Here is a 56,355-nt window from a genome sequence, read left to right as displayed (position 1 = left end):
AAGGGCACCGGCAACTACGGCCAGGGCATCCCGCTGCACGGCGGCCTGGTCCTCGACACGTCGCGGGCACGCGCCGTCGTCGAGGTCGGCGACGGCTGGATCACCGCCGAGGCCGGCGCGTCCATGGTCGCCCTGGAGCAGGCGGCCGCCGCCACGGGCCAGCAGCTCTGGATGTACCCGTCCACCGCCCAGTCGACCATCGGCGGCTTCCTGTCCGGTGGTTCCGGCGGCACCGGGTCGATCGCGCACGGGTCGAACTGGCAGGGCTTCGTCACGGCGCTCGACGTCGCGCTCCCCGGCGCCGACGAGCTGCTGCACGTCGAGGGCGACGAGGCGCAGCCGTTCGTGCACACCTACGGCACCGCCGGCGTCATCGCCCGCGCCACCGTCCGGCTCGAGCCGCTGCAGGAGTGGCGAGCCGTCTACGCGGCGTTCCCCACCTTCGAGGACGCGCTCGTCGCCGTCCGTACGCTGCGCGGACTCGACCCGGTGCCGCGGCTCGTGAGCGCCGACCGTGCCGAGATCGCCGCGACGCTGCCGTCCGACCTGGCCGTTCCCGACGACCGTGCGAGCCTGCGAGCGATCATCGACGACGTCGCGCTCGACGAGGCCCGGGCACGCATCGAGGCCGCCGGCGGTGAGGTCCTGGACGTCCGTGAGGGCCTGCAGCAGACCACGAAGGTGTCGATGCTGTCGTACAACCACCCGATCTGGTGGCTGAAGCGGAACACGAGCGACACCGAGTACTTCCACGTCGAGGTCGGCGGTGAGGCGCTCATCGACCGGATCGCCGAGGTCGAGGCCGTCTACCCCGGCGGCATGCTCCACATCGAGGCCGCGCACGTCGGACCGATCGGGATGCTCACCGCGCCGTACACCGGGGCCGAGGACGTCTACGCCGGCTACCCGGTGCTCCGCGAACTCGGCGTCCGGGTGCACAGCCCGCACCAGTACTACGTCGACCACGGCGTCGAGGAGCTCGTGGCGCTGAAGCAGCGCACCGACCCCGCGGGGCTGCTCAACCCCGGGCACGTCATCGACCCGTCGCTCGTGGTCAGCGGTGGCTCCACCGCGTCCGCGCAGCCCGTCGTCCCGGGGTTCGGCAAGTGAGCGCCGGCATCGGCACGGTCCGCTCGCGTCGGCTCGCGGAACTGTCGGGTCCGGCCGTCGCGGCGGGCTTCGGGCCGGACACGATCGTCGTGCAGCCCACCGGCGCCGTCGAGCACCACGGCCCGCACCTGCCGCTCCTGACCGACCACCTGCTCGCCGAGCACATCGGCGGGGCGGCGGTCGAGCAGGCGGCCGCCGAGGGGCTGGACGTCTGGCAGCTCCCGACGCTGTCGTTCACGAAGTCCGACGAGCACAGCTGGGCACCCGGCACGGTGTGGCTCGACAGCGACACGATGTTCGACACCGCCGTGCAGATCGGCCGCGCGGTCGCCCTCACCGGTGCCGGCACCCTGGTGTTCGCCAACGGGCACGGCGGCAACGTCGCCCTGCTGCAGGTCGCCCTGCGCGAGATCCGGAAGCGCTACGGGTTGAAGACCTTCCTCATGCCGACCCTCGCGCGCGTCCCCGGCCCGGACGGCGAGGACGCGGACGAGCTCGGGCTGGGGATCCACGGCGGCGCCGCGGAGACGTCGATGATCCTGCACCTGCGCCCGGACCTGGTCGACATGTCGCTCGCGGAGCGATGGGTGCCGGAGCACATCGCCGGCTTCGAGAAGATCGCCTTCAACGGCGGCCCGGTGTCGTTCGGGTGGTTGTCCGACGACTTCGGGACGCCCGGGGTCGTCGGCGACGCCAGCCGGGCGACGGCGTCGTACGGTGCCGTCCTCTGGGAGCACTCGGTCGCCGAGGCCGTGGCGTCGCTGCACGAGATCGCACGGTTCGACCCGGCGGTGAGCCGTCCGGCGGTGGCCCGCCCCGCCGACGCCGCGGTCTCGTGACCGTGCCGCGAGGGGTCGACGATGAGCCCGTGCCGGCGGACCCGTTGACCCTCGCGGCATCGTGGCTCCCCGCCGCGTCGGACGCCCCGGGTCCGACCATGACCCTCTCCACCGTCGGGCTCGACGGCTACCCCGACGCCCGGACGGTCCTGCTCTCCCTGTTCGACGGGGAGCGCCTGCACTTCCACACCGACTCGCGCAGCCGCAAGGCCGCCGAACTCGCGGCGGTGCCCCGTGCCGGGGTGACCCTGCACTGGCCCGAGGCCGCGCGACAGCTCGTCGTGGTCGGTGACGTGGCGCCCGTCTCCGACCACGAGGCCCGCTCGGCCTACGCGGCCAGGACGCGGTACCTGCAGGTGCTCGCGTGGGTCAACGACCACGCGTCCGCTGCGGACACACCGGCCCGGCGCCGGGAGGCCTGGGCGGCGTTCGGCCGCGAACGGGCCGGCACGGACCTCGAGCCGCCGAGCACGTGGGCGGGGTTCGCGCTCACACCGGTGCGGATGGTGTTCTGGCGCGGGGCGACGGACGCGGCGAGCAACCGGCTCGCCTACCACCGGCGCCCGGACGGGTCGTGGTCGCGGGAGTCCTGGCCGGGGTGACCACCCCTGTGTCGGGTGGAGCCTTCCTAGCGAACGGTCGCCCTGGGCAGTGGAGACCACGCAGCGACGACGACGGCGGCCGCGAACACGACCGTCACGGCGAGCAGCGCGAAGCCGTCCCCGGTCAGGGTCACGAGGGCACCCCCGCTCACTGCTCCCACCGCTGCGAGCGTCCGGTTCGCGCTGCGCATCGTGCCGTTCACACGCCCGAGGAGGGCGTCCGGTGTCACGGTCTGGCGGAGGACCATCTCGTTCGCGTTCTCGCAGCCTGCTGCGGCACCGTGCACGGCGAAGGCGACGAACAGGACCACGACCGTCGTCGGCCGTGCTGCGCCGCCGGTACCGAGCGTCACGAGCGTGATGGCCGCCCAGGCGATCGGGTAGGCGGCTCGTGCGGCGATGATCGTCCGGCCGGCACCGAACCGGGTGCCGAGGCGTGTCGCAGCGGTCGCGCCGACGAGCATCGCGATCCCACTGACGGCGATGACGGCCCCGTACAGCGCTGCGGGGAGCGCGAGCGTGCGGAGCGCGAGGGTCGCGAACACCGTCAGGCCGGCGGCGTTGGCGAGGAACCAGACGTGGGTGGACAGGGCCAGCGGTCTGAGCACTGCGTTGCCGTACGTCCAGCGCAGACCGTCCACGATGTCACTCCGCAGGCTCGTCCTGGCCGGCCGTGCCGGCTGGTGCTCGACGACGCGGACCCGGGCGACGAGGAACGCGTCGACGAAGTAGCTCACCGCGTCGAGCGCGATCGCGACCGGCGCCGTCACGATGCTGACCAGGACCCCGCCGAGCGCTGGGCCCGCCGTCTGCGCCGCCGCATCGCTCTGGTCCACCCGCGCGTTCGCCGCCAGGAGGAGCGGGCGCGGCACGATCCTGGGGAGGAGCGACTGCGTTGCCGCGAACCCCACGACGGACAGGATGCCGAACAGGAACAGCACCGCCGCAGTCGCCCACAGGTTCAGGAGCCCGGTGAACCACAGCACCGGGATCGCACCGAGGCTCACGCCGCGACCGATGCTCGCCCAGATCAGCAGCGGCTTCCGCCGGAAGCGGTCGACGGACGCGCCGACGACCAGACCGAACACGGCGTACGGGAGGAACTGGGCAGCGTTCACCAGTCCGAGCTCGAACGGACTGGCGTGCAGCACCGTCACCACGAGGACCGGCACGGCGACCGCGCTCACGGCTGACCCGAACGACGAGACGGTCGCGGCCCACCAGTAGGGGAGGAAGCCCGGCACGCGACGGAGCGTGGTCACGTCGTCGCCCATGTCCCAACGCTGGCAGACCGTGACACCTCGAGCAAGGGCGCAGCCGCCAGTGCTCGACCGTGGTCCTAGTGTGGTGCTGTGTCGAAGGTGCTGATCACCGGGATGTCGGGAACCGGGAAGTCGTCCGCGCTGATCGAGCTCGCGACGCACGGCTACCGGGTCGTGGACACCGATGATCCGGGATGGCGCGAGTACCGGGCGCTGCCGGATCCACCCGACGAAGCGCACCAGGGCGAGTGGATGTGGGTCGAGGCGGAGATCTCCGGGCTCCTGGACGCGGTGGACGACCGCTCGCTCTTCGTCCAGGGGTGCGTCCGGAACCAGTCCGAGTTCTCCGACCGGTTCGATGCGATCGTGCTCTTGAGCGCTCCGCTCGAGGTGATGCTCGATCGGGTCGCGCGCCGTACGACGAACCCCTACGGGAAGACCGCGCTCGAGCGCCGGATGATCGAGGCGGATCTCGTCGAGGTGGAGCCGCTCCTCCGTGCCGGGTGCACGCACGAACTCGACGCGGCTCGACCGCTGCACGAGGTGGTGTCCGACCTGATCGCCATCGCGTCGTCCGCGGGCGCGTCCGGGTGAGGAACGTCGCCGGTCAGCGCGACGCTGCCTCCGGCACCGTTCCACCCCACCCGTTGAACCCGCCGAACACGACCCTCACCGGGACGGCCTGCGCCCGGTCGGTCACGTACCGGTACACGCCCCCCGGACGGCCGAGCCACAGGGAACCCGCCGGCGTCGTGGTCGTCGCCGTCGTCCGGAGCTCGACCACGTACTGCCCGGAGGGGATCTGGAACTGGGCCGTCTGCTCGTCGTCGAGCAGCGTCGAGAACCGGGTCGAGAACGACGCTCCGCTCGTCGCCTCCGTCACCACGACGCTCGCGCCACTGAGCTGCGGCGACGGGGTGCGGGACGCCGTGTTCGCGAAGACGGCCAGGTCGTAGTCGCCGTGCGCGTAGTGCTGCGACAACGTCACCTGCGACGCCGGGAGCGTCCCCCGCTGCTGGTACACCCGCGTCTTCCACACGGCGGGCGACGCCGTGCCGCTGGCGTACGCCTCGATGCGGTACTGACCGGTGCTCAACCCGAGGAACCGGTACCGTCCCGCGCTGTCCGAGGTCGTCCGGAACACCTGCGAGGTGTCCTCGTTCCACGCGTACATCAGCCGTCCGGCAGCGGGACCCGAGGGGCCGACCACCCCACCCTGCACGGTGGCGCCACGGACGAGAGGCACGGTCACCGCGACCGTCGTGCCACCGCGGACCGCGATGTCCGAACGGAGTCCGGGGGCGTAGGTGTCCGGTCCGTGCGGCGGGAGTTGCCGTGTGGTCACCGTCACGGTGTCCGGGGCGGGGATGCCGGCGAACGTCGCGGTGCCGTCGACGTCGGTGGTGGCGGTCCCGACGACGGCGTCGATGCCGATCGCGGCGAGTTCGACGTCCGCCAACCGGATCGGGGTGCCGTCCGGCGTCGCGAGCTGCACGGCGATCGTGCCCGACCCGGCCGCGTTCGCCGGCGGCGCCACACCGATCAGCGCGGCCGTTGCCAGCGCCACGACCAGTGTCGTCCCGATGATCTGTCGCATCGCGTTCCCCGATCGCCCGCCAGCCACGTGTTGCGTGGGACTGTACGCGCACGGGAGGCGCGGTGCGGGTCCGACCCGCACCGCGCCTCCTGGACCGGGTCGCGTCACACGGCGCGACCCGGCGGCCGGATCAGGCGCGTCGCCGACGCGCCGCCGTCCAGATGCCGAGTCCCGCGACGAGGACGAGCACGCTCCCGACGGCGAGCGGCAGCAGCTCCGCGCCGGTGTAGGCGAGCGCGCCGACGTCCGAGCCGGTGTCGCGCCCGTCCGCCGCGTCCGGGGAGCGGTCGGCACCGGACTGCGCGGCGTCCGCGGACCCCACGACGACACCCGGGGTCGCGCTGCTGTCACCCGGTCGGCCCGAGCCGGACGACTGTCCGCCGTCGGCTTCGCCGGTCACGTCGCCCGGCACGGTGGCGACGGTCACCGGCACGGACACCGACGAGGCCGCCGACGACACCCGCTGCGGCTCACCCGCGGGGAGGGCGCTCGCCGTGGCCTCGTTGGTGATCGCGGGCGTCGCGGTGTCCTCGGTCGTGACGGTGTAGCGGACCGAGCACGAGGTGGTCTCGGCCGGCCGCAGGTCGGTCGCCGCGCACCGGACGGGTCCGAGCAGGCCCGTGCCGGAGAAGCGGCCCTCGTCGATCGAGAGGCCTGACAGCGCCGCGTCGCCGGTGTTCTCGACGTCGAACGAGTAGACGAGGGTCTGCCCGGCGCCGGTCACCGACGCACGATCGGCGTGCTTCGTCATCGCGAGCGACGGGCGCTGCGCCGCGGAGGTCACCGTGGTGGCGTTCGACGCGGGTGCCGTGTCCAGGTCGGCTCCGGAGACGAGCGCGGTCGCGGTGAGGTCGGCGTCGCGGTCGGACGGGGTCGTCGCACGCACCACGATCGGCTGGGCCGATGCGCCGGCGGCGAGCACGGCGTCGGCGGTGCCGTTCGGCGCGGTCAGCGCCGCGAAGGTCGGCACGGTGCCGCTGGGGGCGAGGGTCGAACCCGCAGGTGCGACCGTGCAGGTGACCGTGGTCCCGGCGACGGTGCACCCGTCGGGCGCGACGATGTCCGTGACGCCGGCGGGGAGTTCGGCCGTCAGCACGTACCCGTGCGAGGCGTTCGCGCCGTCGTTGCGCACCGAGAACGTCCACTCGGCGGTCCCCGCCGCGGGCAGGAGCGCCGGGGCGGACGCCTCGGCGACGAGGTCGGTCGTCGGCAGCAGGACCTGCACGGCGACGCCCTGGAAGGTCGACAGCGCGTTGGTCGGACCGCCGTAGTTCACCATCGCCCGGAACGCGTTGTCGAGGTGCAGGGACCGGACGACCCCGTGCACCTGCAGGTACATCGCGCCGCCGATCGGCGGGTCGCAGGCGGACGCGGCGGACTGTGCGGGCCGGGTGATGGTGTCACCCTCGAGCGTCCAGCCGTTCGGCGAGGTCAGCAGGCTGAGCCGAGCGGCGTCGGTCGGTGAGCCGTCGATCCCGGAGACGGCGACGTCGTACCAGTCGAACGTGCACCGGCCGGCGGTGGAGCTGTTCGCCCCGCCCGACGCCGAGAGTCGGAGCACCGGGTCGACGACCGGGGCCGGGAACGTGATGTCGCTGCCGTACGTCGCACACGTGACCGGGGTGAGGTCCGGAGCGCCGGAGAGGCAGTTCGCAGCCGCACCCACGGCAGCGGCGGTGGGCCGGAGCTGCAGCGAGCCGACCGTCGCCGCGAGCGACCCTGCTCCGGCGACCGACACGGCCTGTGCGGGGTCCTGGTTGACGGCGACGACGTCGCCGAGGCCGGCGAGGTCCCCGGGCAGGGTGGTCGTCGCGCGCTGGCCGTCGAGGGTCCAGGTGTCGGCCCGGAGGTGGTCGACCGGGTCGGCGATCGCCGCGGGGGCGATGACGAGGGTGCTCACGACGATGCCGCCGCCGGCGGCGATGGTCGCGGCTCGGCGGAGGCGGGCGCGTGTCCGCGCGGGCGGGTTGGTGTCGGTCAAGGCGGCTCCTGGGGCTGATCCGTGCCAGTCGGGATCGACTGACCGGCAAGATCTTTCCAGTGACCAACTGATATGGCAAGTGTTTGCATACATACGGATGGCAGACGGGAGGCGCGGTGCGGGTCCGACCCGCACCGCGCCTCCCGGACCGCCAGCGTCGCTCAGCCGAGCGCGGCCGTGTCCGGCGACCCCGTCGCGAGCGCGCCGCGCACCGACCCCCACGACGCGAGCCGCTCGCGGATGGCTTCGTCCTGCTCGACCTCGAGCGCCGTGGCGTGCGCCTGCTCGAGCACCTCGTCGATGACGATGCGCCGCCCGGTGCGGGCGGACGCGATCGCGGCGTCCACCATCGTGAGGCTCATCACGTTGCCGTGCACCTCGCCGTCGGGGCGCTCGCCGGAGCGGACCGCACGGACGAAGGACGCGAGTGCGCCGGCGATCTCGTTGCCGACGCTCGGGGCCGCGTCCGGTGCGCCCGGCGTGCCGTCGAGGTCGCTCCACGGGTCGTGGTCGCCGTCCCACAGCGCCGTGCCCGCGGGTCCGGAGGCGCGCCAGTCGCCGTTCCACGAGGTCTCGGCACCCGGTGCGCACCACGAGCCGTCGTACACGTAGCGGACGTCGTCCTCGAACGTGAAGACCGCGGCGGCCGCGGCGTCGCCCCGGTACCAGGACCACGACGGGTTCCACGACTCGCAGTACACCGACACCGGGTCCCGCTCGAGCACGTAGCGCGCGGAGTCGAACGCGTGGATCGCCATGTCGAGCAGGAGGACGTCGTCCATCTCCTCGCGGAAGCCACCGAAGTGCGGGGCCTTGGCGAAGCGCGTGCTCAGCCCGCCGACGCCCCCGAGCCCACGGACGTGCTGCCGGAAGGCGACGAGGTGGTCGTTGTACCGCCGGGACTGCGACACCATGAACAGCTTGCCGGTGGCCTCGGCGGCGGCCGCGAGCGACAGCGCCTCGGCGACCGTCTGCGCCGCGGGCTTCTCGCCCAGGACGGGGAGTCCGGCGCGGAGGGCCTCGAGCGTGACGGGGTGGTGCGCGACCGGGACGGTGATGTCGAGGACGGCCTCGGCACCGGTCTCGGTGGCGAGGGCGGTGAGGTCGGTGCCGACGGGGATCGTCGGGTCGCCGGCGACCGCGGCTCCGGCCCGGGCGGCGTCGAGGTCGAGGTCGACGATGCCGACCAGCTCGACGTCCGGGTCGGCCGCGACGGTGGCGAGCCAGGCGCGGCCCATGCCGCCGGCGCCGACCTGCACGACGCGGAGGGTCATGCCTGTGCCCCTTCGTGCTCCTCGACCGGTGCGTCGTCGAACGGGCCGCGGTAGTGCTGGCCGTCGAAGTACTCGCCGAGGTCGTACCGGCGCAGCGTCGGGATCTCCCGCTCACGCTCCGGCCGCGCCCACTCGGTGGCGTTCGCGATCACGCGTCGGACGTCCTTGTGGTGGTACACGGGGAAGTCCTGGTCGCCGGGGGAGAAGTAGAAGATCTTCCCGAGACCGCGGCGGTAGGTCATGCCGCTCCGGAACACCTCGCCGCCGGTGAAGCCCGAGATGAACACGAGTTCGTCGGGGGTCGGGACGTCGAAGTACTCGCCGTACATCTCCTGCTCGGGGATGACGATCGGGTTCGGGACGCCGCGCGTGATGGGGTGCTGCGGGTTCACGGTCCAGACGAGCTCCTGGTCGTGCTCGCTGCGCCACCGGAGCGTGCAGGTCGTGCCCATCAGCTTCCCGAAGATCTTCGACCAGTGGCCGGAGTGCAGCACGACGAGGCCCATGCCGGACAGGACGTGCTTGTGCACGCGGTCGACGACGGCGTCGTCCACGTCCTGGTGTGCGGCGTGGCCCCACCAGGTGAGGACGTCGGTCTGGGCGAGGACCTCGTCGGTGAGGCCGTGCTCGGGCTCCTGCATCGTGGCGGTGCGGACGACGGCGTCCGGGAGGTTCTCGCGGATGCCGTCGGCGATGGCGCCGTGCATGCCGTCGGGGTACCGCTCGGCGACGTGCTGCTCGACCTGCTCGTGGACGTTCTCGCCCCAGACGGTGATGCGCAGCGGGGTGGTGGTCATGGTGTGCCTTTCTGGCTGGGGTTCGTGGTCGTCGCCGGCCGCCCGGCGTGGGCTGTCGTCACTTGACGGCGCCGCCGAGTGCGCCGGCGGAGATGTACCGCTGGGCGACGATGAGCAGCACGGCCGCCGGCAGCGACGCGAGGACCGACGTCGCCATGACGGGCCCCCAGTCGGTGACGTTCGAACCGATGTAGTTGTAGATGCCGAGCGTGATCGGCCGGACCGCGGTCGTCGACGTCAGGGTGAGCGCGATGAGGAAGTCGCCCCAGGCGCCGAGGAACGTGAAGAGCGCCGCCGTGACGATGGCGTTCCGGCTGATGGGCAGGACGATCGAGACGAACGCCCGGAAGTCGTTCGCGCCGTCGACGAGCGCTGCCTCGACCAGGCTCGGCGGGATCGACTCCATGAACGCACGCATGAGCAGCACGGCGAACGGCACCTGGACGGCGCTGTCGGCCAGGATCAGCCCGATGTAGCTGTTCAGCAGCCCGACGTTGTTGAACAGCGTGTAGAGCGCGTTCGCGATGACGATCGCCGGGATCATCTGCGTGATGAGCAGCACGAGCAGGAACACCCGGGTGCCGCGCATCTTGAACCGAGCCAGCCCGTAGGCGGCCGGGGTCGCGATCGCCAGGGTCAGCACGACGGTGCCGAGGCCGATGATCATGCTCGACAGGAAGTTCTGCCCCTGCTGGGCGAACGCCGTCTCGTACCCGCGGAAGGTGGGGGAGAACGGGAACCAGGTCGCGGTGGCGGCCCCGGACGTGGCCTGCAGGCTCGTGTTCACCATCCAGTAGACGGGGAACACCATGATCGCGAGGAACACGCAGCCGAGGATCGTGAGCGGGATGCCCTTGACGCCGCGCTTCGGTCCGGGGACCCGTGCACTGCGCTTCGTGGTGATCGCCCGGGTGGCGGTGACGGTCTGGTTCGCGAGTCCGACGCTCATTCGTCGACCGCCTTCCTGGAGATCGCGATGTAGACCATCGCGAAGACGAACGAGACGACGATGAGCACGTTGCTCACGGCGGCTCCGATGCCGAACTGGAAGTTGATGAAGGACTGGTGGTAGGCGTTCGTGGCCAGGGTCTGCGTGGAGTTCGCCGGGCCGCCACCGGTGAGGCCGAGGATGATGTCCACGACCTTCAGCGTGTAGACGACCCCGAGCACGATCACGACGCTCACCACGCTCCGGATGCTCGGCCAGGTGATGTACCAGAACGCCTTGAAGCCCGTGGCGCCGTCGAGCGCGCCGGCCTCGTACAGCTCCGGCGGCACGGACTGCAGCCCGCTGTAGAGGATCGTCGTGTTGAAGGGGATGCCGAGCCAGACGTTCACGCCGATGACGGCGATGAGGGCGAGGCTCGGGCTGACCAGCCACGGCACCGGGGCGATGCCGACCACGCCGAGGAGCTGGTTGAGCGCGCCGCTGTCCTGGTCGAGGAGCCACTTCCAGACCGCGCTGGACGCGATCAGCGGGAGCAGCCACGGCAGGAGGAGGAGTCCGCGCAGGAACCCCGACAGCGGGAAGTGCCGCCGGAAGAACAGTGCGAGGGCGAGGCCGATCACGAACTGCAGGATGATCGAGCCGGCGGTGAACAGCGCGGTGTTCACGACGCTCGTCGCGAAGACCGAGCTCTGGAACACCTGGATGTAGTTGCCGAGCCCGACCCACGGGGCCTCGCCCGTGAAGAAGGTCTTGGTCGTGTAGTCCTGGAAGGACATGATGATGTTCTTCACGACCGGGTAGCCGAAGAACACGGCCACGAAGAGTGCGGCCGGGATGACGAAGAGCCATCGGGTGATCCCGATCCGCATGCGCGCGCGGCGCTGGCCGGGTCGTGGTGGTGGGACGGACGCCTGGGTCCGTGGTCGGGTCTGTGTCGTGGCGCTCATGCCGGAACCGCTCCTTCCGAGGGTGGGGAGGGAGCCGGCCGGGTGGCCGGCTCCCTCGTGCACTACTGGCTCTGGGACTGCGCCTGCTCGAGCGCTGCCTCGGGGTCGGCCTTGCCCGTCAGGGCGAGCTGGACGGCGGTGTAGATCTTCGTCGCGGCCTTGGGCCAGTCCGGTCCGAGCTCACCGGTGCGGGCCCGGGCGGTCTTCACGGTCGTGACGAACGAGGCCACCTGCGGGTGGTCGGACGCCCATGCGGCGCCGGCCTCGAGGTTCGTCGGCACGTTGCCGCTCACCTCGGCGAGGGCCTTCTGCGTCTTCTCCGAGTGGAGGCAGCCGACGAACTTGGCGGCGAGCTGCATCTTGTCCTTGTCGCCGGTCTGCGGGACGGTGAACGCCTCGCCGCCGAGCGGTGCGACGGTCTCCGAACCGGTGCGGGTCGGGATCGGGACGCTGTCGAACTCGAGGCCCTTCTTCGCGTTCAGTGCGGGCAGCTGCCACGGGCCGTTGATCATCATCGCGGCCTTCCCGGCGAGGAACTGGCTGTTCACGTCGGCCTGGGCCCAGTTGATCGAGCTCTTCGACATCGAGCCGTCGTTCTGCAGGTCCTCGACGAGCTGCAGGGCCTGCGCGGCCTCGGGCGTCGCGATGTCCTTCTCGTCACCGCCGTTCGACCAGAAGAACGGCAGGAACTGCCAGGTGCCCTCGTAGGTGTTGATGTTGCTCATCGCGAAGCCGTACGTGGACCCGGAGGTGAGCTTCTTCGCGGCGGCCTTCAGCTCGTCCCAGGTCTTGGGCGGCTGCACGCCGGCGTCCGCCAGCAGCTTCTTGTTGTAGTAGAGCGCGATGGAGTTCGTGTTCGACTGCAGGCCGTAGAGCTTGCCCTTGTAGGTGCTCGCCGCCTTCACGCCGGGGACGTCGCCCTCGGCGCTGAGGCCGTAGTCGCTGAGGTCGGAGAGTGCCCCGGAGGCCGCGATCTGCTGCACGTCGGGGTTGTCGAGCATGAGCACGTCGGGCAGGGTCCGCGAGGATGCCTGCTGCAGCACCTTCGAGATCAGACCGGCACCGGCGACGTGGTTGATCGTGACCGTCGCGTCGACCTCCTTCGCGCACTGCTTGTACACGGGGTTGTAGGTCGCGTCGTAGTAGTCCTCGATCGTCAGGGCCTTGCTCCCGCCGGACGAGGCCGATCCGGAACCGGAGCACCCGGTGAGGACCAGGGGGATCGTGGCGAGCACGGCGACCGCGCCGACGAGGGCGCGGGTCCGGCGCGACGGGGAGGGGAATCTTTGCTTCATTGCAGAGCTCTTCTCTTGACGGATGCAGTGGGCAGGCGCGCAACCACGAATCCGCTGACGTCATCGTCGCTGTGTTCCTTGGGGCGAGAAGCTAACAGAAAAGCGCTTCACCTGTAAAGCGCTTTTTTCGCATCCCGGACGGTAGGCTGAGCGGCATGGCCACGATGCAGCAGGTCGCCGATCGGGCGGGTGTGTCGATCGCCACCGTGTCCTTCGTCGTGAACGGCACGAAGTACGTCACCCCCGCGACGACCGCCCGCGTGCAGGCGGCGATGCGCGAGCTGAAGTTCCGCGGCAACGTCGTCGCTCGGGCGCTCGCGAGCCGCCGCACCCGGATCATCGCGCTGCTGTTCCCGACCACCGGCAACCGCTTCAGCCCGACCACCTCGCAGTTCTTCATGAGCGCTGCCGAGCGGGCGTCCGAGCGCGGCTACCACCTCGTGCTCTGGCCGGTCGACCCCGCCGGCGACGACCTCGACGACCTCGTCTCCGGGGGGCTCGTCGACGGTGTGATCCTCATGGAGGTGCGGATGGACGACCCCCGCGTCGCCGTCCTGACCGCCCTCGACGTCCCGTTCACGCTCATCGGCCGCACCCGGGACAGCAGTGGTCTGCCGTTCGTCGACATCGACTTCGAGACCACGATCGAGTCGAGCATCGACCACCTGCAGTCGCTCGGGCACCGGCGGTTCGCGCTCGTGCTCGAGGACCTCGAGGGCACGCCGATGGCCGGCTACGCGCCGCACCTCCGCGCCGAGGCCACCTTCCGGCAGGTGACGTCCGCGCGGGGACTCGGCGGCACCGTGGTCACCGCGGGTCCGGGGAGCGACGGCGGGCGTGCCGCGGCGAGCGAGATGCTCGCGCTCGACCCCGGCGTGACCGCCGTGCTCGTGATGAAGGACGACTCCTCCGCCGGGCTGCTCGTCGGCCTGTACGCGGCCGGGCGCCGGGTACCGGAGGACGTCTCGGTGCTCAGCATCGCCTCGTCCGAGGCCAACGCCGACCAGCACTACCCGCGGCTGTCGACGATGGTGGCTCCGGGGCGCGAGCTCGGGACCCGTGCGGCGGACGCGCTCATCGACCAGCTCGACGGGAAGTCCGACGAGCTGCCGCACTTCCTGCTGCCGTGCACCCTCCGCACGGCCGAGTCGACGGCGCCCGCGCCCGCCTGACCGGCGCGCAGGGCGCGCGGGGCGCTCGCCGAGTCTCGCCTGGGCGGACACATTCGCGGCTCCGACACCGCGAATGTGTCCGCATGGCCGAGTCTCGGGCGTCGGCGCGCGCGGACGCGCCCACCCGACGGACGGGAGGCGCGGGTCGGCCCCGCACCGCGCCTCCCGTCCGCCGCACCAGCGGCACCGCACCGCACCCACCGGGCACCCAGGGTGCGTTGGTTGTGTGGACGTACAGGTTCGCACCAGGGGACGTCGAGGAGGACGTGATGGCGATCGACCGCAGGATGTTCCTGCTCGGGGGAGCGGGGGTGCTGCTGCTCGCCGGCTGCTCCACCCGACCCGAGCGCACCACGGTCCAGGAGTGGCCGACCGACCCTCCCGAGGGTGACGTCACGATCAGCTGGTGGGCGGGGCAGGTGGCCTCGAAGGACGGCGGCGACCTGCGGCGCCGGCTCATCGCCGAGTTCCAGAAGGAGCACCCGAACATCCGGGTGCGCATCGTGAGCGCCCCGAGCGACACCGACACGAACCGCACCAGCCTGACGACCCAGATCGCCGCGGGCAGCAGCACCCCGGACGTCTACCTCGGGGACGTCGCGTGGCCGGGGCAGTTCGCGAAGAACAAGCTCGCGACCCCGGTGAACGAGCTCGTCGGCGCGGACTTCTTCGACCAGTTCCCCGAGGGGCTCCGGCAGGCCGCGAGCGTCGACGGCACGTACTACATGTTCCCGCTCTACATCGACGAGTCGTTCTTCCTGTACCGGAAGGACCTGCTCGCCAAGCACTCCCTGCAGGTCCCGGGGTCGTGGGAGGAAGTCCGCGAGACGGCGGCGAAGCTCGTCGACACCGGCGACGTCAGCTACGGGTTCGCGTTCCAGGGCGACGTGTACGAGGGACTCACCTGCAACGTCACCGAGTTCGTCGCGGACGCCGGAGGCTCGCTGCTCAACGACGACCTGACGAGACCCGAGACCACGAGCTCGGAGACGAAGCGCGCGTTCGAGTTCATGCGCTCTCTCATCACCGACGGCGCCAGTCCGCGCGCCACCCTGACGTACCAGGAGCAGGACACGAACGACGCGTTCTCGGGCGGCCGAGCGGCGTTCCTCCGCAACTGGTCGTACGCGTGGGGCATCGCGAACGGGCCGGACAGCCAGGTCGCCGGCAAGGTCGGACTCGCCGCGCGGCCGACCTTCAACGGGCAGGACGAGCACCACTCGACCATCGGCGGGTGGGGCAACTACATCAACCCGCACACGCAGCAGCCCGCAGCAGCGCTGACGTTCGCGAGCTGGATGTCGAGCGAGACGGCGCAGCAGTTCCTCACCCGCGAGGGCGGGGTCCTGCCGGCCCGCAGCGAGTCGCTCACGAGCCAGGACGCGAAGCGCCAGCAGCGCCCGACGTACGACACCGCTGCGGGCATCACGCTCGTGCCCCGTCCGACGTCGACGGCCTACTACCCGAAGGTCTCGCAGGGCGTCTACCAGAACGGCAACAGCATCCTCGGCGGCCAGGCGTCCGTCGACGGCGGCACGAGCACGATGGCGTCGGCCATCGCGCTGGCCCTGAAGGGCGAGGCACTGTGAGCGCCGGCGCCGTGACGCGGTCGTCGACCCGTCCAGGAGGCGCGGGTCGCCTCGACCCGCCGCCCCGCCTCAGCGGGCGGTCGCGGCTCGACCGCATCCGTGCGCGGGGCGCGTGGGGCTTCGCGGCCCCGGCGCTCCTGGTCGTCGCGGCGGTGACGATCTTCCCGGTGGTCTACTCGATCGTCCTGAGCTTCGCGGACGTCGAGGTCGGCTACGAGGGGTTCACGATCCGGTCGTTCGGCCTCGGCAACTACGCGGCCCTGCTGCAGAGCGCGGACTGGTACCGGGCGCTCGGGTTCACCGTGCTGTACACGGTCGTGACGGTGTTCGTCGAGCTCGTGCTCGGCATGCTCGTGGCCCTCGTACTCGAGCGGCTCGGGGCGACCCGGGGCTGGATGCTGGCGCTGATGCTCATCCCGTGGTCACTCGTCACGATCGTGAACGCGCAGCTCTGGAAGTACATCTACGACTCGACGTACGGCGTCGCGACCTGGTTCTTCGGGCTCTTCGGCGAGGCCCCGGTGATCCTCGGCGAACCGGTGCCCGCGATCACCGGGCTGATGGTCGCGGACATCTGGAAGACGACGCCGTTCGTGGCGATCATCCTGCTCGCGGGGCTCGTGCAGATCTCCGAGGACCACTACGAGGCGGCCGAGCTCGACGGCGCGAGCACCTGGCAGACGTTCTGGCGGGTGGTGCTCCCGCAGCTCACGCCGACCCTGACCATCGCGGTGCTGTTCCGCATCCTGCAGGCGTTCGGCGTGTTCGACCTGCCGTTCGTGCTGACGAACGGCGGTCCGGGCACCGCCACCCAGTCGCTCGCGATCATGGGCTACAAGGTGCTCTTCCAGGACATCAACATCGGCCCCGGTGCGGCGATCGCGACGTCCACGGCGATCATCGTCGCGGCGGGGTGTCTGCTGTTCCTCCGGGCGTTCCGGAACCAGGCGAAGGGAGGGGATGCCTGATGCCCCGTCAACGCGTCCGCAAGGGCTGGCGGAAGTGGGTCAACACCGTCAACGTCAGTGGTGTCGTCATCGCGGTGCTCACCGCGCTGCCGCTGTACTGGCTCGTGTCGACGTCGCTCAAGCCGGCGTCCGAGATCGGGCAGTCGCCGCCGACCGCCTTCCCGCAGTCGTTCACCCTCGACAACTTCGTGGTGGCCTTCCGCGACAACGCGCTCGGCCAGTACATGGTGAACAGCGTCATCGTGTCGGTGTCGACGACGGTGATCGTGCTCGCGCTGTCGTTCCTCGCCGGCTACGCGCTCGCCGGGCGGTGGATCCGCGGGCGGACGGCGATCATGACCTCGTTGCTCATGCTCTCGGTGTTCCCGGCGATCGCCGTGCTGACCCCGCTGTACCTGCTCGAGCGGAACCTCGGGCTGCTCAACTCCTACCCGGGGCTGATCGTGCCGTACGTGGCGTTCAACCTGCCCTTCGCGATCTGGATCATGCGGAACTACCTCGTCGGGATCCCCTCGACGATCGAGGAGGCCTCCGAGATCGACGGTGCCGGAGCCTGGCGCACGGTGCTCTCCGTGATCCTGCCGATGGCGAAGCCCGGGCTCTTCACGGTCGGGGTGTTCACGTTCACGGCGTCGTGGAGCGAGTTCCTGATGGCGCTGACGTTCAACAGCGAGAACTCGTTCCGGACGATCCCGGTCGGGATCGCCCTGTTCGGGACGCAGTTCACCGTGCCGTTCGCCCAGATCTTCGCGGCGAGCGTGGCGGCGACGGTGCCGATCGTCATCCTCGTGCTGGTGTTCCGCCGGTCGATCGTGTCCGGCCTGACGTCGGGCGCGGTGAAGGGCTGAACCGGGCCCGGAACGGGACGGGAGGCGCGTGGCGGACCCGCCACGCGCCTCCCGTCCGATCGCGACCCGTCGTCAGCGGCGACGCGGGTCGCGGGCGGTGTCCGTGAAGAAGTCCTCGTAGAGGCCGGCACCGTCCTGCAGCTCGCCGTACTTCCACCGCTTGCGCATCCGACGGAACGTCTCGATGCGCACCGGGTCGACGCCCTGCTGGGATTCGTACTTGCCCATGGTTCCTCCCCGCTCGTGGTCGTACCCCCGATCGGGGGCATCCGATCGTGACGGTACGGGTGCGTGGCCCGTCCGTCCGGCAAGATAGGTAGGGAAGTTACCTAACTGCGCTTGGTGGACAAACGTTCGAGGTGCGTCCGCCCGCGCCCGTACTCTGCCGTCAAGGGGACGGGGCGCCGAACTCGAGCGCCTCGATGACCCGGTCGATGACCCGGACGTACTTCGCCCGCTCCCGTTCCGTGAAGGAGGACAACAGCTCGTGCAGATGCTCGTTCGTGCTGTCCATCGCCGTCGCGTAGGCACGCTCGGTCTCGGGGGTCAGCTCGATGTAGCGACTCCGGCCGTCGTCCGGGTTCGGCACGCGGCACAGGTGCCCGGCACGCTCCAGTCGGTCGACGGTGCCGGTGACGGCCGGGCCGCTCAGGCCGAGGTGCGACGCGAGGTCCTTGACCCGCACCTTGCGTTCGGCGGCCTCGGCGCGGGCGACGAACTGCAGCACCGTCAGGTCCGAGCCGGAGACGTCCATCCGCTCGCGGAGTCGTCCCCGCAGCGCTCCCATCGCGGCTTCGAGCCGGGTGATGGCGGCCGTCAGGTCGATCTCACTCACGCGGTCGCCCCTTCGGTGCGCATCGGTTCCGCGCAACGATACGCCGCGCTCACCGGGACAGCGTATCCAGATAACGAGGGGGACCGCGGGATCTGGACATCCGAGCCGTGGGGGTGCGCATGGCCGACCCACTGACCGACGACTTCGCCGAGGGACAGACCACGACGCCGGCGACGGTCCGGTTCGAGGTGTCCGGCGGACACCCGGACGACGCCGTGCGGGACCTCGGCGCGGTCTACGGCGGCACGCAGTGGGTCGCGCGGCTGACCGACGCGCCGTTCGACTACCGGTACACGGCGATCGGCGACGCCGAGGTGACCATCCGCCGGTCGCAGTTGCGCGGCGCCCTCTCCGGGGTGGTGCCGGCCGGTGGCGACTACGTCGTGACCTGGATCAGCTCCGGCACCGCCGAGATCGAACGGCTGGGGGAGCGGTACGCCCTGCCGCTCGACGCCCCGGCACTCTTCCCGCCGGACCACGACTACGCCTTCCGCACCGCGGACTACGACCAGCGGGTCGTGCACCTCGACCGAGCGTTCGTCCGCCGGGTCGCCGTGACGCGCACCGACGTCGGCGACCACGCGCTGCGCTTCGACGACCGGCACGTGCCGGGGTCCGAGACGGCGCGGCGCTGGCAGGGGGCGTTGACGGCGCTCGCACGGTCGCTGCGCGTCGGCGGCACGGACTCCGTCGCCTGGCAGACCGCCAAGGTCACCGCCGCCGAGGTCTTCCTCGACATGTTCCCGCCGAAGCTCGACGATCTGCCCGGGGTGCTCGGGCAACCACGCAACGCCCGTCTCCGTGCCGCGGTCGAGTACGTCCACGACCACGCCGCGGAGCCCGTCACGATCGGCGACCTGTCGGCGGCGTCGGGGTTGAGCGTGCGCTCGGTGCAGGAGTCGTTCCGTCGGGTGTTCGACGTGTCCCCGCTGACGTACCTGCGGCAGGTGCGCCTCGACCGGGTGCGCGCCGAACTGCTCGACGCCGATCCGCTCGCCGGGGCGGTCGGGGACGTCGCTCGTCGGTGGGGGTTCGCGCACCTCGGGCGGTTCTCGGCGGCGTACGCGGAGCGGTTCGGGGAGTACCCGAAGCAGACGCTGCGGCGCTGACGGTCGCGGAGCGCGCGGTGCGCGCGGTGCAGCGCTGACGGTGCGGTCCGCCGCGCCGTGTCAGCGGTCCGCGGGCGCCGGTCCGGTGCTCCGGCGCACGCGCAGGGTCGTCGGCAGCCGGACGTGGTCCGACGTCGGCTCGCCGCGCAGCATCGTGAGGAGCATCTCGACCGCCCGCGAGCCGAGCTCGACCAAGGGCTGCGCGACGGTGGTCAGCGGCGGCGTGGTGGTCGCGGCCTGGGGCACGTCGTCGAACCCGACCACCGACAGGTCCCCGGGCACGTGGAGTCCGAGCTCGGCTGCGGCGCGGAGCACACCCACCGCCGACGAGTCGTTCGCCGCGAACACCGCGGTCGGACGGTCCGGTCCGGCGAGCAGGTCGCGGGCGACCTCGGCCGAACGGTCCTCCTGGTAGCCGCCGTCGCGGACCAGTGACTCGTCCACCGACAGGCCCGCTGCCGCCAGTGCACGTCGGTAGCCGGCCTCGCGCAGCTGTGCCGACGCCAGGTCCGGACGACCCCGGAGGTGTGCGATCCGGGTGTGCCCGAGCGCGACGAGGTGCTCGACGGCCTGGACGGCCCCGGCCTCGTTGTCGGAGTCGACCGTGGCGTGCCCCTCGGGGCCGGTGTGCGGGTCGATCGCCACGACCGGGATCGACGAACTCGAGAGCGCCGTGCTCGGGGTCACCACGATCGCGCCGTCGATGAGCGTGCCGGACAACCGCGAGAGCGACCGGCGTTCCCACCCCTTCTGCTCGGCACCGGTCACGAGCCCGGCGTACGCGAGCAGTTCGTACCCGGTGCCGGTGGTGGCGCCGGACACCCCGCGCAGGAGCTCGGTCGAGAACGGCTCGAACTCGGTGACGAGGATGCCGATGACGTTCGTCCGCGAGCTGCGGAGGCTGCGTGCGACGAGCGAGGTCTCGTAGCCGAGCTGCTCGACGACCTCCTGCACGCGCAGGATCGTCGCGGGGGCGACGCCGTCGCGTTGGTTGATCACCTTCGACACCGTGGGGATCGACACTCCGGCGGCGCGTGCGACGTCCGCGATGGTGACCCGGCCGGCTCCGGGACGCATGCCGAGAGCCGTGTCCATGTGCACACCGTACCGCTGAGCTGACGCCCGAATTGGTAAAGAAAACGTTATCGATATCGATTGACACGGCTCGACGGCACCTGGCACGCTCTCCGCAGCGGCAGTCGATGTCGCTGATTGTCAACGACGACACTTCAGGAGATCCACGATGACGAGGAAGATCCGTGCCACGGCAGCCATCGCGCTGATCGGGGCGACAGCACTGGTGGCCGCAGGCTGCTCGGCCGGCAGTGACGCCGCCGGGGGCGACAGCGGCGACGGGAAGGTCTCGATGACCTTCTGGAACAACTCGACGACCGGGCCGGGCAAGGCCTTCTGGCAGGACACCGTCAAGGCGTTCGAGGCGAAGAACCCGAACGTCACCATCAAGATCCAGGCGATCCAGAACGAGGACCTGGACGGCAAGCTCCAGACCGCCCTCAACTCGAACTCCGCCCCGGACGTGTTCTCGCAGCGCGGCGGCGGCAAGATGGCCGCGATGGTCAACGCCGGCCAGCTGCTGGACATCTCCGACTCGATCGGCTCCGGTGCCAAGAGCGGGATCAGCGACGGATCGTTCAAGGCCTTCGAACTGAACGGCAAGACCTGGGCGATGCCGACGAACGTCGACCCCGAGGGCATCTGGTACAGCCAGGACCTCTTCGACGAGGCCGGCATCGAGGGCACGCCGACCACGATGGACGAGCTGAACGCCGACATCCAGAAGCTCAAGGACAAGGGCATCCAGCCGGTCGCCGTCGGGGCGAAGGACGCCTGGCCGGCGGCGCACTGGTACTACAACTTCGCGCTGCGGGCCTGCTCGTCGAACGTGCTCAACAAGACCGCGCAGGACCTGAAGTTCGACAACAAGTGCTGGAAGCAGGCCGGTGAGGACACCAAGGCCTTCTTCGACACGAAGCCCTTCAACGACGGCTTCCTGACCACCTCGGCCCAGCAGGGCGCCGGCAGCTCCGCCGGTCTCGTCGCGAACCACAAGGCCGCGATGGAGCTCATGGGCGCCTGGGACCCGGGCGTGATCTCCTCGCTCACCCCGGACGGCAAGCCGCTGCAGGACCTCGGCTTCTTCCCGTTCCCGGAGGTCTCCGGCGGCAAGGGTGCGCCCGGCTCGATGATGGGCGCCGTGGGCGGGCTCTCCTGCTCGGCGAAGGCCCCGAAGAAGGCCTGCACCGACTTCCTCAACTTCGTCACCACGAAGAACGTGCAGGAGAACTACTACAAGGCGTTCAACTCGATCCCCGCGAACAAGGACGCGCAGTCGGTCGTGACCGAGCCGTACCTGACCACGGTGCTCAAGGCGTACAACGACGCCCCGTTCGTCTCGAACTACCTCGACACGCTCTACGGCCAGAACGTCGGCAACGCGCTCAACACCAGCGTCGTCAACCTGCTCGCCGGCAAGGGGTCCGTCTCGGACATCGTGTCGACCGTCAACCAGGCCGCGGCGAAGGGCTGAGACACATGACCACCTCCGTCGCACCGCGCTCGAACGAAGCGCCGGCCGGGACGGGGCGTCGCACGGGCGGGGCCGACGGTTCGCCGTCGGCCCCGGCCCGCCGGGTCCGCAAGGGCACCGACGTCCGCACCCGGGTCGAGATCGCCGTCCTCGCCGGTCCGGCGGTGATCATGTTCGTCGGGTTCGTCATCCTGCCCGTCGCACTCGCCGCCTACTACGGCTTCTACAAGTGGCAGGGCTACGGCGCCCCGGTCGACTTCGTCGGCCTGCAGAACTACACCGTGATCTTCACCGACCCCGACTTCCGGGCGGTGCTCTGGCACAACCTGTTCATCGTGATCGGCTCGCTCGTCGTGCAGGGCCCGATCGCGATCGTCCTCGCGCTGCTGCTCAACCAGCGGATCCGCGGCCGCGGGCTCATCCGCGTCCTCATCTTCCTGCCGTACGTCATCTCCGAGGTCATCGTCGGCACCGGGTGGAGCCTCATGCTCCAGTCGAGCGGTGCGCTCAACGACCTGCTGCAGAGCATCGGCCTGGGCGGCCTGCGGAACGACTGGCTGTCGAACCCCGACATCGCGCTCTGGACCCTGCTCGGGATCATCTCGTGGAAGTACATCGGCTTCGCGGTGATCCTCTTCCTCGCCGGCCTGCAGAGCATCCCCGAGGAACTGTTCGAGGCTGCGCAGCTCGACGGTGCGAGCTACTGGCAGATCCAGCGACGCATCACGCTGCCCCTCCTCGGACCGACGCTCCGCATCTGGGCGTTCCTGTCGATCATCGGGTCACTGCAGCTGTTCGACCTCGTCTACATCATCTGGGGGCAGTACATCGCCTCGACCGCCGGGACCTCGACGATGGCGACCTACATGGTCGGCAACGGCCGCCTGTCCGGCAACTACGGGTACGGCAACGCCGTCGCCGTGGTGATCTTCCTCATCTCGCTGGTCGTCGCCCTCGTCTACCAGCGGTTCGTCCTGCGCCGCGACACCGCCGGCGCCCTGACCGAGAAGAGCGACCGATGACCGCCACCGCCTCCATCGTCGCGCCGAAGCGCCGCCAGCGTGACACCGGACCCGTCCGGCGTGAGCGCAACCTCGGCACGTACTTCATCGCGCTGCTGTTCATCGCCGTGTGCATCGGCCCGGTCGCGTACATCGTGCTCGGCGGGTTCCGCACGAACTCGCAGATCACCGCGAGCCCGGCAGGGCTGCCGAACCCGTGGCAGATCGGCAACTACGTCACCGTCCTGACCAGCGGCGTGTTCTGGCAGCAGCTCGGCAACTCGGTGATCGCCGGCGTCACCACCACCCTCGGCGTGGTCGTGCTCGGCCTCATGGTGAGCTTCGTGCTCGCCCGGTACCGGTTCCGGGGGAGCGGCGCGCTCTACTCGCTGTTCGCGGCCGGCCTGATGTTCCCGATCACGGTCGCCATCACGCCGCTCTACATCCTCGTGAAGGACCTCGGCCTGACGAACAACCTGGCGGGCGTGATCCTCCCGCAGATCGCGTTCGCCCTGCCGACGACGGTCATCATCCTGGTGCCGTTCCTCCGCGCGATCCCGGACGAGCTCGAGGAGGCGGCCGCCATCGACGGCGCGAGCAAGCTCGGGTTCTTCTTCCGGATGGTCGTGCCGCTGTCGCTCCCCGGTGTCGTGACGGTCGGCATCCTCGCGTTCATCGGCAGCTGGAACAGCTACCTCCTGCCGCTGTTCATCCTGAACGACGCGTCGACCTACACGCTGCCGCTCGGGGTCCAGGCGTTCGCGTCCCAGTACTCGGTCGACACCGCCCGGGTACTCGCGTTCACCTCGCTCTCGATGATCCCGGCGCTCGTGTTCTTCGCGATCTTCCAGAAGCGCATCGTCGGCGGCCTGACCGGGGCGGTGAAGGGGTGACGGCGACGGACGCGACACGGACCGTCGGACGCGAGCCGCGCCTCCAGTCCGACCCGGGCCGTGTCGAGGACGCGACCGGCGCCGACCGCGCGACCGCCCTGCTCGCCGCCATGACGCTCGAGGAGAAGACCGCGCAGCTCGTCGGCTACTGGCTCGACCAGAACGGCGTGGTCGCCCCGATGCAGGGGGAGATGGCGGCGCACGACGACGCCGGCGGCCGCACCCTGGCCGACGTCACGCGCCACGGCCTCGGCCAGTTCACCCGCGTCTACGGCACCCGCCCCGTCGAGCCGGACGAGCGCGCGGCGTGGCTGTGGTCGGAGCAGCGACGACTCAAGCGCGAGACGCGACTCGGGATCCCGGCACTCGTGCACGAGGAGTGCCTCACCGGGCTCGCCGCCTGGAAGGCCGCCACGTTCCCGACGCCGCTGGCGTGGGGCGCTGCCTTCGACCCGGAGCTCGTCGAGCAGGTCGGCGAGGCGATCGGCGACTCGATGCGACAGCTCGGCGTGCACCAGGGCCTCGCCCCGGTGCTCGACGTCGTCCGCGACCCGCGGTGGGGGCGTGTGGACGAGTGCATCGGCGAGGACCCGTACCTCGTCGGGACCATCGGCACCGCCTACGTCCGGGGCCTGCAGCGGGCCGGGGTGGACGCGACGCTCAAGCACTTCCTCGGGTACTCCGCGTCGCAGGCGGGGCGGAACCACGCTCCCGTGCACGCCGGGCCGCGCGAGGTCGCGGACGTCTTCCTGCCGCCGTTCGAGATGGCGCTGCGCGACGGCGGGGCCCGGAGCGTCATGAACTCGTACGCCGAGGTCGACGGCGTGCCGGTCGCGGCGAACGGTGACCTGCTGACCGACCTGCTCCGTGGCCGGCTCGGGTTCGACGGCACGGTGGTCGCCGACTACTTCTCGGTCGCGTTCCTCGAGGTCATGCACGGCGTCGCCGCCGACCGTGGCGAAGCGGCCGCACTCGCCCTCACCGCGGGCATCGACGTCGAGCTGCCCACCGGGGACGCCTACCTCGGGCCGCTCGTCGACCGTGTCCGCTCCGGTGACGTCGACGAGTCGCTCGTCGACCGTGCGGTGCTCCGCGTGCTCCGGCAGAAGGAGCGGCTCGGGCTGCTCGACCCGGACGCGTTCGAGGACGAGCCGCCGACCGGGATCGACCTCGACACCCCTCGGCACCGGACGCTCGCGAAGGAGCTCGCGGCGCGGTCGCTCGTGCTGCTGTCGAACGGACCCGAGGCCCCGGTCCTGCCGCTGGCCCCGGGTGCGTCGGTAGCCCTGATCGGGCCGAACGCCGATCGTGCCGAGGCCCTGCAGGGCTGCTACTCCTTCGCCAACCACGTGCTTGCCGCGCACCCCGACCTGCCGCTCGGCTTCGCCATCCCGACCGTGCGCGAGGCGCTGACGGAGTCGCTCGGGGCCGACACCGTCCGGTTCGCCGCGGGCTGCGCGGTGACCGGCGACGACCGCTCCGGGTTCGACGACGCGGTCGCGGTCGCGGAGCGCTCCGACGTCGCGGTGGTCGTCGTCGGCGACCAGGCCGGACTGTTCGGCCGCGGGACCGTCGGCGAGGGGAACGACACCGAGTCCCTCGACCTGCCGGGCGTCCAGCGCGAGCTCGTCGAGGCGGTGGTCGCCACCGGCACGCCGACCGTCGTCGTGCTCCTGACCGGACGGCCGTACGCCATCGGGTGGGCGCTCGACGGCGACGCTCCCCGTCCGGCCGCGGTGGTGCAGGCGTTCTTCCCCGGCGAGGGCGGCGGTCTCGCGATCGCGGACCTCCTCACCGGCGCCGCCACACCGTCCGGTCGCCTGCCGGTCTCGCTCCCGCGGGCTGCCGGCGCGCAGCCGTACACGTACCTGCACCCGCGCCTCGGCGGGCCGTCCGACGTGACCGCGACCGACTCGACGCCCGTCCGGCCGTTCGGGTTCGGGCTCTCGTACACCTCCTTCGCGTACGAGGAGCTCGTCGTCGACCCGACCGTGTCCAGCGCGGGGGCCTTCGACGCGGGGGTGACGGTCCGGAACACCGGGGAGCGTGCGGGCGAGGACGTGGTGCAGCTGTACGGGCACGACGTGCAGGGGAGCGTCACCCGGCCGGTCGCCCAGCTGCTCGGCTACGCCCGGGTCGCGCTCGGCCCGGGGGAGTCCGTGCGCCTGCGGTTCAGCGTGCCCGTCCAGCGGTTCTCGTTCACCGACCGTGCCCTGCGGAAGGTGGTCGAGCCCGGGGACGTGGAGGTGTGGGTCGCGTCCCACGCCGCGGCGTCCGGACCGACCGGTGGGGTGCGCGCCGACGGGATCGTCGCGGTGGGCGGCGGGACCTGCCCCGCGCCCGTCCCCGGGTCCGCCACGGCGCGTGCGGTCGTCCGCGTCACCGGGCCGGTGCGCGAGGTCGAGCCGTCGGACCGGCGGACGGTCACCTGGGAGCGGGTCTGACCGGACCGACGACGGGACGGACGGGAGGCGCGGTGCGGGCTCGCACCGCGCCTCCCGTCGCGTCCGTGGCCGGCATCCGGGTCAGAGCATCCCGGTGAGCACCCCGCCGTCGGCGCGGACCGCCGCACCGTTCGTGGCGGACGCCCGCGGGCTGGCGAGGTAGGCGACGAGGTCCGCGATCTCGTCGGGCCGGATGAACCGTTCGAGCAGGGTCGTGCGGTTCTGCCCGATCACCGCGGCCTGCACGGCCTCGACCGGGGCGTCCTGCGCCGACGCGATCGTCTCGATCGTGGCCGCGACCCCGTCGGACCAGGTCGGGCCGCCGAGGACCGTGTTCACGGTGACGCCCGTCCCGCGGGTCCGCTTCGCCAGGCCGTTGCCGAGCGCGATCACCGCGGCCTTCGTGACGCCGTAGTGCACCATGTCGACGGGCACGTTCACGCCGGACTCGCTGCTGACGAACACGATCCGGCCCCAGCCGCGCTCGACCATCGGGTCGAGCAGTGCCCGGGACAGTCGGACGCCGCTCATCAGGTTGACGTCGAGGTACCGCTGCCACTCGGCATCGTCGACCGATCCGAAGTCGGCCAGGCCGAACAGTCCGACGTTGTTCACGAGCACGTCGACCTCCGGGAGCTGCTCGAGCAGCGCGTCCACCTGCGCCGGGTCGGCGAAGTCCGCCGGGATCCCGGACACTTCGGCGCCCGGGAGCGCCGCTCGCATCCGGGCGACGGCGGCGTCGACCCCCGTGCGTTCCCGTCCGTTCAGCACGACGCGGGCTCCCTCCGCCGCGAGGGCTGCTGCGACGGCGTACCCGATGCCCTGCGTCGAGCCACTGACGAACGCCGTCCGGCCCCTGATGTCGAGATTCACGTCGTACTCCTGTCGTGTCGTTCACTTGCCTGGGCAAGTCAATCGACGCAGGATCACTTGCCTGAGCAAGTCACGGTGGTACGCTCTCCCCATGCCGGACGACGTCGCCACCACCGGGCTCAGTGCTGAGGAGCTCGAGGTCTGGGTCGCCCTCGCGACCGTGCTCGAACGACTGCCGACCGCGCTCGACGCGCAGCTGCAGCGTGACAGCGGCCTGACGCACTTCGAGCACGGCGTCCTGTTCGCCCTCGACAGCGAACCCGACCGGACGCTGCGGATGAGCGTGCTCGCCGCCGCCGCGAGCGGCACCCTGTCGCGGCTGTCCCGCGCGGTGACACGGCTGGAGCAGAAGGGGTGGGTCCACCGCGTGGTCGACCCGACCGACGGGCGGTTCACCCTCGCCGTGCTCACCGACAGTGGGCACGAGCAGGTCGTGGCGTCCACGCCGGCGCACCAGGCGCTCGTCCGGCGGGTGGTCTTCGACGCGCTCACGCCGGCCCAGGTGCGGCAGCTCGGCGCGGTCAGTCGACGCATCGCCGAGGCCGTCGGCGGGACACCGGTGTGGTCCCCGCCGACGCGGTGAGTCAGGGGCGCGGCGGAGCCGTGTAGGACCCGTTCCGAACGTCCTCGACGAGTGACCGCTCGGACGGGTGCCAATCGTAGGTGGCCCGTGCCTTCGTCGCGAGGAGGTGTGTGGACGTCGTCAGCGTCCGGACCGCCGGGCCCATCTGCGCCTCGGCGACCTCGAGCGGGACGGAGACGCTCGGGGTGCCGGTGAGGTCGCCGATCGCCTCCGCGAGTTCCCGGAAGGTGAACGGCACCGAACCGACCGCGTTGACGACGCCGGCGACCGGGTGCTCGATCGCCCGGACGTACAGGTCGGCGAGGTCGTCGACGTGCACGGGGTACCAGGCGTTCGCACCGTCGCCGATGTACGTCGCGGCGCCGTTCGCGATGGCGGCGTCGATGAGGCCGGTGACGAGCCCGGTCCCGCCGCGGCCGAAGACGAGCCCGGCGCGGACGGCGATCCCGGTGATGCCCGGCGCGCCGAGCACGATGCGTTCGGCCTGCGCCTTGACCGGCTGGGCGCTGACCTCGGGAAGGACCGCGTCCTCGGTGACGTCCGTCGGGTCGAAGCCGTAGACGAGTCCGGTGGAGGTGTAGACGACGGGCTTCGGGGAGGTCCCGGTGGTTCCGGGCGTTCCGTTCGTTCCGGGCGTTCCGGGCGTTCCGTTCGTTCCGGCGGCTTCTGCTGCTCCGGCGGTGACGGCGCGGACGGCCGCGAGCTCGTCCTCGGTCGACTGGGCGGTCGGTGCGTAGTCCGAGGCCGCGTACACCACCGCGTCGGCGGCCGCGGCGGCTGTGCGGAGCACCTCGGTGTCGGCGATCGAGCCGGCGACGGGTACTGCGCCGGCCGCTCGCAGGCGGGCGGCGCTCTGCTCGGAACGGGCGAGCGCGGTGACGGAGTGGCCGGCGGAACGGAGGTGTTCGACGAGGACCGAGCCGAAGTAGCCGGTGCCGCCGATGACGAAGATCTGCATGGACGGCACGCTAAACTCTGACATCAGTGTCAAGGTCAAGCGAGGAGCAGCGACGATGCAGATCGGCGATCTGAGCCGGGCCAGCGGGGCGAGTGCCCGGTCGCTGCGCTACTACGAGCAGCTCGGGTTCATCCGGCCGGAGCGCCGGGCCAACGGCTACCGCGAGTACGACGAGTCCGACGTCGAGACCGTCGGCACGATCAAGATGCTCCTCGACCTCGGGCTGCCGACCGCGCTCATCGAACAGGTCCTGCCGTGCACCCGCGGCCGGAAGGTCGAGGACCAGTGCCCGGGCATCATCGACCAGGTCGTCGCGATCCGGGACGACATGGACGCGCGGGCGCAGCGGCTCCTCGCGACGAGGGACGCCCTGTCGGAGTCGCTCTCGCGCGTCGGACGCTGAACCGCTCCGCAGGCGGACTCCGCACGCGTGCAGCGACCGTCCCTAGGGTGACGCCATGCATGACGAACCTGACGGGGGCCAGCACCCGATCGTGCCGACCGCGCGCGGTGCCGTCCGCCACGGTCGCCAGCGGCGCGCAGCCCGCACCCTCTTCCCGGCGATCGGCGGCGTCCTCGCGATGGCACTCGTGCTCACGGGCGGGTACACGGCCTGGTCGTACGCGCAGCTCGACAGCGCCGTGACCAAGGTGCACGTGGCGCTCCCGCACCCCTCGGCGTCCGCCGACGTCGACGGGTCGGCCGAGAACATCCTGCTCGTCGGGGACGACCACCGTCCGGCCGACGCCACCCCGCAGGAGCTCGCCGAGCTCGGCACGCAGCTCGACGACGGGGCGACGAACACCGACACCATGATCGTGCTGCACATCCCCGCGGGCGGGGGCAGCGCGACGATGATCTCGTTCCCGCGCGACTCGTGGGTGCCGATCCCCGGCCACGGCACGTTCAAGCTGAACAGCGCGTTCTCGGACGGTGCTGCGAACGGCGGCGGCGACGCCGGTGGCATGCGCCTGCTCATCCAGACCATCGAGAACATCAGCGGCCTGCAGATCGACCACTTCGTGCGCGTCTCGCTGCTCGGCTTCTACCAGCTCGTGAAGGCGCTCGGGCCGATCCAGGTCTGCTTGAACGAACCCGCCCACGACCCGAACTCGAACGTCGACCTCCCCGCAGGGAACTCGACGCTGAACGCCTCGCAGGCGCTCTCGTTCGTCCGGCAGCGCGACGGGCTCCCGCGCGGTGACCTCGACCGCGAGGTCCGCCAGCAGTACTTCCTCTCGCAGGAGGCCCGCAAGGTCCTCTCCGCCGGCACCCTCCTCAACCCGGTGAAGGTGTCGGACCTGCTGCACGGTGTCGGGGACGCCGTGCAGATCGACGACGGCCTGAGCATCCCGAGCCTCGTCAACACGTTCCGCAGCATCGACCTGTCGAGCATCCGGTCGACGACCATCCCCACCGCGGGGACCCCGACCATCGACGGCTACTCGACGGTGGCGGTGGACTTCGGCGCGGTGCCGGCGTTCATCCAGGGCATCGTGGGCGCGCCCGCGGCGTACACGGCGGCGAAGGCGGCGTCCCCGTCGAGCGTGCACGTGTCCGTGCAGAACGGCGGCTCCACGCCGGGCGGCGCGACGGCCGCCTCGGCAGCGCTCACGGCGAAGGGGTTCGTGGTCGGGGCGCCGAGCGACACCACCACCACGGCGGCCACGGTCGTCGAGTACCCGAAGGGCGCCGAGGCCGCGGCGAAGGCCGTCGTGGCGGCGGTCCCCGGAGCCACGGCGGTCCTGTCGGCCACGGTGTCGGGGGTGACGCTCGTGCTCGGGACCGACGGGCACACGGTCGGGGCCGCGGGGGCTGCCGGGTCCGGATCCGGGTCCGGTTCCGGCGCGGGTTCGGCCGGTTCCGGCTCTACCGGCTCCGGCTCGGGTTCGGCCGGTTCCGGCTCCGGCACGGGCGCTCGCTCCGGGTCGTCCGGGTCCGGCGCCGCCGGTTCGTCCGGTGCCGGGTCGTCCGCACCCGCGGCCACCCCGTCGTCCACCCCGGTCGGCAACGCGTACGGCAAGCAGGGCACCTGCATCAACTGATCGCACCCCCGGCCACCGCGCCGTGTCAGCATGGAGCGTGCTGACCGTCGGGATCCTCGTCGTCGCGGGCGTGGTGGCCGGGGTGATCGGCACCGCCGGCGGGATCACCTCGCTCGTGGCCTACCCGGCGCTGCTTGCCGTCGGGGTCCCGCCGCTCGCCGCGAACGTCACGAACTCCGTCGCGCTCATCGGCAGCGGTGCGAGCTCCGCGTTCCGCGCGCGGCACGAGGTGCGCGCCGAACCAGCTGTCCTGCGTCGCTGGATGCCGACGACCGTCGCCGCCTCGCTCGCGGGCGCGGTGCTCCTGGTCGTCACACCGGCGCACCTCTTCGACCGAATCGTCCCGTTCCTCGTGCTCGCCGGGGGGCTGCTCCTGCTGCTGCAGCCGTTCATCGACCGTCGTCGTGCACGGGCGGCCGGTGCCGCCGCGGGTGGGCACGGCGCCGCCGCCTCGGCCGGGATCGTCGGGGTCGGCGTCTACAACGGGTACTTCGGCGCCGGGTCCGGTGTGCTCATGATCGCCGTGCTGCTGCTCACCGGGGAGCCGTCCCTGCACCGTGCGAACGCCGTGAAGAACGTGCTGCTCCTCGCCGCGGACCTGCTGCCGGCGGTCGTGTTCGCGGTGTCCGGGCACGTCGTGTGGTCCGCCGCCGTGGCCCTCGGCGCGGGGGCGGTGGTCGGCGGGCTCATCGGACCGACCGTCGCCCGGCGGGTGCCGCACGGGGTCCTCCGGGTCGCGATCGCGTGCTGCTCGGTCGCGCTCGCCGTGTACCTGTTCGTCACGGTGGCGTCGTCCTGATCCGCGGGGACGGTGGTCCCTGACGCCCCGGGACGACCGTCCGGATCGGTACGGTGGTCGGCATGGCACGATTCACGCCCCCAGCCGCCGACGCCGTCCGCGCACGCCTCCTGCTCGCCGCGCGCGACGAGTTCGCCACGGCGGGGCTCGTCGGCGGCAAGGTCGAGCGGATCGCCGCCGCCGCGTCGAGCAACAAGGCGCAGGTCTTCCACTACTTCGGCAGCAAGGAGGGGTTGTTCGACGCGCTCGTCGAGCAGACCGTCGCCGAGACCTTCGACCTCGTCCCGCTCGACACCGACGACCTGCCCGGGTTCGCCGGCCGGTTGCACGACTCGTGGACCGAGCGGCCCTGGGCCCAGCGGCTGGCGACCTGGCACCGGCTCGAGCGCGCGTCGGCCGCTCCGCTCGAGGCGATCGTCGAACGCCGGACCACGATGGTCGCCGAGGTCGAGCGGGCGCAGCGGGCCGGCGTCCTGCCGCGCAGCTACCGACCCGCGGTGCTGCTCGGCCTCGTGCTGCACCTCGCGGCGTTCTGGAGCGAGGCCTCCGCGGAGTCCGAGGCCCTGACGCGCGCGGTGGTGCCGGCGCGGCGACGGCAGATCGTCGTCGACGCGGTCACGTCACTCGTCTGCAGCTGACGGTCAGGACCCCGCGCCGAACGGCAGGCCGAGGCCGAGGCCGAACGGCACGCCCAACCCGAGGAAGCCGGACGCGGCGACGGCGGCCGGCAGCACGACCGTGACGAGCGTCAGCGTCGCGCCGATGAGCACCGCCGCGAAGGCGAGGCCGTCGCCGCGCTCGCCGGTGCGCCGGACCTCACGGCGGGCGATGAACCCGACGACGACCCCGCCGATCGGCGCGACGAAGGCGAGCGCGATGGCCACGACCGCGATGAGGCTCAGCGGAGCGACCGAGGTCGGAGCACCAGCGGTCGGCGCGGCGTCGGGTCGGGTGGCGGGCGAGTGGGCTCCGGGAGCGATGTCGGTCACGGCGACCGAGCCTAGGAGCGCGCCGACCGACGGGGGAGTACCCAGTCCTGGTGGCGTGGAGGGACTCCGGTGTGCCACGCTCGGTCCGTGGACGACGGACTCCTCTACGACCTCTGCAGCCGAGCGCGGCGCGTGCACATGCGAGCCGGCGGGTCGGAGCCGGCGCTCCGCGGGCTGACGGACTTCATCTCCGCCGCAGCCGATCCCCGGGGCACCTACTCCGACGCAGCCCTCGTGGCGCTCGTCGAAGCGGCGCCGGACCCGGTCGGGTTCCGGTGGGGGCTGGAGCGGCTCGAAGCGGTGAGTGCCATCCGGACCGTCCCGCCGTCGGACTACTCCGCCGACGAGGTGGCCGAGTACGAGGACGCCCAGGCCGCCCTGCTGCGCCGGATCGGCCGCGACAGCGGGGAGCCCGCGCCGGGCCCCGTCCAGGTCGTGAAGAACGTCCTGGAGCAGTTCGTCCGCCGCTGGTACTGACCCGCGCGCCGCCCGGCGGCTCAGCCCCGCTCGCGCAGGAACGCCACCTGCCGCTCCCAGTGCGCGAACCCGCCGCCCTCGTGCCCGTTGTACGGGTACACCTCGATCGCCTTGTCCACCGAGCCGAGCGCGTTGTAGGCCGCGAAGGTCGTCCGCGGCGGGACCACGTCGTCCATGAGCGCGACGGAGAACAGCGCCGGCGCGGTGATCCCCGCCGCGAAGTGCACCCCGTCGAAGTACGCGGCCGTGTCCCACACGGTGTCGATCGCATCGCGGTGCACGGACAGGTACCGCGCGAGCTCGAGGTACGGACCACCCACGGCGACGGCGGTGCCGTTCTCCCAGTCGCTGAGGAACGCGACGTCCGGCAGGAGCGCCGTGATCGGTCCGACGTGCGCCTCGACCAGCGCGGCCGCGGCGATGGTGATCCCGCCGCCCTGGCTCCCGCCGGTCAGCGCGATGCGGTCCGGGTCGACGCCCGGCAGCGAGCGGACGGCGTCGACGAGTCGGACGGCGTCGGTGTACACGCGCCGGTAGTAGTGGTCGGCGGGGGACCCGATGCCGCTCGTCATCCAGCCGCCGATGTGCGGGCCGGAGCCGTGCGGGTCCGGGGTGTCGCCGCCGGAGCCCCACCCGCTGCCCTGGCCGCGGGTGTCCATCACGACGTGCACGTACCCGGCGAGGGCCCACGCGACCCGCTCGCCCGGCAGCCCGCGACCGCCGTTGTAGCCGAGGAACTCGACGACGACCGGCAGCGGCCCGGAGGTGTCGACCGGCCGCGAGACCCAGGCCCGGACGGGGTCACCGGCGAAGCCCGGGAAGGTGAGGTCCTCGATGACGAGTCCGGTCACCGGGGTGTCGGCGGCGGCGAGGACGGGGTCGGTGCCCGACCCGGCGGCCCGGGCGTCGGCGACGGTCTCGGCCCAGAAGGCGTCGAAGTCGTCCGGCCGGCGGACGTCGGGTCGGTAGGCGCGCAGGGCGTCGAGGGGCAGGTCGGTGTACGGCATGTGGTCTCCTCCGGGCAGACCTTGGCGGATCGGGCGTACATGGTCGGAACGTCCGACCAGGTACGCCCGATCGTGCCAGGCGTTGCGATGTCGTGGCAGCCGCTCAGCGCGCGGCGGCCCGGTACTGCTCGAGCACCTCGGGGTGCGGGTCGCCGGCCACGACCGTGGTCGCCGTCTCCCACGCCGGCAGGCTCCCGGTGAGCACCCACGCCGCCTGCTTCGCCGCGCCGGCCGCCACGTACTCGCCCGGCTCCGGCACGAGGACGTCACGACCGAACACCTGCGCAGCGACGACCCGGACGGCCTCGTTGCGTGCGGCACCGCCGATGAGCAGCAGCCGCTCGACGGTGACACCGGTGCCCTCGACCGCCGCGAGGCCGTCCGCGAGCGCGCACAGCATCCCCTCGACCGCGGCCCGGGCGAGGTGCGCCCGGTCCGTCGTCCCCGGCGTCATGCCGAGCAGCGAGGCCGTCGCGTCCGGTCGGTTCGGCGTGCGCTCGCCGACGAAGTACGGCACGAGCACGAGCCCGTCGGCACCCGCCGGCGCCTGCAGCGCCAGCTCGCCGAGCGCGTCGTGGTCCACGCCGAGCAGGCCGCCGATCACCTCGAGCACGCGCGCCGCGTTGAGCGTCGTGACGATCGGGAGGCGCGAGCCGCTCCCGTCGGCGAAGCCCGCCACGGTCCCGCTCGGGTCGCGCACCTCGGCGTCGGTGACCCCGAAGACCGTGCCGCTCGTGCCGAGGGACACCGCGACGTCACCCGGGCCGAGTCCGAGGCCGAGCGCTGCCCCGGCGTTGTCGCCGAGTCCGGCGCCGACGAGGAGCCCCGAGGGCGCCACGGCGTCGTTCGGCAGCTGGACGTCCGCGGTGAGCGTGCCCATCGCCTCGTCGGGCAGGACGACCCGCGGCACGACGACGGAGTCCGCGGAACCCGTGGCACCGGCGACGCGCATCGGTCGTCCGAGCGCCGACTCGAACAGCTCCGCGTCGTACTCGCGCCGCACCGGGTCCCAGTAGGCCGTGCCACTGGCGTCGGAGCCGTCGGTGGCGAGGGCGTCGAGGTCGGGGCCGAGCGGACTCTCGTCGGCCGGACCGTACCCGCGCAGCCGCCACGACAACCAGTCGTGGGGGAGGGCGACGGCCGCGACCCGGCCGGCGTTCTCGGGTTCCGCGTCGCGGAGCCACCGCAGCTTGGTACCGGTGAACGACGCCACCGGCACCAGACCCGTGCGGGCGACCCATGCCTCCTGGCCCAGCTCCGCGACCATCTGCGCGGCCGCGTCGGCACTGCGGACGTCGTTCCACAGCAGCGCGTCGCGGACCACGCGGCCGTCCGCGTCCACCGCCACCATGCCGTGCTGCTGCCCGGCGATCGCGACGGCACCGACGTCGGCGAGCCCACCGGCGTCCGCGACGGCCGTGCCGAGCGCGTCCCACCAGTGGCGGGGGTCGACGGACGTGCCGTCCGGGTGGGACGCGCGTCCCTCCCGGACGACGGCGCCGGTCGCGGTGTCACGGATCGTGACCTTGCAGGACTGGGTCGACGAGTCGACCCCTGCGACGAGCTGCTGACTCAACGAGCGCCCATGAGGTGCTCGATGGCGAGCTGCTGCAGCTTCACGAAGCCGAAGCCCTTGCCGCCGAAGTACGCGTCGGCGTCGAAGTCCTCGTACGCGGAGCGGTCGGCGAGGAACGCGTCGTACGACTCGCCGTCGTTGAGCGTCGGCGTCGACAGCTCGCCGACCTTCGACGCCTCGAGCGCTGCCTGCACCTCGGGGTCGGCGCGGAACGCCTGCGCGCGCTCCTTGAGCAGGAGGTACATGCGCATGTTCGCGGCCGCGGAGTCCCAGACGCCCGTGATGTCCTCGGTGCGGCTCGGCTTGTAGTCGAAGTGGCGGGGGCCGTCGTACGCCGGGCCGCCCTGGGGTGCACCGTGCTCGAGCAGGTCGACGAGCGAGAACGCGTTCTGCAGGTCGCCGTGCCCGAAGACGAGGTCCTGGTCGTACTTGATGCCGCGCTGACCGTTGAGGTCGATGTGGAAGAGCTTGCCCTGGTAGAGCGCCTGGGCGATGCCGGCCGTGAAGTTCAGCCCGGCCATCTGCTCGTGGCCGACCTCGGGGTTGATGCCGAAGAGTTCCGGGCGCTCGAGCGTCTCGGTGAACGCGATCGCGTGGCCGAGGGTCGGCAGCAGGATGTCGCCGCGGGGCTCGTTCGGCTTCGGCTCGATGGCGAACCGGATGCCGTAGCCCTTGTCGGTGACGTACTGGGCGAGGAGGTTCACGGCCTCGCGGTAGCGCTCGAGCGCCGCCTGCACGTCCTTCGCGCTGTCGTACTCGGCACCCTCGCGGCCGCCCCACATCACGAACGTCGACGCGCCGAGCTCGGCGGCGAGGTCGATGTTGCGCAGGACCTTGCGGAGCGCGAACCGGCGCACCTGGCGGTCGTTCGAGGTGAAGCCGCCGTCCTTGAACACCGGGGCGGAGAAGAGGTTCGTCGTGACCATCGGCACGACGATGCCGGTGGCGTCGAGGGCACCCTTCAGGCGGTCGATCTGCGTCTGGCGCTCGGCGTCGGTCGAGCCGAACGCGAAGAGGTCGTCGTCGTGGAAGGTCAGGCCGTAGGCGCCGAGCTCGTCGAGCTTCTCGACGGCCTCGACCACGTCGAGGGCGGGGCGGGTCGGGCCGCCGAAGGGGTCGGATCCGTTGTAGCCGATGGTCCAGAGACCGAAGGAGAACTTGTCTGCACGGGTGGGCGTCGTTGCCATGGTGGTCACCGTTCGTCGTCGAAACAAAATGTTGCCGCGCCCAACATAAGCGGTAGTGTTGACTCTGGCAAGGCGTGATCGCAAGGGAGCGAGCGGATGGCACAGGACCGACTTCGAGTGGCCATGGTGGGCCACGGCTTCATGGGAGCCGCGCACTCACAGGGGTGGCGCACCGCACCGAGGTTCTTCGACCTCGGGGTCGAACCGGAGATGGCCGTCATCGTCGGCCGTGACCCGGAACGGACCGAGGCGGCGCGGCAGCAGTACGGCTGGCAGGCCGCGTCCACCGACTGGCGCGCCGTGGTCACCGACCCGGACATCGACGTCGTCGACATCTGCTCGCCCGGCTCGTCCCACGTCGAGGTCGCGATCGCGGCGCTCGAGGCCGGCAAGCACGTCCTGTGCGAGAAGCCCCTCGCCAACACCGTCGCCGAGGCCGAGGCGATGACCGCGGCGGCCGCCGCCGCACGGGCGGACGGCGTCCGCGCGATGGTCGGCTTCAGCTACCGCCGGGTGCCCGCCATCGCGTTCGCGAAGCGGCTGGTGGAGGACGGGAGGCTCGGCACCGTCCGACAGGTCCGCGCGCTCTACCTGCAGGACTGGCTCGCCGACGAGGACGGCCCGATGACGTGGCGGCTCGACAAGGCGCTCGCCGGCTCCGGCTCGCTCGGCGACATCGGCGCGCACGCGATCGACCTCGTCGAGCACGTCACGGGCGCACAGCTGTCGACCGTGTCCGGCACCCTCGAGACCTTCGTGACCGAACGTCCGCTGATGGCCGAGGGTGTCGGGCTGTCCGGCACCGCCTCGACCGAACGCGGGCAGGTCACCGTCGACGACGCCGCCTTCTTCCTCGGACGGCTCGCCGGTGGCGCTGCCGACGGGGCGATCGGCACGTTCGAGGCGACGCGCTACGCGACCGGCCGGAAGAACGGCCTCACGCTCGAGATCAGCGGGTCGGCGGGCGCGATCCAGTTCGACCTCGAGTCGATGAACGAGCTGCGCTTCTACGACGCCACCGCCCCCGCGGGCGAGCAGGGCTTCCAGCGGATCCTCGTCACCGAGCCCGAGCACCCGTACATGGCCGCCTGGTGGCCGACCGGGCACCTCATCGGGTACGAGCACACCTTCAGCCACGAGGTGAAGGACTTCGTCGAGGCGATCGTCGCGGGCACCGACCCGTCGCCGTCGTTCGAGGACGGGCTGCACGTGCAGCGGGTCCTCGACGCGGTCGAGCGGAGCGCCGCCGACGGCAGCGCCTGGACGGTGATCTGAGTGGCTCCGACGAAGCACGCCCTCGTCGTCCGCGGCGGGTGGGACGGGCACATGCCGGTCGAGACCACCGACGCGTTCGTGCCGTTCCTGCGGGACAACGGGTTCCACGTGCAGGTGTCGGACTCGACCGCGGTGTACGCCGACGAGTCGGTCATGGCGGACATCGACCTGATCGTGCAGGTCGTCACGATGTCCACCATCGCCGACGACGAGTTCGCCGGGCTGCAGCGGGCCGTCCTCGGCGGCGCCGGCCTCGCGGGCTGGCACGGCGGGATCGCGGACGCGTTCCGCAACACCGCCGACTACCTCCACATGATCGGCGGCCAGTTCGCGCACCACGCGGGGAAGCACCCGTCGGAGCGCACCGGCGAGCAGTCCGACAACTACATCCCGTACACGGTGCACATCACCGACCTCGGCCACGAGCACCCGATCACGCAGGGCATCGAGGACTTCGACCTCGTGACCGAGCAGTACTGGGTGCTCTCCGACGAGTACAACGACGTGCTGGCGACGACCACGCAGGAGGCGCGGGACTTCGACGCCTGGAACCGTCCGGTCGCCGCGCCGGCGATCTGGACCCGGCAGTGGGGAGAGGGACGCGTGTTCGTCTCGGCACCCGGGCACCGGCTCGAGGTCGTCGAGTCGCAGCCGCTCCGCACGATCATCGAGAGGGGACTCCTGTGGGCAGCCCGGTGAACGGTCCGGCACTGCGGGTCGGTGTCGTCGGTGTCGGCAACATCAGCCAGCAGTACTTCGAGCACTTCCCGGCGCTGCCCGGCCTGGCGCTCACGGCCGTGGCGGACCTCGACGTCGACCGTGCCCGGTCGGTCGGCGACGCCCAGGGTGTCCGGGGCACGAGCGTCGACGAGCTCCTCGCCGCGGACGACGTCGACGTCGTGCTCAACCTGACGATCCCGGCCGCGCACGCCGAGGTGGCCACCCGGGCCCTCGACGCCGGCAAGCACGTCTACGGCGAGAAGCCGCTCGCACTCGCGACGGCCGAGGCCGCACCGGTGCTCGAACTGGCCGCACGCTCGGGCCTGCGGGTCGGCAGCGCGCCGGACACCGTGCTCGGGACGGGGATCCAGACCGCGCGCGCAGCCCTCGACGACGGGCTGATCGGCGACCCGGTCGGTGCCGCGGTGTCGTGGAGCGCTCCGGGGCACGAACTCTGGCACCCGGCGCCGGCGTTCTACTACCAGCCCGGCGGCGGCCCGCTGCTCGACATGGGGCCGTACTACCTGACGAGCCTCGTGCAGTTCTTCGGCCCCGTCGCCCGGGTCAGCGGCAGCGCCACCCGGTCGACCCGTGAGCGGACCATCGCGACCGGGCCGTTCGCCGGCGCACCGATCCCCGTCGACGTCGACACCCACGTCGTCGCCGTGCTCGAACACGCCAGCGGAGTCGTCTCCACGGTCACCGTCTCGTTCGAGGTGTGGGCGACCCGGGCGCCGCTGTTCGAGGTGCACGGCACCGCGGGCAGTCTCGCCGTCCCAGACCCGAACCGCTTCTCGGACCCGGTGTCGATCGCGACGGCCGACGACCGCGAGTGGCGCGAGCTGCCCGTGTCGGCCGGGTACGCCGACGCCGGCCGCGGGTACGGACTCGCGGACATGGCGCACGCGATCGCGACCGACCGACCGCACCGGGCGTCGGGGGACCTCGCGTTCCACGTGCTCGAGGTCATGGAGGCCGTCCAGACCGCCTCGCGGGAGCACACCGTCGTCACGGTGGCATCCCGCGTCGACCGGCCGGAGACGGTCCCCGCCGGCGCGACCCCGGGATCATGGTGACCAGCACACGCAGCGAGGAAGGACGACGACGATGACGACGACGGACGGAACCGACGAGGCGGGGACGACCCGCGCCTCCAGGCCGGTCACCCTCTTCACCGGCCAGTGGGCCGACCTGCCCTTCGACGAGGTGGCACGTCTCGCCGGCGAGTGGGGGTACGACGGCCTCGAGATCGCCTGCTGGGGCGACCACCTCGACGTCCGCCGCGCCGCGACGGACCCCGCGTACGTCGCGGACCGCACGGCGATCCTGGAGCGCAACGGCCTGCAGGTCTGGACGATCGCGAACCACCTCACCGGCCAGGCCGTGTGCGACGACCCGATCGACCAGCGGCACGAGGACATCCTCGCGCCGCACGTGTGGGGCGACGGCGACCCCGAGGGCGTCCGGCAGCGTGCCGCCGAGGAACTGCAGTGGACCGCGCGTGCCGCCGCGGCGCTCGGGGTCGACACCGTCACCGGGTTCTCCGGATCCTCGATCTGGAAGACCGTCGCGGGCTTCCCACCCGTGCCCGCGTCGATGATCGACGCCGGGTACCAGGACTTCCACGACCGGTGGTCGCCGATCCTCGACGTGTTCGAGGAGGTCGGCGTCCGCTTCGCGCTCGAGGTGCACCCCTCCGAGATCGCCTACGACTACTGGACGGCGAAGCGGACGCTCGAGGTGTTCGCCGACCGCCCCGCGTTCGGGTTCAACTTCGACCCGTCGCACTTCGTCTGGCAGGACCTCGACCCCGCCGCGTTCCTGCTCGACTTCGCCGACCGGGTGTACCACGTGCACTGCAAGGAGTCGGTGAAGCAGCTCGACGGGCGCAACGGACGACTGTCGTCGCACCTGCCGTGGGGTGACCCCCGGCGCGGGTGGGACTTCGTCACCGCCGGGCACGGGGACGTGCCGTGGGAGCGGGTGTTCCGCGTGCTGAACCACATCGGGTACGCCGGGCCGACGAGCGTCGAGTGGGAGGACGCCGGCATGGACCGGCTCGTCGGCGGGCCGGAGGCACTGGCGTTCGTCCGGAAGCTGGGCACGATCGCGCCGCCCGAGGCCGCGTTCGACGCGGCGTTCTCGCGCTCGCGGTAGCGCGCCGCCACCACCCGCCCACCGACCACGACGAGGGACCGATGACGAGCACGACCGCCGCGACGCCTGCGCCTGCGCCCGCGCCGGGCAACGCGGCGCGCGTCCTCCGGCTCGTCCACGAAGAGGGGCCGATCACCCGCGCCGAGATCACCCGGCGCACCGGCCTGAACCGCTCGACGACCCTCGCGCTCGTCGGTGAACTCGTCGACCGCGGCCTCCTCCACGAGGACCTCCCAGCAGCCGGTGCACCGGGGACCGGCGTCGGGCGGCCGAGTCCGGTCGTCCGGGCCGCGCCGGACGTCGTGGCGGCAGCGGTCACGGTCGAGGTCGACGCCGTCTCGGTCGCCCTCGTCGGGCTCGACGGCACGGTGCGGAACCGCCTCGTCGAACCGCAGCACCGTCCGCCAACGCCCGGCGAAGCGGTCGAGACCGTCGCCGGGCTGCTCGACCGGATCCGTCCGGGGTCGGTCGGCACCGCGACGCTCCGGCTCGTCGGGATCGGGGTCGCCGTGCCCGGGACGGTCCGGGTCGAGGACGGGACCGTCCAGTACGCACCGCACCTCGGCTGGCACGACGCGCCCTTCGCCGGGCCCCTCGCCGAACGGACCGGGCTGCCGGTTCGGGCCGCGAACGACGCCAACCTCGGCGCCTGGGCGGAACGGCTCGCCGGCAGCGGCCGGGGCGTCGACGACCTCGTGTACCTCAACGGCGGCGCGAGCGGCATCGGCGGCGGGGTCATCACGGCCGGCCGACCGCTGAGCGGTGCCGACGGGTACGCGGGCGAGCTCGGACACACCTTCGTCGCGGCGAACGGCATCCGGTGCCACTGCGGTGCCGTCGGCTGCCTCGAGACCGAGGCCTCCCGTGACGCCCTGGCGACCGCGGCCGGGACGGCTCCGGACGACCTGGTCGCCCTCGCCGCGGCGCTCGCCGAGGGCCGACCCGAGGTCGAACGGGTCGTGGACCGCCAGGTGACCGCCCTCGCCACGGCCCTCCGCAACGCGATCCACACCGTGAACCCGTCGGTCGTCGTGCTCGGCGGCTTCCTCGGCGTGCTGCTCGAGCACGTCGGCGACCGGATCCTCGACGACGTCCGAGCGCAGTCGATGACCGGGACCGCCGACCGGCTCCGCATCGTGCCGGCCGCGCTCGGGTCCGACGTGCTCGTGCACGGGGCCGCCGAGATCGCGTTCGGCGCCCTGCTGCGCGACCCGGACCGGATCACCGACGCGTTACCGGCCACACCCACCCCCACGACCACCCACCCGTCCGGCCGCGACGACGCGGCCGAGGAAGCGAGATCCGCATGACCTCCACCCAGCGCGTCAGCGTGCTGCTCGGCACCCAGGACCTCACCGTCGAGGACCGCCCCGTCCCCGCCGTCGACCCCGGCGACGTCCTCGTCCGGGTCGCCGCGGTCGGCGTGTGCGGCTCCGACGTGCACTACTACCGGCACGGCCGGATCGGGGACTTCGTCGTCGAGGAGCCCCTCGTGCTCGGCCACGAGCTCTCCGGCACGATCACCGCGGTCGGCGAGGGCGTCGACCCGTCCCGCGTCGGGGAGCGCGTGGCGATCGAGCCGCAGCGACCGTGCCACCGCTGCGCCCAGTGCCTCGCCGGGCGCTACAACCTCTGCCCGCACATGCGCTTCTACGCAACGCCGCCGGTGGACGGGGCGTTCGCCGAGTTCGTCACGATCGAGTCCGAGTTCGCGCACACGCTGCCCGACTCGGTGTCGTTCGAGGCCGGAGCCCTGCTCGAACCCCTCTCCGTCGGCATCGCCGCGGTCCGCAAGGCCGGGATCGTCCCCGGGTCGAGCGTGCTCATCGCCGGGGCCGGTCCGATCGGCATCATCTGCGCGCAGGCCGCGCGGGCGTTCGGTGCCTCGCGGATCGTCATCAGCGACCTCGTCCCGGAGCGCCGCGAGCGCGCGCTCTCCTTCGGCGCGACCGAGACCGTCGACCCCACCGTGGTCTCCGTGGCGTCCGACCTGCCGCCGTTCGACGCCTTCATCGACGCCAGTGGTGCACCGCGGGCCGTCTCCGACGGCATCAAGGCCGTGGGACCGGCCGGGGCCGCCGTCCTCGTCGGGCTCGGCAACTCCGAGATGACGCTGCCGGTCGAGCACATCCAGAACCTCGAGGTCACCGTCACCGGGATCTTCCGGTACACCGGCACGTGGCCGGTCGCGATCGAGCTGGTCGCGTCGGGACAGGTGGACCTGGACTCGCTCGTCACGGGCCGCTTCGGCCTCGACGACGTCCGCGAGGCCCTCGAGAGCGACACCGACCCCGAGTCGCTCAAGTCGGTCGTCTACCCGGGCGGCGTGCCGTCCGCGACCTGACCGGACGACGGACGGGAGGGACGGGGCGGGCCCGCACCCCGCCTCCCGTCCGTCCTGTGGTCCCCTCTGGGGCCACCGCCGCGACACCCGGACGCGCTACGGTTCGCGCATGACGGCTTCACCCGCGGCTGCCGTGCCGCAGCGCACCGACCGCCGTGCCCTCGTGTCCTGGGCCCTGTGGGACTGGGGGTCCGCGGCGTTCAACGCGGTCGTCACGACCTTCGTGTTCAGCACCTACCTGGCGAGCCGCGCGTTCGTCGACCCGGCGCTCGTCGCCGACACGTCCGCCGCCGGGAAGGCGCTCGTCGAGCGGGAGCTCGCGCACAACGCGGCCGTCGTCTCGACGGCACTGACGATCGCCGGCATCGTCGTCGCGCTCGTGGCCCCGGCGGTCGGACGCCTGGCGGACACGTCCGGGCACCGACGCCGGTCGGTGCTCATCGCCACGATCGGCATCGCGCTCTCGATCGGCGGCATGGTGTTCGTCGCGCCGAGCCAGCCGTACCTGCTGCTCGGGGCGGCCCTGCTCGGCATCGGGACCGTCGCCTACGAGATCGCGAGCGTCGGCTACAACGCGATGCTCGGACAGGTCGCGTCGGGGGAGCAGACCGGACGCGTCTCGGCGATCGGCTGGGCGGCCGGGTACTTCGGCGGCATCGTGCTGCTCGTCGTCCTCCTCGTGCTCTGCATCCAGGACTTCGGCGGGGGCGACGTCGCGGGGCTCCTGCAGCTGCCCGCGACCGTGGCCTCGGGGCAGTGGGACGTCCGCGTCGCGATCGGCATCGCCGCCGTGTGGCTCGCCGTGAGCTCGATCCCGCTGTTCGTCACCGTCCCCGAGGCCGCGCCGGACCGTTCGCGCGCCGGCAGCCTGCTCGGGGCGTACCGGGACCTCGGGCGGGACATCGCGCGGCTCTGGCGCGAGCGCCGGAACGTCCTCGCGTTCCTGCTGGCGAGCGCGGTGTTCCGCGACGGCGTCGGCGCCGTGTTCACCTTCGGCGGGATCGTCGCCGCGCAGGTGTTCGGCTTCAGCCCGTCGCAGGTGATCCTCTTCGCCATCGCGGCCAACATCGTCGCGGGCATCGCCACGTTCCTGTCCGGCAGGCTCGACGACCGGTTCGGTTCACGCGCGATCATCACGGTGTCGCTCGTCGGGCTCGCGGTGTGCGGGATCGGCGTGTTCGCGGTGGGGAACGTCCCCGCGGGCTTCTGGGTCCTCGGCCTGACGCTGGCGCTGTTCGTCGGGCCGGTCCAGTCGTCCTCGCGGGCGTACCTGGCGCGGTTGGCGACGCCCGGCCGCGAGGGCGAGCTCTTCGGCCTGTACGCCACGACCGGGCGCGCGGCGTCGTTCCTCGCGCCGGCGCTCTTCGGGGTGGCGGTGACGGTCGGCGGATCGACGCGGTACGGGATCCTCGGGGTCGTCGTGGTGCTCGTGGCGGGGCTGGTGCTCATGGCGTTCGTCAAGCGGGAGCCGGTGGACGGGCGCTGAGTCCGAGCGTGTCGGAGACCGTGGTGCTATCGTCTCCGACGTCCACGGGGGAACGACGGGGGGAACACATGGGGGCCGCAGAACTGCGGATCGAGTCGGAGACGCTCGCGGCGGTCGCGACCGCGCTGACCGACGCCCGGACCGCACTCGGTGCGGACACCGCCCGGTTCACGGGCCTCGACACCGGGTGCCTCGGCGTGACCGAGGTGGTCAGCCGCACCGCCGGCCTGTCGCTCGCCCACCAGGGCATGATCGACGCCGTCGACGCGGCCCTCGAGCAGGCCGCGACCTTCCCGCACGACCTCGGTGCGCAGGTCGACGCGCAGGAAGCCGCCCTCGCGAAGCAGGCGGACGGCAAGTGAGCGGCGAGGAGCCGGACGTCGGCGACCCCGCCGGCATCACCGCATTGGGGAAGCACTGGCACGACCGGGCCGACGCCGTGCAGGACGCCCTGGCGAAGATCGCCTCGGCGTCCGACGTCACCGCGTCGCCGACGTGGAAGGGCGACGCGCAGACCCGCTTCGCGGCGCTGCTCGACGAGATGCGGCCGAGCGCGTCCGGCCTCGTGGCGCTCTTCGACGCAGCCGGGGACGCCTTCGACCAGTACGCGAAGGACGTCCAGCGCATCAAGGACGACGCGGACGCGATCCGCCTGCAGCGCGGGACCGTCGCGGCCGAGCTCGCCGGACAGCAGCTCACGCTGCCGACCCTCCGCTCCGCCGCGAAGGCCGACGACGCGACCGAGGCGGACGCCAAGAGCCTCGCGAACGCGGAGCGGGCGATCGCCGATGCCGGCGACCGGTCCGCGGCGCTCGACGCGCAGTGGGAGCAGCTCGTGCAGGACCGCACGACGGCCGACCAGGCGCTGCTCCGGGTGATCACCGGCCCCGAGACGCTCGGACGCCTCGGCAGCATCGAGGGACGTGGCGTCGGCGCGACCGACGAGGACCTCGCGTCGATGCTCGCGGGCCTGTCGCCGACCGAACTCGGCGCGCTCCTGATGCTCGACCGCAACCTCGCCGACCGCATCGCCGACATGTCGCCCGACGAGGTCGCCGCGCTCTGGAAGACCCTGGGCGGTGGGAAGGACACGACCGGCGCCGAGCACAGCGCCGCCCAGGACGCGCTCATCGCATCGCTGCCCGCGGTCGTCGGCAACCTCGCGGGGCTGCCGGCCTGGGCGCGGGACCGGGCGAACCGGATGACGCTCGTGTCGGCCGTGGCCCAGGCCGAGCAGGACCTCGCGGACGCGAAGAAGCGGCGCGTGGGGCTCGGGTGGCCGGCGTCGCAGGCGGCGGACCAGTCGATCGAGGCGGCGCAGGCGAACCTCGACGCGTACCGGAACATCGAGAAGACCCTGGCGTCGACGGCGAAGCCCGGTCGCGCGCTGCTCACGCTCGCCACGGACCACCAGCCGCCGCTCGCTGCGGTGGCCGTCGGCGACCTCGACACGGCCACGAACGTCTCGTACATGGTGCCGGGGATGGGCACGACGACCAAGGACACGACCGGGTGGACCACCGCGGCCCAGAACCTCTGGACGGCGCAGGAGGGCAAGAACGCGACCGGCGCCGAGCACGCGGTCGTCGCGTGGATGAACTACGAGGCGCCGCCGGTACCGAGCGGCCTCACCACGATGGGTGTCCTGCACGGCGACGCGGCCCGGGCCGGGGCGGACCGGCTCAGTGCCGACCTCCTCGGCTTCGGGGCGGCGCGTCCCGATTCGCCGACACTCAACGTGGTCGGGCACTCCTACGGGACCACGGTGGCATCGGACGCGCTCCACGATCACGGTGTGCACGTCGATTCCTTCGTCAGCGTCGCCTCGGCAGGCATCGAGCAGGACGTCGGAGGTGCGTCTGGTATCGCGGCCGACCACGTCTACGCCGGCCAGGGGAGCCCCGGTATCCCGTTCACGGACGACCCGCGAGACCAGTGGGCCTGGGTCGGCCGAGCAGGCAGCGGTCGCCAGGACCCGATGGACGCCTCGTTCGGCGCGACGACCTTCGGGACGAACGGTGGGGACCCCGGCGAGGGTGCCGGCGTGACCACACACGACCCGATCGGCTACGGCGGCAGCCAGGGGTACTTCAACCTCGGGACCGAGTCGCTCGACAACGTCGCGCAGGCTACGTTCGTGGGAGGCAAGGACCTCACTCCCGCGGACGACGCCGGGGTGAGCGCCCTGCAGCAGGACTACTTCGACAACCTGATGGGACCGACACTGTGATCGGACGCCCCCGAGGCACGGCAGCCGGGCCCGCACTCGCCCTGACCCTCGCCCTGACACTGGCGCTCGCCGCGTGTTCGGGTCCGCCGACAGGAGGCACCTCCGTGGAGACCACACCGAGCACACCGACCGTCCAGCACCAGCGTGATCTCGCCGCCGCCTACGTCGACGCGACCATGCGGACGTCGGGCGTCACGTGGGACGACTCGCAGGCGAACGAGTACGCCCAGGAGTGCCTCCTCGGTGACGGCACGTCCGGAGCGCTCTACAACCTCGCCCGCATCGGCGCGGGAGTTCCCGACCCCGAGGCTGCGGTGCGGACCGTCGGCCGGTCGTGGGCTGCGGACGGGTTGACCGTCAAGTACTCGGAGTCGTCGCTCAACGACGGCAGCCGGCAGTTCGTCGTCAACGGGGCGGGTGGTGCCGTCGAGCGCATCCAGTTCGGGGCGGCGACCGTTCGAAGCTCGCTCGCCGCGGTCTCCCGCTGCGGGACGGGTGACGCAGCGGACCTCGGCTGAGGCGCGGGCGTCCGTGCGCGCCCCTGCGGTCGTCGTGGCATCGGAGCTCGGGTGAGCGTGTGGGGGCGGCGTTCGACGCCGATCTCCTCCAGGCGACCGACGGTGATCGGGACGGTGCTGCTCGCCGCGATCCTGCTCGCGGGCTGCGCGGCGGGCACCCCGACCAAGGAGGACACCGTGCAGGCTGCACCGACCGCAGAGCACCAGCGCCGACAGGCGGCAGACTCCGTCGAGGAGACGATGCGCCGTTCGGGGGTCGACTGGGACGCGGACCAGTCCGACGAGTACGCGCAGGACTGCGTGCTCGCGGACGGCTCGGCGGGCGCGCTCTACAACATCGTCCGGACCGGTGCGGGCGTCGACGACCCGGAGGCCCTGACGAAGGCGGTGGGCACGGCCTGGGTGGCGGACGGACTGAAGGTGGAGTACTCGACTGACGAGATGACGTCGGGTGCGAAGCGGTACCTGGTGAACGGCAGCGGCGGCGCCGTCGAGCGCATCCAGTTCGGCGCTGCGACGACCAAGACCACCATGAGTGGAGTGTCGAAGTGCGGCACCGGGAACGCGGCGGACCTCGGCTGAGCCTCCCGTCGGGCGGTGCCAGGAGGCGCGGTGTGGGCCCGCCTGCAGGCTGCGGTTCCGCGCACGGTTGCGCCCCTGGCGCGGTTCCGCCGGACTCCGCAGCGAGCGTGCGCCAGGATGGAGCCATGACCGACCAGCGCATCGCCGTCGTCGTCCTCGCCGCCGGGCAGGGCACGCGCATGAAGTCGTCCACCCCGAAGGTCCTGCACCGCCTCGCCGGGCTGCCGCTCATCGCGCACGTGCTCCGGACGGCGTCGTCCCTCGAGCCCGAGCACGTCGCCGTCGTCGTGCGGCACGAACGGGAGCTCGTCGCGGCCGAGGTCACCGAGCGTGCCCCCGACGCCATCGTGGTCGACCAGGACGACGTCCCCGGCACCGGCCGTGCGGTCGAGGTCGCGGTCGAGGCGCTGCCGGCGGACTTCGACGGCGCCGTCGTCGTGCTGTCCGGTGACGTTCCGCTGCTCGACGCGGCGTCGCTCCGAGCACTCGTGGACGCCCACGTCGGCGGCGGCAACGGCGCCACCTTCGTGAGCGCGATCGCACCGGACCCGACCGGCCTCGGCCGCATCGTCCGCGACGCCGACGGGGCGTTCGTCGGGGTCGTCGAGCACAAGGACGCGACCGCCGAGCAGCTGACCATCACCGAGGCCAACGCGGGCATCTACGCCTTCGACGTCACGCACCTCCGTGCGGTCCTCCCGTCGCTCACCACGGCGAACGCGCAGGGCGAGAAGTACATCACCGACGCGCCGGCACTCATCGGAGCGCGGGGCGCGCGCATCGACGTCGTCACGCTGACCGACCCGTGGCTCGTCGCCGGCATCAACGACCGGGCGCAGCTGTCCGACGCCGCCCGGGTGCTGAACGCGCGCATCGTGCGCCGCCACCAGCTCGCTGGGGTCACCGTCCAGGACCCGGCGACGACGTGGATCGACCTCGACGTCTCGATCGAACCCGACGCCGAGGTCCTCCCGGGCACCCAGCTCATCGGCGCCACCGCGATCGCCTCGGGCGCGGTCGTCGGGCCGGACACCACCCTGCGGGACACCGAGGTCGGCGTCGACGCCGTGGTGAACCGTGTCGACGCGACCCTCGCGGTGATCGGTGACGGCGCCTCCGTCGGACCGTTCGCCTACCTGCGTCCGGGCACGATCCTCGGCGACGGAGGCAAGATCGGCACCTTCGTCGAGACGAAGAACGCGACGATCGGCCGGGGCAGCAAGGTGCCGCACCTGTCGTACATCGGCGACGCCGAGGTGGGCGAGGACTCGAACATCGGCGCGAACACGATCACGGCGAACTACGACGGGGTGCACAAGCACCGGACCGAGGTCGGCTCGAACGTCCGTACAGGGTCGCACAACGTGTTCGTCGCCCCGGTTAGGATTGGTGACGGAGCGTACACCGGCGCGGGTACGACCGTCCGCAAGGACGTCCCTGCCGGGTCGCTGGCGATCAGCTACGCCCCACAGCGCAACACCGACGGATGGGTCGAGGAACACCGACCCGGTTCGCCGGCTGCCGAGGCCGCTCGGCGCGCGAACGGCGAACAGATCTGACGGCTCTCGGGCCGATCAACACGGCCCCGCGGGGTCAGGGAGTGAGCACCGCACTTGTCCGGAATCAAAACGACCGGCCAGAAACGACTCGTCCTCGTCTCAGGGCGAGCACACCCGGCGCTCTCGGCCGAGATCGCCGAGGAACTCGGCGTGGACCTCGTCCCGACCGATGCACGGACCTTCGCGAACGGGGAGCTCTACGCCCGCTTCGACGAGTCGGTCCGCGGCTGTGACGCGTTCGTCATCCAGTCCCACACCGCGCCGATCAACGAGTGGCTCATGGAGCAGCTCATCATGGTCGACGCCCTGAAGCGTGCGTCGGCGAAGCGCATCACCGTCGTCGCGCCGTTCTACCCGTACGCGCGGCAGGACAAGAAGGGCCGTGGTCGCGAGCCGATCTCGGCGCGACTCGTCGCCGACCTGTTCAAGGCCGCTGGTGCGCACCGCATCATGAGCGTCGACCTGCACGCCGCACAGATCCAGGGCTTCTTCGACGGCCCGGTCGACCACCTGTTCGCCATGCCGGTCCTGCTCGAGCGCTTCCAGCAGACCCTCGACCCGTCGACACTGACGGTCGTCTCGCCGGACATGGGCCGCGTGCGCGTCGCCGACATCTGGTCGGAGAAGCTCGGCGCGCCGCTCGCGATCATCCACAAGCGGCGCGACCCGCTCGTGCCGAACCAGGTGTCCGTGCACGAGATCGTCGGTGACGTCTCGGGTCGCGTGTGCCTGCTCGTCGACGACCTGATCGACACCGGCCGTACCATCGCCAAGGCAGCAGAGGCGCTCAAGGCCGCCGGTGCCACCGGCGTGGTCGTCGCGGCGACGCACGCGGTGTTCTCCGACCCCGCGACGGAGCTGCTCCAGAGCGAGTTCATCGACCGGGTCGTCGTCACCGACACCCTGCCGCTGCCGGAGGACAAGCGCTGGGACCGCCTCGAGGTCCTGCCGATCGCACCGCTCATCGCCCGCGCCATCCACGAGGTCTTCGACGACGGGTCGGTCACCTCGATGTTCGACGGCGCCGCTTGACCGCACCCGTGCGCGACGCGCTCGCGGCCCGGCTCCGGGCCGCGGGCAGCGTCTTCGCCGAGGACGAGGCGGACCTCCTGCTCGAGGCCGGCGACGGTGACGCGGTTCGCCTGCGGGCGCTCGTGCAGCGGCGGCTCGGCGGCGAACCGCTCGAGTACGTGCTCGGCTGGGCGGCGTTCGACGGGCACCGCCTCCGCGTGACGCCGGGCGTCTTCGTGCCCCGGGCCCGCACCACCGTCGTCGTGGAGCAGGCCGCACGCCGGTTGCACCGCTACGACCGTGTCGTGGACCTCTGCTGCGGTGCCGGGGCGATCTCGGTCGCGCTCCTCGGTCGTGTCGGTGCCCTCGACCTCGTTGCGGCGGACATCGACCCGGCGGCCGTCGACGTCGCTGCGGAGAACATCGGCGACCGCGGGATCGTCGTCGCCGGGGACCTCTTCGCGCCCCTGCCAGACCGGTTCCGCGGGCTCGTCGACGTCATCGCCGTGAACGCGCCCTACGTGCCGACGGGGTCCATCCCGATGATGCCGTCGGAGGCCCGCGACCACGAGCATCGTGTCGCGCTCGACGGCGGGGCGGACGGGCTCGACCTGCACCGGCGGATCGCGTCCGGGGCGGGGGAGTGGCTCCGACCCGGGGGTGCGGTCGTCATCGAGGTGTCGGCTGCGCAGGCACCGACGTCGGCGGCCGTCTTCGAGGCTGCGGGCCTCGCGGTGGCCGTCGAGTCCGACGACGAGGTCGACGGGACCTGTGTCGTGGCGACGCGTCCCGCCTGAGACGATCCGCGTCGTCGAGGTGACCCTCGTCGTCGAGGCCACCCGCGTCGTCGAGGCGGGTCGCGCCTCCTGGCCGTGACGGCGGACGGTCCGCACCGTCTCAGGCCGCGCGGACCTCGACCGTGTGCCATCCCGACGCGCCGTTCGGAGCCGGGGGCCGCTCGACGCTCGTCTGCACCTCGCCGTCGGCGCTCACCGCGCGGACCTGGATGCGGTGCGACCCCTTCGTCGGCGTCCACCGGTAGACCCACTGCCGCCACGTGTCGGCCGAGACGGAGTCCGCGAGGGTCGCCTCTTCCCACGCGCCGTCCCCGACCCGGACCTGCACGCCCTTCACCCCGGTGTGCGGCTGCCACGCGACCCCGGCGATCGCCACCGTCGAACCGGCGTCGACCGTCGCGCCCGCGCGCGGGGTGTCGATACGCGACTCCAGCTTGACCGGACCGCGTTCCGACCAGCCGCGCGGCGTCCAGTAGCCCTGGGCGTCGGCGAACCGCGTGACCTCGAGCTCGGTGACCCACTTCGTCGCGGACACGTAGCCGAAGAGCCCGGGGACCACCATGCGCACCGGGAACCCGTGCTCCGGCGGCAGCGGCTCGCCGTTCATCCCCACGGCGAGCAGCGCGGCCGTCCCCTCGTCCTGCAGGACGTCGAGGGGCGTGCCCGCCGTGAACCCGTCGATGCTGCGCGACAGCACCATGTCGGCACTTGCGTGGGGCACGGCGCGCTCGAGCAGCTTCCGGATCGGGTAGCCGAGCCAGAGCGCGGTGCCGATGAGGTCCCCGCCCACCTCGTTCGAGACGCAGCTCAGCGTCGCGTGGTGTTCCTCGAGCGGGAGGGCGAGCAGGTCGTCCCACGTGAGCTCGACCTCGTGGTCGACGGCTCCGTGGATGCGGAGCTTCCAGTCGGCGGTGTCGACCGACGGCACCCGCAGCGCGGTGTCGATCCGGTAGAAGTCGCTGTTCGGGGTGACGTAGGGCGTGATGCCCTCGACGTCGAGCGACGCCCCGGCCGGGACCGCGGGTGCGGTGGTCGCCGGGGCCGGCAGCCGGACGGCCCGGCGTGCGGCAGCGGTCGCCTGCGCGGCGGCGGTGCCCAGACGGGAGGCGCTGCCCACCACGACCGCGACGGCCGCCGCCGTCACACCCCAGACCAGGAAGGCGCGACGTTCCGCAGAGGCGGGTCGCGGTGCGGCGGAGGGCACGGCGGCTGCCGACTCCCACCGGCGGAGCCTGGCGGTGAGCAGCCGGAGCACGATGACGGCCGCGGCGACCCCGAGCACGGACGGAGCCCCGTCCAGCGTGCCGCTGCCGGAACGGGTGGTGACGGCCAGGAGCGAGAGGACACCGCCCACGGCGAAGACCAGGGCCCCGAACGGCGGGCGGGCGCGTTCGAGGATGCCCGCCCCGGCGCTGACCACGGCGACGATGACCGCCATGAGCACGAACAGCGCGACCTTGTCGCCGGTGCCGAAGAGCGTGACCATGAGGTCCTTCGCGCCCGGGGGCGCGAGGTCGATGACCGCCGAACCGACCGCGACGAGGGGGCTGCCGGCACCACCGAGGACGAGGGCACCGAGTTCCGCGGCGGCGAAGAACGCGAGCGCGGCGACGATGCCCGTCGCGGCCGCGAGCAGGCGGGGGCGCGAGACCGCCACGGGGGCGGGCGCGAGGTCAGTGGTCACGGGCCGAGCGTAGGTCGACCGTGCCGCGTGTGTGCTGACAGTCGTGCATGCGGTGGACAGAGCCGGCGGTCTCCGCGCCCGTGGACGACCCGTACCCCGCACGAGCGGGTCCGCTGGTTCGTCGGGCGTTCACCGGTGCCGGCCAGCCGGTCGCGGGTGGAGCATGCGAGGATCGAGGGGTGCTGAGGCGTCCCGACCGTGTCCCGCGCTTCGGTCGCGCCCGGCGACGGGACCGCCACCCGATGTCGCAGGCACGACGCCTCCTGGTGCTGCGCTGGATCATCGTCGGCGTGTGGGCGGCCCTGCTCACGGCACGCATCATCGTGGTGTCCACCACGCCCGACGCGGACCTGACCTTCTTCGGCATCGCCGAGGTCGCCGTGATCGGTGTCGGTCTCCTCGTGATCGCCGGCGCCGTGCTGCGGGGCTGGTCGCTCCGACGGCGGCACGAGGACGAAGCCCTGGCCCTCGCGATCCGCCGGATCGACCCGACGGTGTGGCTCGTCCCGGCGGCACCGACCCCGGAGCTCCGGGCATCGGTGGAGTCCGTCCGGCCGGACCTCGCGCTCGGGCACCGGGTGACGTGGGCCTTCGGTGCGACCGAGGCCTCGCTGTGGGAACTCGAGGAACGTCGTGCGACCCGGCTGCTCGTGATCCGGTGGAGCCGGATGGTGCACGTCGGCCTCGAGGACGTGCACGGCGACGGGCGTTCGTGGGCGATCGCCATGCACTACGTCCGACCCGACGACACGACAGCGGTGGCGACGTTCTTCGTCCGTGCGGCGCCGGGCTCGCGGCGGATGCTGGGCCGGGGCCCACGGCTGGAGCGGCTCGTGGCCGACCTCGCGCGCGAACGCATCGTCGCGTAGCGCGTACGCGTGGCGGGGAACACCGGAGGGCCCCGCCGATCGGCGAGGCCCTCTCGTGGTGCGGTCGTCGCCGCTGCCTAGTGGGTCGACGGTTCCTGTTCGACCTCACGCCGGTCGTCGTCCGACCAGAGCGTGTGGAAGGTGCCGTCCTTGTCGATGCGCTGGTAGGTGTGCGCGCCGAAGAAGTCCCGCTGCCCCTGGATGAGCGCGGCGGGCAGGCGGTCGGAGGCGAGCGAGTCGAAGTACGACAGCGCGGACGAGAACCCCGGCGCCGGGATGCCCGACGCCGCCGCGATGCCGACGATGCGACGCCACGCGGCCTCGCCCTCCTGCACGGCGTTCGCGAAGTACGGGTCCACCAGCAGCGACTCGAGCGAGGGGTTCTTGTCGTACGCCTCGACGATGCGGTTGAGGAACTGCGCGCGGATGATGCAGCCGCCGCGCCAGATCTTCGCGATGTTGCCGAGGTTGATGTCCCAGCCGTACTCCTTGGCCCCGGCGATGATGAGGTCGAAGCCCTGCGCGTACGCGACGACCTTCGACGCGTAGAGCGCCGCGCGGACGTCGTCCTCGAACCCGTCCGGGACCTCGGCGATGGCGGGACGGTCCGGGAAGGCCTTCTGCACCGCAGCGCGCTGGACCGGCTTGGACGACACCGCGCGGGCGAACACCGCTTCGCCGATGCCGGAGACGGGGATGCCGAGGCCGACCGCGTTCTGCACGGTCCACACGCCGGTGCCCTTCGACCCGGCCTCGTCGCGGATGACGTCGACGAGGGCCTTGCCCGTGTCGGCGTCCTGCTGCTTGAGGACCTCGACGGTGATCTCGATCAGGTAGGACTCGAGGTCGCCGCCGTTCCACTCGTCGAACACCTTCACCAGGTCCTCGACGGACAGCCCGCCGACGCGGCGGAGCAGGTCGTACGACTCGGCGATGAGCTGCATGTCGGCGTACTCGATGCCGTTGTGCACCATCTTCACGAAGTGGCCGGCACCGTCGGTGCCGATGTGGGTCACGCACGGCTCGCCCTCAGCGACGGCGGCGATCGACTTGAGGATCGGGCCGAGGGTCTCCCATGCCTCCTTCGAACCGCCGGGCATGATCGACGGGCCCTTCAGGGCGCCCTCTTCACCGCCCGAGATGCCGGTGCCGACGAAGTTGAGACCCTTGTCGCGCAGGTCGTGCTCACGGCGGATGGTGTCGTGGAAGTTGGCGTTGCCGCCGTCGACGATGATGTCGCCGTCCTCGAACCGTTCCGCGAGCTGCTCGATGACCGCGTCGGTGCCCTTGCCCGCCTGCACCATGATGATGGCCGTGCGCGGCTTGGACAGCGAGGCCACGAAGTCGTCGATCGACTCGGACGCGATGAAGCCGGCGTCCGCGTGCTCGTTCAGCAGTTCCTCGGTGCGGGCGTACGTGCGGTTGTAGACCGCGACGGTGTTGCCCTCCCGCGAGGCGAGGTTCCGAGCGAGGTTCGAACCCATCACCGCCAGACCGACCACGCCGATGTTCGCCTGTCCGTTGTTCTCTGCCACGAGGTCTCCTTCGTCCTGACGTTCGGCACCAACCTACGGTCCGCAGCCTGGGACCGCCCGGGTGTTACGGCAACTGGGGACGACTGTTCACCGGCCCAATACGGTGGAGGAATGACCGAGCGCGCTGTCCTCCCGCCCCTGCTCGTGATGGGGGTCTCCGGTTCCGGCAAGTCGACGATCGGGCAGGCCCTCGCCGACGCCCTCGCCGCCGAGGGGCAGCCCACGGTCTTCGTGGACGCGGACGACCTGCACCCCGCCGCGAACAAGGAGAAGATGCGGCAGGGGATCCCGCTCACGGACGAGGACCGCTGGCCCTGGCTGGACGCCTGCGCCGCGCGGATCGCCGAGGTCGAGGACTCCGGCCACCGCTGCGTGATGGCGAACTCGGCGCTCAAGCGTGTCTACCGCGACCGTCTCCGCGCCTCGGCGCCGACCCTCGTGATCGCCTTCCTCGACGGCTCGCACGACCTGATCGCCGACCGCCAGGCGCACCGTCACCACGAGTACATGCCGAGCTCCTTGCTCGACTCGCAGTTCGCGACGCTCGAGCGACCGCAGCCGGACGAGGCCGCCGTCACCGTGTCGATCGAGGGCTCGGTCGACGAGACGGTGACGGCGATCCTCTCCGCGCTCTCGGTCACTTCCGGCTGAGCTCGGACAGCCGCGACCGGTACTCCTCGGCGTCGATGTCGCCGCGGGCGAACCGGTCGGCGAGCACCGAGCGGGCGTCCGACCGTGCCCGCCAGCTGCCGCGTCGGAGCACGCCGAACACGAGGAACACGACGAGGAACGCGACGAAGAAGAACGCGGGGAAGACGGGGAACGGGAACCCGCCGCCGTGCCAGTAGGGCGCGGTGGCGGCGATGGTGGTGAGCATGGTGACCTCCTGTGGTCGGTTCGGCGTCGCTGTCACGACCGTCCAAGACTCGGTCCAGGAGGCGCGGCGCGCGTCCGTCGCGCAGCCCCACTTCCGCCTGCTCCCGCAGTCGTAGTGCACGTCCTCCTCCACACCCGACTACTCCCGCGGGAGTAGT

General features: G+C 72.0%; 55 protein-coding genes (1 of these 55 running past the window's edge). 35 read left to right on the top strand and 20 right to left on the bottom strand.

Annotation, left to right across the window (positions count from 1 at the left end; translation table 11 throughout):
- The 3 genes in view from BIV03_RS08130 to BIV03_RS08120 are tightly spaced (each overlapping or abutting the next) and all read left to right on the top strand, a layout consistent with a single transcriptional unit that may run on beyond the window.
- On the top strand, positions 1–1,110 hold the 3' portion of the coding sequence (locus tag BIV03_RS08130; RefSeq protein ID WP_071295295.1) for an FAD-binding oxidoreductase. It extends 255 nt beyond the left edge of the window; only the last 1,110 of its 1,365 coding nucleotides appear in the window; its start codon lies off the left edge, out of view; it ends in the stop codon at positions 1,108–1,110.
- Positions 1,107–1,949: a creatininase family protein gene (locus BIV03_RS08125; RefSeq protein ID WP_217637358.1), complete on the top strand. Its 843-nt coding sequence runs from the start codon at positions 1,107–1,109 to the stop codon at positions 1,947–1,949. The genes BIV03_RS08130 and BIV03_RS08125 overlap by 4 nt, the downstream gene beginning before the upstream one ends.
- Entirely contained in the window at positions 1,946–2,551 is a 606-nt protein-coding gene (locus BIV03_RS08120; RefSeq protein ID WP_071295294.1) for a pyridoxal 5'-phosphate synthase, read from the top strand. The genes BIV03_RS08125 and BIV03_RS08120 overlap by 4 nt, the downstream gene beginning before the upstream one ends.
- A gap of 26 nt (positions 2,552–2,577) precedes the next feature.
- On the opposite strand, the gene BIV03_RS08115 is transcribed toward BIV03_RS08120, so the two are convergent.
- The gene (locus BIV03_RS08115; RefSeq protein WP_071295293.1) at positions 2,578–3,825 is read right to left on the bottom strand and encodes an MFS transporter; all 1,248 of its coding nucleotides are present in this window, start codon (positions 3,823–3,825) and stop codon (positions 2,578–2,580) included.
- A gap of 78 nt (positions 3,826–3,903) precedes the next feature.
- Between BIV03_RS08115 and BIV03_RS08110 the strand changes: the two genes are divergently transcribed.
- A complete protein-coding gene (locus BIV03_RS08110; RefSeq protein ID WP_217637357.1) occupies positions 3,904–4,407 on the top strand; it encodes an AAA family ATPase in 504 nt (167 codons plus the stop codon).
- A 13-nt stretch (positions 4,408–4,420) separates the two neighbouring features.
- Here BIV03_RS08110 and BIV03_RS08105 read toward each other — a convergent pair whose 3' ends face one another.
- From BIV03_RS08105 to BIV03_RS08075, 7 genes are all read right to left on the bottom strand, one after another.
- The gene (locus tag BIV03_RS08105; protein WP_071295292.1) at positions 4,421–5,410 is read right to left on the bottom strand and encodes a carboxypeptidase-like regulatory domain-containing protein; all 990 of its coding nucleotides are present in this window, start codon (positions 5,408–5,410) and stop codon (positions 4,421–4,423) included.
- Positions 5,411–5,540: 130 nt separating this feature from the next.
- Positions 5,541–7,391 (bottom strand): DUF11 domain-containing protein, encoded by a 1,851-nt coding sequence (locus tag BIV03_RS08100; RefSeq protein WP_071295291.1) that lies wholly within the window; start codon positions 7,389–7,391, stop codon positions 5,541–5,543.
- A gap of 161 nt (positions 7,392–7,552) precedes the next feature.
- Complete coding sequence (locus tag BIV03_RS08095; RefSeq protein ID WP_071295290.1) at positions 7,553–8,665, bottom strand: Gfo/Idh/MocA family protein; 1,113 nt, start codon at positions 8,663–8,665, stop codon at positions 7,553–7,555.
- Positions 8,662–9,462: a ThuA domain-containing protein gene (locus tag BIV03_RS08090; RefSeq protein WP_070416827.1), complete on the bottom strand. Its 801-nt coding sequence runs from the start codon at positions 9,460–9,462 to the stop codon at positions 8,662–8,664. Before BIV03_RS08090 ends, BIV03_RS08095 begins: the two co-directional genes overlap by 4 nt.
- 58 nt (positions 9,463–9,520) lie before the next feature.
- Positions 9,521–10,411 carry a carbohydrate ABC transporter permease gene (locus tag BIV03_RS08085; RefSeq protein ID WP_071295289.1) on the bottom strand — a complete coding sequence of 297 codons (891 nt, stop codon included), beginning with the start codon at positions 10,409–10,411 and terminating at the stop codon, positions 9,521–9,523.
- Positions 10,408–11,280: a carbohydrate ABC transporter permease gene (locus tag BIV03_RS08080; protein WP_070416825.1), complete on the bottom strand. Its 873-nt coding sequence runs from the start codon at positions 11,278–11,280 to the stop codon at positions 10,408–10,410. Before BIV03_RS08080 ends, BIV03_RS08085 begins: the two co-directional genes overlap by 4 nt.
- Positions 11,281–11,420: 140 nt before the next feature.
- Positions 11,421–12,653 (bottom strand): sugar ABC transporter substrate-binding protein, encoded by a 1,233-nt coding sequence (locus tag BIV03_RS08075; protein ID WP_070416824.1) that lies wholly within the window; start codon positions 12,651–12,653, stop codon positions 11,421–11,423.
- Between the two features lie 155 nt (positions 12,654–12,808).
- On the opposite strand from BIV03_RS08075, the gene BIV03_RS08070 reads away from it, so the two are divergent.
- From BIV03_RS08070 to BIV03_RS08055, 4 genes are all read left to right on the top strand, one after another.
- Entirely contained in the window at positions 12,809–13,825 is a 1,017-nt protein-coding gene (locus BIV03_RS08070) for a LacI family DNA-binding transcriptional regulator (protein ID WP_175475773.1), read from the top strand.
- A gap of 269 nt (positions 13,826–14,094) precedes the next feature.
- A complete protein-coding gene (locus BIV03_RS08065) occupies positions 14,095–15,414 on the top strand; it encodes an ABC transporter substrate-binding protein (RefSeq protein WP_071295288.1) in 1,320 nt (439 codons plus the stop codon).
- Complete coding sequence (locus tag BIV03_RS08060; RefSeq protein WP_175475771.1) at positions 15,411–16,382, top strand: carbohydrate ABC transporter permease; 972 nt, start codon at positions 15,411–15,413, stop codon at positions 16,380–16,382. The genes BIV03_RS08065 and BIV03_RS08060 overlap by 4 nt, the downstream gene beginning before the upstream one ends.
- The gene (locus tag BIV03_RS08055) at positions 16,382–17,230 is read left to right on the top strand and encodes a carbohydrate ABC transporter permease (protein WP_083295042.1); all 849 of its coding nucleotides are present in this window, start codon (positions 16,382–16,384) and stop codon (positions 17,228–17,230) included. The genes BIV03_RS08060 and BIV03_RS08055 overlap by 1 nt, the downstream gene beginning before the upstream one ends.
- 72 nt (positions 17,231–17,302) lie before the next feature.
- On the opposite strand, the gene BIV03_RS19560 is transcribed toward BIV03_RS08055, so the two are convergent.
- The gene (locus BIV03_RS19560; RefSeq protein ID WP_156794753.1) at positions 17,303–17,458 is read right to left on the bottom strand and encodes a hypothetical protein; all 156 of its coding nucleotides are present in this window, start codon (positions 17,456–17,458) and stop codon (positions 17,303–17,305) included.
- Positions 17,459–17,618: 160 nt separating this feature from the next.
- Complete coding sequence (locus BIV03_RS08050) at positions 17,619–18,065, bottom strand: MarR family winged helix-turn-helix transcriptional regulator (RefSeq protein WP_070416822.1); 447 nt, start codon at positions 18,063–18,065, stop codon at positions 17,619–17,621.
- Positions 18,066–18,184: 119 nt separating this feature from the next.
- On the opposite strand from BIV03_RS08050, the gene BIV03_RS08045 reads away from it, so the two are divergent.
- Positions 18,185–19,174, top strand: coding sequence for an AraC family transcriptional regulator (locus BIV03_RS08045; RefSeq protein ID WP_071295287.1), 990 nt, complete (start codon positions 18,185–18,187; stop codon positions 19,172–19,174).
- A gap of 60 nt (positions 19,175–19,234) precedes the next feature.
- Here the strand turns inward: BIV03_RS08045 and BIV03_RS08040 are convergent, their stop codons facing one another.
- Positions 19,235–20,269, bottom strand: a complete 1,035-nt coding sequence (locus tag BIV03_RS08040) for a LacI family DNA-binding transcriptional regulator (RefSeq protein ID WP_254789360.1) — start codon at positions 20,267–20,269, stop codon at positions 19,235–19,237.
- A 148-nt stretch (positions 20,270–20,417) separates the two neighbouring features.
- On the opposite strand from BIV03_RS08040, the gene BIV03_RS08035 reads away from it, so the two are divergent.
- The 4 genes from BIV03_RS08035 (at position 20,418) to BIV03_RS08020 (ending at position 26,060) form a co-directional block, all read left to right on the top strand.
- Complete coding sequence (locus BIV03_RS08035) at positions 20,418–21,722, top strand: ABC transporter substrate-binding protein (RefSeq protein WP_071295286.1); 1,305 nt, start codon at positions 20,418–20,420, stop codon at positions 21,720–21,722.
- Positions 21,723–21,727: 5 nt separating this feature from the next.
- On the top strand, positions 21,728–22,744 hold the full coding sequence (locus tag BIV03_RS08030) for a carbohydrate ABC transporter permease (RefSeq protein ID WP_071295285.1): 1,017 nt from the start codon (positions 21,728–21,730) through the stop codon (positions 22,742–22,744).
- Positions 22,741–23,616 carry a carbohydrate ABC transporter permease gene (locus BIV03_RS08025; protein ID WP_070416818.1) on the top strand — a complete coding sequence of 292 codons (876 nt, stop codon included), beginning with the start codon at positions 22,741–22,743 and terminating at the stop codon, positions 23,614–23,616. Before BIV03_RS08030 ends, BIV03_RS08025 begins: the two co-directional genes overlap by 4 nt.
- Before the next feature lie 110 nt (positions 23,617–23,726).
- Entirely contained in the window at positions 23,727–26,060 is a 2,334-nt protein-coding gene (locus tag BIV03_RS08020) for a glycoside hydrolase family 3 N-terminal domain-containing protein (protein WP_083403296.1), read from the top strand.
- An 81-nt stretch (positions 26,061–26,141) separates the two neighbouring features.
- Here BIV03_RS08020 and BIV03_RS08015 read toward each other — a convergent pair whose 3' ends face one another.
- The gene (locus tag BIV03_RS08015) at positions 26,142–26,933 is read right to left on the bottom strand and encodes an SDR family NAD(P)-dependent oxidoreductase (protein ID WP_071295284.1); all 792 of its coding nucleotides are present in this window, start codon (positions 26,931–26,933) and stop codon (positions 26,142–26,144) included.
- A 91-nt stretch (positions 26,934–27,024) separates the two neighbouring features.
- Between BIV03_RS08015 and BIV03_RS08010 the strand changes: the two genes are divergently transcribed.
- Positions 27,025–27,516: a MarR family winged helix-turn-helix transcriptional regulator gene (locus BIV03_RS08010; RefSeq protein WP_071295283.1), complete on the top strand. Its 492-nt coding sequence runs from the start codon at positions 27,025–27,027 to the stop codon at positions 27,514–27,516.
- Between the two features lies 1 nt (position 27,517).
- Here the strand turns inward: BIV03_RS08010 and BIV03_RS08005 are convergent, their stop codons facing one another.
- Entirely contained in the window at positions 27,518–28,474 is a 957-nt protein-coding gene (locus BIV03_RS08005; RefSeq protein WP_071295282.1) for an NAD-dependent epimerase/dehydratase family protein, read from the bottom strand.
- A 55-nt stretch (positions 28,475–28,529) separates the two neighbouring features.
- Between BIV03_RS08005 and BIV03_RS08000 the strand changes: the two genes are divergently transcribed.
- The 4 genes from BIV03_RS08000 to BIV03_RS07985 all read left to right on the top strand — a co-directional run bounded on the left by BIV03_RS08000 (position 28,530) and on the right by BIV03_RS07985 (position 31,956).
- Positions 28,530–28,877 (top strand): MerR family transcriptional regulator, encoded by a 348-nt coding sequence (locus BIV03_RS08000; RefSeq protein WP_070416814.1) that lies wholly within the window; start codon positions 28,530–28,532, stop codon positions 28,875–28,877.
- A gap of 55 nt (positions 28,878–28,932) precedes the next feature.
- Positions 28,933–30,519 carry an LCP family protein gene (locus BIV03_RS07995; protein WP_175475769.1) on the top strand — a complete coding sequence of 529 codons (1,587 nt, stop codon included), beginning with the start codon at positions 28,933–28,935 and terminating at the stop codon, positions 30,517–30,519.
- A 37-nt stretch (positions 30,520–30,556) separates the two neighbouring features.
- Entirely contained in the window at positions 30,557–31,318 is a 762-nt protein-coding gene (locus tag BIV03_RS07990; RefSeq protein ID WP_175475767.1) for a sulfite exporter TauE/SafE family protein, read from the top strand.
- A gap of 62 nt (positions 31,319–31,380) precedes the next feature.
- Positions 31,381–31,956 (top strand): TetR family transcriptional regulator, encoded by a 576-nt coding sequence (locus BIV03_RS07985; protein WP_071295337.1) that lies wholly within the window; start codon positions 31,381–31,383, stop codon positions 31,954–31,956.
- 3 nt (positions 31,957–31,959) lie between these two features.
- Here the strand turns inward: BIV03_RS07985 and BIV03_RS19555 are convergent, their stop codons facing one another.
- Entirely contained in the window at positions 31,960–32,307 is a 348-nt protein-coding gene (locus BIV03_RS19555) for a DUF4190 domain-containing protein (protein WP_071295280.1), read from the bottom strand.
- Positions 32,308–32,394: 87 nt separating this feature from the next.
- On the opposite strand from BIV03_RS19555, the gene BIV03_RS19550 reads away from it, so the two are divergent.
- A complete protein-coding gene (locus tag BIV03_RS19550; RefSeq protein WP_071295279.1) occupies positions 32,395–32,784 on the top strand; it encodes a hypothetical protein in 390 nt (129 codons plus the stop codon).
- 20 nt (positions 32,785–32,804) lie between these two features.
- Here the strand turns inward: BIV03_RS19550 and BIV03_RS07970 are convergent, their stop codons facing one another.
- The 3 genes from BIV03_RS07970 to xylA form a co-directional block, all read right to left on the bottom strand.
- Positions 32,805–33,791, bottom strand: coding sequence for an acetylxylan esterase (locus BIV03_RS07970; RefSeq protein ID WP_071295278.1), 987 nt, complete (start codon positions 33,789–33,791; stop codon positions 32,805–32,807).
- 103 nt (positions 33,792–33,894) lie between these two features.
- A complete protein-coding gene (locus BIV03_RS07965) occupies positions 33,895–35,367 on the bottom strand; it encodes a xylulokinase (protein WP_071295277.1) in 1,473 nt (490 codons plus the stop codon).
- On the bottom strand, positions 35,364–36,554 hold the full coding sequence (xylA, locus tag BIV03_RS07960) for a xylose isomerase (RefSeq protein ID WP_071295276.1): 1,191 nt from the start codon (positions 36,552–36,554) through the stop codon (positions 35,364–35,366). Before xylA ends, BIV03_RS07965 begins: the two co-directional genes overlap by 4 nt.
- Before the next feature lie 96 nt (positions 36,555–36,650).
- On the opposite strand from xylA, the gene BIV03_RS07955 reads away from it, so the two are divergent.
- The 14 genes from BIV03_RS07955 (at position 36,651) to BIV03_RS07890 (ending at position 51,233) form a co-directional block, all read left to right on the top strand.
- The gene (locus BIV03_RS07955; protein WP_071295275.1) at positions 36,651–37,829 is read left to right on the top strand and encodes a Gfo/Idh/MocA family protein; all 1,179 of its coding nucleotides are present in this window, start codon (positions 36,651–36,653) and stop codon (positions 37,827–37,829) included.
- A complete protein-coding gene (locus tag BIV03_RS07950; RefSeq protein WP_083403282.1) occupies positions 37,830–38,528 on the top strand; it encodes a ThuA domain-containing protein in 699 nt (232 codons plus the stop codon). It abuts the gene before it with no gap.
- Positions 38,513–39,625, top strand: coding sequence for a Gfo/Idh/MocA family protein (locus tag BIV03_RS07945; protein ID WP_071295274.1), 1,113 nt, complete (start codon positions 38,513–38,515; stop codon positions 39,623–39,625). The genes BIV03_RS07950 and BIV03_RS07945 overlap by 16 nt, the downstream gene beginning before the upstream one ends.
- 31 nt (positions 39,626–39,656) lie before the next feature.
- Positions 39,657–40,706 (top strand): sugar phosphate isomerase/epimerase, encoded by a 1,050-nt coding sequence (locus tag BIV03_RS07940; protein ID WP_071295273.1) that lies wholly within the window; start codon positions 39,657–39,659, stop codon positions 40,704–40,706.
- Between the two features lie 41 nt (positions 40,707–40,747).
- On the top strand, positions 40,748–42,016 hold the full coding sequence (locus BIV03_RS07935; protein WP_071295272.1) for an ROK family transcriptional regulator: 1,269 nt from the start codon (positions 40,748–40,750) through the stop codon (positions 42,014–42,016).
- Positions 42,013–43,050, top strand: a complete 1,038-nt coding sequence (locus BIV03_RS07930; RefSeq protein ID WP_071295271.1) for an NAD(P)-dependent alcohol dehydrogenase — start codon at positions 42,013–42,015, stop codon at positions 43,048–43,050. Before BIV03_RS07935 ends, BIV03_RS07930 begins: the two co-directional genes overlap by 4 nt.
- A 109-nt stretch (positions 43,051–43,159) precedes the next feature.
- Positions 43,160–44,536 (top strand): MFS transporter, encoded by a 1,377-nt coding sequence (locus tag BIV03_RS07925; protein WP_071295270.1) that lies wholly within the window; start codon positions 43,160–43,162, stop codon positions 44,534–44,536.
- A 68-nt stretch (positions 44,537–44,604) separates the two neighbouring features.
- Positions 44,605–44,898: a hypothetical protein gene (locus BIV03_RS19105; RefSeq protein ID WP_070416800.1), complete on the top strand. Its 294-nt coding sequence runs from the start codon at positions 44,605–44,607 to the stop codon at positions 44,896–44,898.
- On the top strand, positions 44,895–46,766 hold the full coding sequence (locus BIV03_RS07915) for an alpha/beta hydrolase (RefSeq protein WP_071295269.1): 1,872 nt from the start codon (positions 44,895–44,897) through the stop codon (positions 46,764–46,766). The genes BIV03_RS19105 and BIV03_RS07915 overlap by 4 nt, the downstream gene beginning before the upstream one ends.
- Positions 46,767–46,870: 104 nt before the next feature.
- Positions 46,871–47,284 carry a hypothetical protein gene (locus tag BIV03_RS07910; protein ID WP_070416798.1) on the top strand — a complete coding sequence of 138 codons (414 nt, stop codon included), beginning with the start codon at positions 46,871–46,873 and terminating at the stop codon, positions 47,282–47,284.
- Between the two features lie 102 nt (positions 47,285–47,386).
- The gene (locus BIV03_RS07905; protein ID WP_071295268.1) at positions 47,387–47,866 is read left to right on the top strand and encodes a hypothetical protein; all 480 of its coding nucleotides are present in this window, start codon (positions 47,387–47,389) and stop codon (positions 47,864–47,866) included.
- A gap of 125 nt (positions 47,867–47,991) precedes the next feature.
- Positions 47,992–49,425, top strand: a complete 1,434-nt coding sequence (glmU, locus tag BIV03_RS07900) for a bifunctional UDP-N-acetylglucosamine diphosphorylase/glucosamine-1-phosphate N-acetyltransferase GlmU (RefSeq protein WP_071295267.1) — start codon at positions 47,992–47,994, stop codon at positions 49,423–49,425.
- A gap of 54 nt (positions 49,426–49,479) precedes the next feature.
- The gene (locus tag BIV03_RS07895) at positions 49,480–50,457 is read left to right on the top strand and encodes a ribose-phosphate diphosphokinase (protein WP_022907051.1); all 978 of its coding nucleotides are present in this window, start codon (positions 49,480–49,482) and stop codon (positions 50,455–50,457) included.
- Positions 50,454–51,233, top strand: a complete 780-nt coding sequence (locus BIV03_RS07890) for a putative protein N(5)-glutamine methyltransferase (RefSeq protein ID WP_217637356.1) — start codon at positions 50,454–50,456, stop codon at positions 51,231–51,233. The genes BIV03_RS07895 and BIV03_RS07890 overlap by 4 nt, the downstream gene beginning before the upstream one ends.
- 100 nt (positions 51,234–51,333) lie before the next feature.
- Here BIV03_RS07890 and BIV03_RS07885 read toward each other — a convergent pair whose 3' ends face one another.
- Positions 51,334–52,917: a molybdopterin-dependent oxidoreductase gene (locus BIV03_RS07885; protein ID WP_071295265.1), complete on the bottom strand. Its 1,584-nt coding sequence runs from the start codon at positions 52,915–52,917 to the stop codon at positions 51,334–51,336.
- A gap of 242 nt (positions 52,918–53,159) precedes the next feature.
- Here BIV03_RS07885 and BIV03_RS07880 point away from each other — a divergent pair, with 242 nt between their 5' ends.
- Complete coding sequence (locus BIV03_RS07880; protein WP_139201905.1) at positions 53,160–53,786, top strand: hypothetical protein; 627 nt, start codon at positions 53,160–53,162, stop codon at positions 53,784–53,786.
- 77 nt (positions 53,787–53,863) lie between these two features.
- Here the strand turns inward: BIV03_RS07880 and gndA are convergent, their stop codons facing one another.
- Positions 53,864–55,321 (bottom strand): NADP-dependent phosphogluconate dehydrogenase, encoded by a 1,458-nt coding sequence (gene gndA / locus BIV03_RS07875; protein WP_083403280.1) that lies wholly within the window; start codon positions 55,319–55,321, stop codon positions 53,864–53,866.
- A 111-nt stretch (positions 55,322–55,432) separates the two neighbouring features.
- Between gndA and BIV03_RS07870 the strand changes: the two genes are divergently transcribed.
- Positions 55,433–55,972, top strand: a complete 540-nt coding sequence (locus BIV03_RS07870; protein ID WP_070416792.1) for a gluconokinase — start codon at positions 55,433–55,435, stop codon at positions 55,970–55,972.
- Here BIV03_RS07870 and BIV03_RS19100 read toward each other — a convergent pair.
- A complete protein-coding gene (locus BIV03_RS19100) occupies positions 55,959–56,198 on the bottom strand; it encodes a hypothetical protein (protein ID WP_070416791.1) in 240 nt (79 codons plus the stop codon). The two genes, BIV03_RS07870 and BIV03_RS19100, sit on opposite strands and share 14 nt — an antisense overlap.
- Positions 56,199–56,355: the final 157 nt, after the last annotated feature.

Source organism: Curtobacterium sp. MCBA15_016 (assembly GCF_001865105.1).
GTDB lineage: Bacteria > Actinomycetota > Actinomycetes > Actinomycetales > Microbacteriaceae > Curtobacterium.
Note: the sequence above shows the minus strand (reverse complement) of the source record. Positions and strands in the feature narration are given on the sequence as shown.

What these genes read in the sequence shown, in the direction of transcription:
- BIV03_RS08095 (WP_071295290.1), bottom strand. Translation starts at nt 8,665, where the DNA reads ATGACCCTCCGCGTCGTGCAGGTCGGCGCCGGCGGCATGGGCCGCGCC.
- BIV03_RS08115 (WP_071295293.1), bottom strand. Translation starts at nt 3,825, where the DNA reads ATGGGCGACGACGTGACCACGCTCCGTCGCGTGCCGGGCTTCCTCCCC.
- BIV03_RS08010 (WP_071295283.1), top strand. Translation starts at nt 27,025, where the DNA reads ATGCCGGACGACGTCGCCACCACCGGGCTCAGTGCTGAGGAGCTCGAG.
- BIV03_RS07970 (WP_071295278.1), bottom strand. Translation starts at nt 33,791, where the DNA reads ATGCCGTACACCGACCTGCCCCTCGACGCCCTGCGCGCCTACCGACCC.
- BIV03_RS08045 (WP_071295287.1), top strand. Translation starts at nt 18,185, where the DNA reads ATGGCCGACCCACTGACCGACGACTTCGCCGAGGGACAGACCACGACG.
- BIV03_RS07940 (WP_071295273.1), top strand. Translation starts at nt 39,657, where the DNA reads ATGACGACGACGGACGGAACCGACGAGGCGGGGACGACCCGCGCCTCC.
- BIV03_RS08085 (WP_071295289.1), bottom strand. Translation starts at nt 10,411, where the DNA reads ATGAGCGTCGGACTCGCGAACCAGACCGTCACCGCCACCCGGGCGATC.
- BIV03_RS07870 (WP_070416792.1), top strand. Translation starts at nt 55,433, where the DNA reads ATGACCGAGCGCGCTGTCCTCCCGCCCCTGCTCGTGATGGGGGTCTCC.
- BIV03_RS08065 (WP_071295288.1), top strand. Translation starts at nt 14,095, where the DNA reads ATGGCGATCGACCGCAGGATGTTCCTGCTCGGGGGAGCGGGGGTGCTG.
- BIV03_RS08070 (WP_175475773.1), top strand. Translation starts at nt 12,809, where the DNA reads ATGGCCACGATGCAGCAGGTCGCCGATCGGGCGGGTGTGTCGATCGCC.
- BIV03_RS08105 (WP_071295292.1), bottom strand. Translation starts at nt 5,410, where the DNA reads ATGCGACAGATCATCGGGACGACACTGGTCGTGGCGCTGGCAACGGCC.
- BIV03_RS08040 (WP_254789360.1), bottom strand. Translation starts at nt 20,269, where the DNA reads ATGGACACGGCTCTCGGCATGCGTCCCGGAGCCGGCCGGGTCACCATC.
- BIV03_RS08075 (WP_070416824.1), bottom strand. Translation starts at nt 12,653, where the DNA reads ATGAAGCAAAGATTCCCCTCCCCGTCGCGCCGGACCCGCGCCCTCGTC.
- xylA (WP_071295276.1), bottom strand. Translation starts at nt 36,554, where the DNA reads ATGGCAACGACGCCCACCCGTGCAGACAAGTTCTCCTTCGGTCTCTGG.
- glmU (WP_071295267.1), top strand. Translation starts at nt 47,992, where the DNA reads ATGACCGACCAGCGCATCGCCGTCGTCGTCCTCGCCGCCGGGCAGGGC.
- BIV03_RS08035 (WP_071295286.1), top strand. Translation starts at nt 20,418, where the DNA reads ATGACGAGGAAGATCCGTGCCACGGCAGCCATCGCGCTGATCGGGGCG.
- BIV03_RS07935 (WP_071295272.1), top strand. Translation starts at nt 40,748, where the DNA reads ATGACGAGCACGACCGCCGCGACGCCTGCGCCTGCGCCCGCGCCGGGC.
- BIV03_RS08090 (WP_070416827.1), bottom strand. Translation starts at nt 9,462, where the DNA reads ATGACCACCACCCCGCTGCGCATCACCGTCTGGGGCGAGAACGTCCAC.
- BIV03_RS19560 (WP_156794753.1), bottom strand. Translation starts at nt 17,458, where the DNA reads ATGGGCAAGTACGAATCCCAGCAGGGCGTCGACCCGGTGCGCATCGAG.
- BIV03_RS07985 (WP_071295337.1), top strand. Translation starts at nt 31,381, where the DNA reads ATGGCACGATTCACGCCCCCAGCCGCCGACGCCGTCCGCGCACGCCTC.
- BIV03_RS08020 (WP_083403296.1), top strand. Translation starts at nt 23,727, where the DNA reads ATGACGCTCGAGGAGAAGACCGCGCAGCTCGTCGGCTACTGGCTCGAC.
- BIV03_RS08000 (WP_070416814.1), top strand. Translation starts at nt 28,530, where the DNA reads ATGCAGATCGGCGATCTGAGCCGGGCCAGCGGGGCGAGTGCCCGGTCG.
- BIV03_RS19105 (WP_070416800.1), top strand. Translation starts at nt 44,605, where the DNA reads ATGGGGGCCGCAGAACTGCGGATCGAGTCGGAGACGCTCGCGGCGGTC.
- BIV03_RS07880 (WP_139201905.1), top strand. Translation starts at nt 53,160, where the DNA reads ATGTCGCAGGCACGACGCCTCCTGGTGCTGCGCTGGATCATCGTCGGC.
- BIV03_RS08030 (WP_071295285.1), top strand. Translation starts at nt 21,728, where the DNA reads ATGACCACCTCCGTCGCACCGCGCTCGAACGAAGCGCCGGCCGGGACG.
- BIV03_RS19100 (WP_070416791.1), bottom strand. Translation starts at nt 56,198, where the DNA reads ATGCTCACCACCATCGCCGCCACCGCGCCCTACTGGCACGGCGGCGGG.
- BIV03_RS07955 (WP_071295275.1), top strand. Translation starts at nt 36,651, where the DNA reads ATGGCACAGGACCGACTTCGAGTGGCCATGGTGGGCCACGGCTTCATG.
- BIV03_RS07925 (WP_071295270.1), top strand. Translation starts at nt 43,160, where the DNA reads ATGACGGCTTCACCCGCGGCTGCCGTGCCGCAGCGCACCGACCGCCGT.
- BIV03_RS08025 (WP_070416818.1), top strand. Translation starts at nt 22,741, where the DNA reads ATGACCGCCACCGCCTCCATCGTCGCGCCGAAGCGCCGCCAGCGTGAC.
- BIV03_RS08080 (WP_070416825.1), bottom strand. Translation starts at nt 11,280, where the DNA reads ATGCGGATCGGGATCACCCGATGGCTCTTCGTCATCCCGGCCGCACTC.
- BIV03_RS08005 (WP_071295282.1), bottom strand. Translation starts at nt 28,474, where the DNA reads ATGCAGATCTTCGTCATCGGCGGCACCGGCTACTTCGGCTCGGTCCTC.
- BIV03_RS08055 (WP_083295042.1), top strand. Translation starts at nt 16,382, where the DNA reads ATGCCCCGTCAACGCGTCCGCAAGGGCTGGCGGAAGTGGGTCAACACC.
- BIV03_RS07995 (WP_175475769.1), top strand. Translation starts at nt 28,933, where the DNA reads ATGCATGACGAACCTGACGGGGGCCAGCACCCGATCGTGCCGACCGCG.
- BIV03_RS07930 (WP_071295271.1), top strand. Translation starts at nt 42,013, where the DNA reads ATGACCTCCACCCAGCGCGTCAGCGTGCTGCTCGGCACCCAGGACCTC.